The sequence below is a fragment of the Avibacterium sp. 21-586 genome (genome assembly GCF_026226775.1).
GTDB lineage: Bacteria > Pseudomonadota > Gammaproteobacteria > Enterobacterales > Pasteurellaceae > Avibacterium.
Genome location: NZ_JAKKOD010000001.1, coordinates 1,439,214 through 1,485,000 on the forward strand (window position 1 = coordinate 1,439,214; position 45,787 = coordinate 1,485,000).

Sequence of the window (45,787 nt, forward strand, 5' to 3'; positions counted from 1 at the left end):
TTTTTCCATTATGTCTTGGGCGATCATTATCCAGCGCAGCCGCGTATTAACCAAAGCCTTAAAAGACTCGGTTACCTTTGAAGATCGTTTTTGGTCAGGAGAAGAATTGTATAAATTATACGAAGGATTATCTAACCGTCGCGATGGTTTAACCGGTAGTGAACAAATTTTCTATGTCGGCTTTAAAGAATTCTCACGCTTAAAAAAAGCTAACCCAGATGCGCCAGAAGCAATTATTCAAGGCAGTACGCGCGCAATGAATTTGGCAATGAACCGTGAAATTGAAGATATGGAAACACGCGTACCATTCCTAGCTACGGTGGCATCCATCAGCCCATATATCGGTTTATTCGGTACGGTTTGGGGAATTATGCACGCCTTTATGGCATTAAGTGGTGCCAAACAAGCGACCTTACAAATGGTTGCACCGGGGATCGCAGAAGCCTTGATCGCAACAGCAATTGGTTTATTTGCCGCAATTCCTGCGGTAATGGCGTATAACCGTTTAAGTTTACGTGTGAATAAACTTGAGCAAAATTATGGTAACTTTATTGATGAGTTTACCACCATCTTGCATCGTCAAGTCTTCGGTCGCCATCAATAGTATGTCGCACAAAGTGCGGTGATTTTTAGCAAAGTTTTTAGAGGCAATAATGTCTTATCGTCGTAAACGTCGTGATATAAAATCTGAAATCAATATAGTGCCATTTTTAGATGTGTTATTAGTGCTATTGCTTATTTTTATGGCAACCGCACCGATCATTTCTCAAAGTGTGCAAGTAGAATTGCCTGATGCGGTGGAAAGTCAATCCGTATCCAATGAAGATAAAGTGCCCGTTATTTTAGAAGTATCGGGTATTGGTCAATATAGTCTTTCTATTGGTAGTGAACGCAGTGAAAATCTTACAGAAGAAATGGTTACGCAGATGGCTAAACAAGAATATGACAAGGACAGCAACACGATGTTCTTGGTTGGCGGAGCGAAAGATGTGCCTTATGAAGAGGTGATTAAAGCACTCAATTTACTGCATCTAGCAGGAATAAAATCTGTTGGATTAATGACAAACCCAATTTAAGGTAAGTAGGTTTATTGTGCGTAATGATCAACGAAATAACGGAATTGGCGCATTTGCCGTTTCAATTATTCTGCACATTATTCTATTTGGCTTGTTGATTTTTGGCTCGCTTTATTACAAAGTAGAAATGATGGGCGGTGGTGAAGGCGATGGAGAGGTTATCAGCGCCGTGATGGTCGATACAGGCGCTGCTGCACAGGAATGGGGACGTTTGCAACAGCAAAAAAAAGGGCAGGTGGATAAATCTACTCAACCACAGCAGAAAGAACCCGAACCACAAGAACAAAAACAAGCACAGTTAGAAGAGCAAAAACGTCAGCAAGAATTGGAACGCCAAAAGCAGCTTGAAAAACAGCGTGAGCAAGAGCGCCAAAAACAGCTTGAACTGAGAAAACAGCAAGAACAGCTAGCGGAGCAACAAAGGGAGCGTGAAGAACAAGCTCGCATTGCCTTAGAAAAACAGAAACAGCAAGAAGCAAAGGCGAAGCAAGAGGCGGAAGCCGCAAAGCTGAAAGCAGACGCTGAGGCAAAACGTTTAGCTGCACAAGCCAAAAAAGCGGAAGAAGAAGCCAAAGCGAAAGCAGCTGAGCAAGTGAAAAAAGCCAAAGAACAAGCTGAAAAAGAAGCGAAGTTAAAAGCCGAAAAAGCAGCAGCGGAGACAAAAGCTAAAGCGGAAGCAGAGAAAAAAGCTCAAGCGGAAAAAGCAAAAGCTGAAGCTGCTGCAAAAGCCAAAGCAGACGCAGAAGCTAAAGCGAAAGCTGAGGCCAAGGCAAAAGCGGACAAAGCTAAAGCCGAAGCGAAAGCTAAGGCCGAAGCAGAAAAACGTCGAGCTCAACAATCCGCATTAGATAATTTCATCAATGGTGGTGATATTGGTGGCGGCAGTGCAAAAGTTGGCGGTAATGCGAATAAAGCAGGTAGCCAAGGCAGTGGCGCAGGTGATGGCAAAAAAGAAGGGGATCGTTATGCGGGTATCATTAAAAAAGAAATTCAACGCCGCTTCTTAAGAGATTCTAGTTTTACTGGAAAAGTTTGCGAAATACGTATTCAACTACAGCGTGACGGCACGATCTCCAGCTACCAAAGAGTTTCTGGCCCTAATGATATTTGTTCTGCAGCAATGAGTGCGGTGGCAAGAACGAAGAAAGTACCGGCTGCGCCATCAGATGCTATTTATAGTAAATATAAATCACCAGTTATTAATTTTGAGTAATTGGTTTAACAATCTAAGGTGAACTTTATGAAAGTAATGATTCGTATCACACAGTTTTTAATGATGCTATGGATGCTATTGGCAAATGTCGCCTTGGCAGATGACGAAGTGCGTATTGTTATTGACGAAGGGGTCGATAGCGCACGCCCTATCGCCGTTGTGCCATTCAAGTGGAATGGCGCTGGCGCAATGCCAACTGACGTGGCAGAGATTATTTCTGCAGATTTACGCAATAGCGGTAAATTTAATCCAATTTCGCCGGCAAAAATGCCACAACAACCTACTTCAGCTTCAGAAGTGAATGCTGATGCTTGGGCATCCTTAGGCCTTGATGCTATCGTCGTTGGGCAAGTTACCCCAAATGGCAATGGATACAGCATTGCTTATCAACTTGTGGATACCATCGGTGCTTCTGGCACAGCAGGCGCAGTATTAGCACAGAACCAATATGCCGTTCCGGCGAGTGCAATTCGTTTAGGCGCACATACGGTAAGTGATGAAGTGTTTGAAAAACTCACGGGTATTCGTGGAGCATTTAGAACAAAAATTGCCTATGTTGTGCAGAAAAATGGCGGTTCAAAACCCTACCAAGTGCGTGTCGCTGATTATGATGGGCATAACCAATTTATTGTTACACAAAGTGCGCAACCATTGATGTCGCCGGCTTGGTCGCCAGATGGTAATAAACTTGCTTATGTTTCTTTTGAAAATCGCAAATCTCAGCTTGTGGTGCAAGATTTACGTTCTGGCTCGCGCCGCGTGGTAGCATCCTTTAAAGGACATAATGGTGCGCCAGCCTTTTCACCTGATGGTTCAAGATTAGCCTTTGCTTCATCAAAAGATGGCGTTTTAAATATTTATGTGATGAATTTAGGCAGCGGCAGTGTTTCACAATTAACGAGCGGTTCAGGTAACAACACTGAACCTGCGTGGTCGCCAGATGGTCAATCTATTATTTTTACTTCTGATAGGTCAGGGGTACCACAAGTGTATCAAATGAGTGCAAATGGTGCTGGTGTAACGTTACTAAGTTCCGGTACCCGCACTTATAGTGGGCAAATTTCAGCTGATGGCCGTACTTTAATTATGATTTCAGCAGATCATATTATGAAAAAAGATCTGGCATCAGGTACAACGGAAATGCTGAGCTCTACTTTCTTAGATGAAAGTCCAAGTATCTCTCCAAATGGAATTATGATTATTTATAGCTCTACACAAGGTTTAGGAAAGGTGCTACAATTAGTTTCTGCTGATGGACGTTTCAAAGCACGTCTGCCGGGAAGTGATGGGCAAGTGAAGTTTCCTGCTTGGTCCCCATATTTAACCAAAAACTAGGAGAAGTTAATGAAAAACTTTGCAAAATTATTAGTAGTAGCAGGCTCTGTAGCGGTATTAGCAGCTTGTAGTTCTTCAAAAGATGAAACAGCTGGTACAGCATCTATGGCAAATGCGCAAAACTTTGGTGGTTATTCAGTTCAAGATTTGCAACAACGTTACAACACGGTTTACTTTGGATTCGATAAATACAACATCGAAGGTGAATATCAACAAATCTTAGATGCGCACGCTGCATATTTAACAGCAACACCAGCATCTAAAGTTGTTGTTGAAGGTAATACTGATGAACGTGGTACTCCAGAGTATAACATTGCATTAGGTCAACGCCGTGCTGATGCAGTAGCTCACTATTTATCTGCTAAAGGTGTTCAAGCAGGTCAGCTTTCAACAGTTTCTTACGGTGAAGAAAAACCTGCTGAGTTAGGTCACACTGAAGCGGCATATTCTAAAAACCGTCGTGCAGTGTTAGCATACTAATTCACATTATTATATTAATCGGAAACCGAGCTTTGATGGCTCGGTTTTTTTATTTTTTACAGGTGCTATCATTACTATAATGAATGTAAGTTTTACCCATCTAATTAAATTAGAGGAGATATGCGAGTAACGACAGAAGACAGAAAAATTATCTATATTTTTCTTTGATTAACTTTGGATTGCGTTAATCATATTGCTTAAACATAAGACAAATTTTAGCAAAACGCATTTAAGAAATTGCCCTACTTGCAATCAAGATAACTGCTATTGCGTGCTAGCATTATAGCATCATTAAAATTTCTACGATTTTGATCGCAAAATTTACTCTTTTTTTCCTAAAAAGAACAAAATCATTCCATAATCTTTCTGTTTTTTTTTTCCACATTGAGCTTCTTCATAATGAATATAAATGAAATTATACTTCGCCTATTACAAATACCAAAACTTGGTGCTAATCGAATTCAAAGAATATTGTCAGAAACTAAGCTTGAAGAGCTTGTAGGTTATGATCGAATAGCTTTTAAACAGATGGGGTGGGATGACATTCAGATCGAGCGCTGGTTTTATCCACAAAGTAAATTTATTATTCCAGCGTTAGAATGGGCGGAAAGTTTGGGCAATGTGTTATTAAATTTTATGGATAAAGATTACCCATATTTATTGAGACAAATTTCTTCAGCTCCACCTATTTTGTTTTTACAAGGAAATATCACCGCACTTTCTCAACCCCAAATTGCCATTGTGGGCAGCCGTTATTGCTCTAACTATGGTGAGTATTGGGCGAAATTCTTCGCTCAAGAGCTAAATGAGATTGGATTTGTTATTACCAGTGGATTGGCATTGGGTATTGATGGTTTCTGCCATCAGTCTGTAGTGGAAAGGAAAGGGCAGACCATTGCCGTGCTAGGTAGTGGTTTAAATACCATTTATCCTGCTAAGCATCGTGGTTTAGCTAAACAAATTATTGACAATAATGGTACGCTAGTTTCTGAATTTTTACCAAATCAGGCTCCAATAGCAGAAAATTTTCCCCGTAGAAATCGGATCATTAGTGGGCTTTCTCTTGGCACATTGATTATTGAAGCAACAGAACGAAGTGGTTCATTGATTACCGCGCGTTATGCTATTGAACAAAATCGTGAAATATTTGCACTTCCTGGTAATATCCAAAATGGCTTCAGTAACGGCTGTCATAAATTGATTAAGCAAGGGGCAACACTTGTGGAAAATGTGCAGGATATTGTGGATAATCTACCGAATTACCGCTATACCACATCACGTTATGCACTGCCAAAACAGCAACATCTTCCGTTGTTATCAGAAATACCAGAACAACCAAAGACTGAATCGCCACTCCACCCTGAACTTTACGCCCAACTTAGCCATATTGCCATCAGCCTTGATGAGCTTGCTGCCCGCTTATCTTTACCCATTGATGTACTACTCACGCAATTATTAAGTTTGGAATTACAAGGTTTAGTGGTGAGTGAAAATGGCTTATATCGAAGGAGTTGAAACAGTATTCACCACACAATCAATGTATTGATACAAGCGATAACACACTTGTCCTGTGGTTTTTTCTTTTAATATTTGCCAATTATCTGGCACGTTTAAAGTTTTATTCTTTTCTGTTTCTACATAAATTAGTGCATCTGCTTTAAGCCAATTGAATTTAACAAGGAAATTAACCGCCTGTTGAGCAAGATCGAAATGAAAAGGCGGATCGAGAAACACCAAGTCAAACATTGGTTCTTGCTGTGGCTGTTGTAAATAATGCAAGCTATCTTGGTTGATTACACGCCCTTGCTGTGGAGTACATTTTAGCTGTTGTAGATTCTGCGTGAGTTGCTTTGCCACCTGCTTATTGAGCTCTAAAAAAGTCACCTGCTTAGCTTGGCGTGAAAGGGCTTCTAACCCCAATGAGCCGCTACCGGCAAAACAATCTAAACAAGTAGCATCCACAATATAAGGCATCAGCCAGTTAAATAGCGTCTCTTTCACCCGATCGCCTGTTGGACGCAAGCCTTCCGCATTCAGCACAGGCAATTTCCGCCCACGCCAAAGCCCTGCAATAATACGGACTTCACCTTTTGCCAGATTAGTATGTTGCTTGCGGGTCGCAGGATATTTTTTCATAGGGATTCGCCAAATTATGATAAACTATGCAAACTTTTCGCTGAACTCAATACCCATTTTCAGCCGATTTTTGCGTTCGGGAACAGAATAAAATCAGGTGTATAGTTTAGTATAAAATTCAAAAAATCAGTAATTTTTTCATAATAGTGAGTAAGTTATGACAGAAAAAAATAAAAAAGGCGGTTTTTGGTCTTGGTTTGGATTAGGAAAAAAGAAAGAAGAAACACCACACCAATCTGAGGAGCAAGGACCAGACGTTACCGCTCAAACAGAACTTCCGCAAGAACCAAGTGCGGTGGAAAATCCAGAAGTTTTAGCACAAGAAACAGAAATTGTAGAGCAAGCCGAACTTTCGCAAGAGCAACCTGCGGTAGAAAATCCCGAAGTTTTAGTGCAAGAAACAGAGATCGTAGAGCAAGCAGAGCTTCCGCAACAGCAAAGTGCGGTGGAAAATCCCGAAGTTTTAGCGCAAGAAATAGAAATTGTCGAACAAACAGAATTTCCGCAAGAACCAAGTGCGGTGGAAAATTCTGACGTTTTAGCGCAAGAAACGGAGATCACCGATCAAACAGAACTTCCGCAAGAACCAAGTGCGGTAGAAAATCCTGATGTTTTAGCGCAAGAAACAGAAGTTACAGATCAAGCAGAGCTTTCGCAAGAACCAAGTCCGGTCGAAAATTCTGAAATTTCAACGCAAGAAAAACCGAGTGAAGGGGGCTTTTTTAGCCGTTTGGTGAAAGGCTTAATTCGCACCAAACAAAATATCGGTTCGGGCTTTTTCGGGCTATTTTCGGGCAAAAAAATTGATGATGATCTGTTTGAAGAATTAGAAGAACAGTTGCTCATCGCTGATATTGGTATGCCAACAACCACTAAAATTATCAATAACTTAACGCAGCACGCTAGCCGCAAGCAGCTAAAAGATGCAGATTTACTGTATCAACAATTAAAATTAGAGCTAGCAGAAATTATCAAGCCTGTGGCACAGCCTTTAGAAATTGATACCAGTAAAAAGCCTTATGTGATTTTAATGGTGGGCGTCAATGGTGTGGGGAAAACCACCACCATTGGCAAGCTTGCGCGTCAGTTCCAACTACAAGGTAAATCAGTGATGTTGGCAGCGGGAGATACCTTCCGTGCCGCTGCGGTGGAACAACTTCAAGTGTGGGGAGAACGCAATAATATTCCTGTGGTGGCACAAAGCACCGGTGCGGATTCCGCTTCGGTGATCTATGATGCAATGCAATCTGCGGCTGCGCGCAATATTGATATTTTGATTGCCGATACCGCAGGGCGTTTGCAAAATAAAAATAATCTCATGGACGAGCTGAAAAAAATCGTTCGTGTAATGAAAAAATACGATGAAACCGCTCCACACGAAATTATGCTTACCCTTGATGCTGGCACAGGGCAAAATGCGATTAGCCAAGCCAAATTATTCAACGAAGCGGTAGGCTTAACGGGAATTAGCTTAACCAAATTAGACGGCACAGCCAAAGGCGGCGTGATTTTCGCCATCGCCGATCAATTCAAATTACCGATTCGTTATATTGGTATCGGCGAAAAAATTGAAGATTTACGCCCATTTGAGTCAGAGGAATTTATTGAGGCTCTATTTAGCCATGAAGAGTAGTGATTAAGTAAAGTGGAAAAAATGCTCCGCCTTATTAGGAGCATTTTTTAATGAATAGATGTTTTTTGCTTTTGTATGGTCTGCAATATTATGCTCACCCCACTACGCAAAATAAAGATACTTAAAATGGCACTGGCAACAATATCTATCCACTGAATTTGCCACAGCCACGCGCTTATTCCTGCAATGATAGCGATAACAGAGCCAAATAAATCAGCCAGAACGTGTAAATAGGCGGCACGGATATTTAGGTTCTCGTGATCGCTTCTTAGCATTAACCATGCCACAATCATATTGACCAGCAGTCCCACAGTCGCCACGCTTAGCATTGGTAATGCATTAATAGGTAAAGGATTTTGCCAGCGTTCAATGGCTTCCCATAAAATCCAAATCGCGACAATAATTAAAGAAACCGCATTGAGCAGGGCGAAATATTTTTGTGTCTTATGGCTAAAAAACAGAGCGACAAAGGTAAGCAATAAAGAAAGGCTGTCATTTGCCATATGTCCTGCGTCCGCCATTAGGGCTAGGCTGTTGAAATAATAACCGCCGAGAAATTCGATCACCATATAAGCGGTGATAATGGCGAAGCTGAAAGCTAAAATACGTTGATTTTGTGAGCCGTGATCGTGGTGGTGCTGGTGCATAACTGATCCTAAATAAAACTTTGCTAAAACTTTGCCATAGTATAGGTTTAACGGTGGTAAAGGTCAAGTTTTAGAGGCTGTTCTATAAAAAAGCGAGAAAAAAGCACCGCACTTTGATCTTCGATTAATTAATAATCAGTTCTTTTTGAGCCTTTAATTCACAATGTGAAAAAGCTTTTTTATTACGCTATCTTTTTGATTTTTAATAGTTTTATTATTTTTGTTCATTGTGCTTATGGCAAACTTAGCATTTAATTCCCATCTATTCTGTATAAAACCACAATTTTATCCACAGAAATGCTGAATAACTCACAGTTTAGCGGTAAAAGTGCGGTGAAAATCCTGATAAAAATACAGTGTGATTTTTTTCTAGACGGTAATTGAAGTAAAAAAATGCGATCTCGGATCTTGCTTTTAGATCTTGATGAATGGCAAGGATCTGTTTTAACTTATTTTGAAATAAAGGATTTTTTACCCTTATGCACAAATAATTTGATTTTATTCCCGCACTTTTCACAAAGTTATGCACAGCGTTGTGATTTTTATTCAATTTATTAACAGGTAGGAAGATTTTATCTAGTTAAATTCTTATAGAAAAGCACCTTAAAAGCGTGTTTGCGGGTTGTTAAAACCTTGAGTTTATGAAACAATTCACCAATTCAGAATTTAAAATTTTTAAAACTAAGGTGAACGATAGTGATCGATTTCGATGGCTACCGTCCGAATGTAGGAATTGTCATTTGCAACCGTAAAGGTCAGGTTTTGTGGGCGAAACGCTATGGGCAAAACTCGTGGCAATTTCCGCAAGGCGGCATAAACGATAATGAAACGGCTGAGCAGGCGATGTATCGTGAGCTTTTTGAAGAAGTGGGTCTAACCCGCAAAGATGTTAAATTGCTTTATGTATCAAAACAATGGCTGCGCTATAAACTTCCTAAACGCTTATTACGCTACGACAGCAAACCAATGTGCATTGGACAAAAACAACGTTGGTTCTTATTGCAATTAGTTTCGGACGAAAAAGATATTAATATGCAAACAACCAAATCGCCTGAATTTGATGGTTGGCGTTGGGTGAGTTTTTGGTATCCCGTGCGTCAGGTTGTGCCTTTCAAAAAAGAAGTGTACCGCAAGGCAATGAAAGAATTTGCGGCGGTATTATTTAATGGCAAAAATCAGCCAAATTCCTATTCTCAAGAACAGAAGTCTTCGCCAACCCATTCTGCAACAAATACGGCGAACAAACATTCTGGTAAAAAATATCCATCAGGCAAATTCCATAAACGTTCATTTCATCGAACAAGGGGGGCATAATGCTGAGCTTTTTTCTTATTTGTTTAATTGTCGGCTGTGTGGTCGGCTTTTTAGCAGGATTATTTGGCATTGGTGGTGGACTGATTATTGTTCCCGTGTTGGTTTATTTGTTGCCAATGGTTGATGTGCCTAGCGAGCTTTTGATGTCCACGGCATTGGGAACGTCTTTCGCCACCATCGTAGTAACAGGCTTTTCTTCAGCACAACGTCATCACAAGCTCGGTAATATTGTCTGGCCAGCGGTGAAAGTGCTTGCCCCTGTGATTATGGTGACCACCTTTATTTCAGGACTTTTTGTCGGTAATTTAGATAAAAGCGTATCAAGCAAATTATTTGCCTGTTTGGTGGTCTATCTTGCAGTGAAAATGTTGCTTTCGATGAAACCAAAAGAAGTGAAAAAAGCGCTCACCACCACCTCTTCGGTGATTGGTGGCATTTTGATTGGGATTGCCTCCAGCATTGCAGGCATTGGTGGCGGTGGTTTTATTGTGCCATTCTTGAATGCACGTGGTATTGAAATGAAAAAAGCCATTGGTTCATCAGCATTTTGTGGAATGTTGCTTGGGCTTTCAGGAATGCTGAGCTTTATTGTGGGCGGCTGGGGACAAGCAAATATGCCAAGTTATTCATTAGGTTATGTCTATTTACCTGCTGTGGTGGGGATTACGGCAACCTCATTTTTTACTTCAAAACTTGGGGCGAGCACCACAGATAAATTGCCAGTGAGAACCCTAAAACGTTATTTTGCTGTGTTGCTGATCTGCATTGCAATCAATATGCTTATGAAATAAAGGAATTATATGACTTCACAATTTTTAACTTTTCCCCAATTTGATCCGGTGATTTTCCAACTTGGCCCCGTTGCCTTGCGTTGGTATGGATTAATGTATTTAATCGGCTTTGTGTTTGCGCGCTGGCTTGCGGTTCGCCGCGCCAATCAGCCAAATAGTAGTTGGACAACAGAACAAGTGGACAACCTATTATTTAATGGCTTTCTTGGCGTATTTCTTGGGGGACGCATCGGTTATGTGATGTTCTACCAATTTGATTATTTTCTGCAAGATCCAATGTATTTATTCCGCGTGTGGGAAGGGGGAATGTCTTTCCACGGCGGCTTAATTGGTGTGATTTTAGCAATGTTCATTACCGCAAAATTACAACATCGTGGCTTTTGGGCAACGGCTGATTTTGTTGCACCGCTTATTCCTTTTGGCTTAGGAATGGGGCGTATTGGTAACTTTATTAATGATGAACTTTGGGGGCGTGTAACAGACGTGCCTTGGGCGGTGTTGTTCCCTTCTGGCGGTTATTTACCGCGCCATCCTTCGCAACTTTACGAAGCGGTATTAGAGGGCTTGGTGTTATTTATTATCCTTAATCTGTTTATCAAAAAGCCACGTCCAGCAGGATCGGTGGCGGGATTATTTTTAGTCGGCTATGGCACATTCCGTTTTATTATTGAATATTTCCGTGAGCCTGATGCGCAGCTTGGCTTATTCTTCCAACAACACATTTCAATGGGGCAAATTCTTTCATTGCCAATGATTTTGCTCGGTGCGCTGATTATGCTTATGGCTTACAAAAGTGCGGCAAAAAAATAGGGGAAATTTACAATGCGCCAATATTTAGATTTATGCCAAAAGATTATTGATAACGGCACTTGGGTAGAAAATGAACGTACCGGAAAGCGTTGTTTAACCCTAATTAACGCTGATCTTACCTACAATGTGGCAGACAATGAATTTCCGTTAATCACCACGCGAAAAAGCTACTGGAAAGCTGCCATTGCGGAATTTTTAGGCTACATTCGTGGCTATGATAACGCGGCAGATTTTCGCCAGCTTGGCACAAAAACGTGGGACGCCAACGCCAATGAAAATCAGGCTTGGTTGAATAATCCACATCGCAAAGGTACGGACGATATGGGGCGAGTTTACGGCGTACAAGGGCGTGCTTGGCGTAAACCTAACGGCGAAACGCTCGATCAGTTGCGTAAAGTGGTGAATGATTTAACTAAAGGGCTAGACGATCGTGGTGAAATCATCACGTTTTATAATCCAGGCGAAATTGAACTTGCCTGCTTACGCCCTTGTATGCACACACACACCTTTTCTTTGCTAGGCGACACCCTGTATTTAACCAGCTATCAACGTTCTTGTGATGTGCCACTTGGGTTGAATTTTAATCAAATTCAAGTGTTTACTTTCTTAGCATTAATGGCGCAGATTACGGGGAAAAACGCGGGAATGGCGTATCATAAAATCGTCAATGCACATATTTATGAAGATCAACTTGAGCTAATGCAAAATGTGCAACTCAAGCGTGAGCCATTGCCACTGCCGAAGTTAGAAATTAATCCCGACATCAAAACCCTTGAAGATCTGGAAACTTGGGTAACAATGGACGATTTTCAGGTGATTGGCTATGAATCTCATCCTGCGATTAAATACCCTTTCTCGGTGTAAGATAAAAATAGCAAAATGAAAAAATTGCCTCAAAAAGCACCGCACTTTCTTTACCCTATCAACCAATGTATGGCTGATTTTTCACATTCATTCAGCGTATAAGGAAAACAAAAGTGCGGTCGGATTTTGATGAAAAAATGATGCGCTACGCCCTAAGCCTTGCCGATAAAGCAGAAGCCTTGGGGGAAATTCCTGTGGGCGCTGTGTTAGTTGATGAGGAAGGAAACATTGTGGCAGAAGGCTGGAATTTATCTATTATTCAGCACGATCCTACCGCACACGCAGAAATTGTGGCGCTACGCCAAGCGGGGCAAGCGCAACAAAACTACCGCCTGCTCAACACTACGCTGTACGTTACTCTTGAACCTTGTACAATGTGTGCTGGCGCAATTTTGCATAGCCGAATCAAACGATTAGTATTCGGGGCTTATGATCTAAAAACAGGTGCAGTGGGTTCGCGTTTTCATTTTTTTGATGATTATAAGATGAATCATAGCCTTGATATTACCGGTGGCGTATTAGAAGAGCAATGCAGTCAAAAACTGAGCAATTTTTTCCAAAAGCGTCGTGAGCAGAAAAAGCAAAAAAAACTTTTCAAGCGAGAGCTTCAGCAGATAATAAATGAAGAAAATAGTCGTCAATAAATTATAAAAGATGCTCAAATTGAATGAGCATTTTTTCATTTTATCAAAAAAACATACATCCAAGATTATAAAGTGAGGTAATTTTTCTTTATTTTGTTGCAGCAGGAAAGAAAAAGAACAGTCAAGTCATTCATATTTTTAAATTAAAATATGCCTGTGTTTTCGTTAAAATTTGATTTAGATAGCATTTTTGAGAAAAAAATGTTTGCAAAGATTGTAGAAAGCAGTAAATCCAGTATCATAACAAGAACAATTTATATAACTCATTTTAGGGATAGACTATGCTTTACTTAGAATTTTTATTTTTACTTTTAATGCTTTATGTCGGTAGCCGATACGGTGGTATTGGGTTAGGCGTGGTGTCTGGTATTGGCTTGGCAATCGAAGTTCTTGTATTACGTATGCCATTAGGAAAAGCACCGATTGATGTAATGTTAATTATTTTAGCAGTAGTTACTTGTGCTTCTGTACTTGAAGCAGCTGGTGGGCTGAAATTTATGCTACAAGTGGCTGAGAAAGTTTTACGTAATAATCCGAAACGGGTGACATTGCTTGGGCCGCTGGTGACTTATTTGATGACATTTATGTTGGGGACAGGCCATTCAGTTTATTCAATTATGCCGATTATTGGAGATGTTGCACTAAAAAATAAAATTCGCCCTGAGCGGCCGATGGCTGCAGCTTCAGTGGCATCACAGCTCGCTATTACGTCTAGTCCATTGTCTGCTGCGGTTGTGTTTTATCTTGGTCGTATTACTGAGTTGCCTGGTTTCGAACATATAAGTTTACTTGATATTATTTGTGTAACTGTACCCGCGACTTTAGCAGGAACGATTGCATTATCATTGTATAGTATGCGCCGTGGTAAAGAGCTTGAACAAGATCCAGAATATCAACGCCGCTTGGAAGATCCAATTTGGCGTGAGCGTATTTTAAACACGACTAGCACGACGTTGAATGAAACCTTACCTCCTGCAGCGAAACAATCGGTGTATTTATTCTTATTAGCTCTCGTCGTGATTGTCTTAATTGCGATGTTTCCTGAAGTTCGTACAGTCGGTTTAGGGGAAAAAATTAAACCAATTTCAATGTCTTACATCATTCAAATGATGATGCTATGTTTTGGTGGGATTATTTTATTGGTGACTAAAACCAACCCGCAAATCGTGCCAAATGGCGTGGTGTTTAAATCGGGTATGGTAGCAGCGATTGCGATTTTTGGGATTGCGTGGATGAGTGATACTTACTTCAAGTTTGCAATGCCACAGTTTAAAGCAGGCATTACGGAAATGGTTAGCGCTTACCCTTGGACATTTGCATTTGCACTATTTGCCGTCTCGGTGGTGATCAATAGCCAAGCGGCGACTGCGGTAATGATGTTACCTGTAGGAATTGGATTAGGCTTGCCTGCACCATTATTAGTAGGATTAATGCCAGCCACTTACGGTTATTTCTTTATTCCAAATTATCCTTCAGACATTGCGACAGTGAACTTTGACGTAACAGGAACAACTAAAATAGGTAAATACTACTTCAACCACAGCTTTATGGTTCCTGGGTTAATTGGTGTTGTTGTCGCTTGTGCAGTTGGGTACGGTGTTGCAGAAATTGTGATTAGATAATCAATATTATCCTATTAATATAATAAAATGATAAAAAGTGCGGTGGAAATTCGCTAAAAATTTAGCAAAAAACCACCGCACTTTTTTATTAGGAATAATCAGAATTAATGCGTGCTCGTACTGGTTGTAGTACGGTTAGCACGTTTGCGGTCCATTTCAGTGAGTAATTTTTTACGAATACGCACTGAAGTTGGCGTTACTTCCACTAATTCGTCATCATCAATAAATTCAATGGCTTGCTCAAGAGAGAAACGCACTGGCGTGGTTAAAGCGATAGCATCGTCTTTTCCTGAAGCACGCATATTGGTGAGTTTTTTTCCTTGTAAACAGTTTACCGTTAAATCGTTTGAACGGCTGTGAATTCCGATGATTTGCCCCTCATACACTTCTACACCGTGATCGATCATCAGCTTACCACGTTCTTGTAAGCCCCACAGTGCATAAGCAAGGGCTTTACCTGTACCGTTAGAAATCAACACGCCGTTTTTACGTTGACCGATTTCGCCTGGTTTCACATCGTCATAATGGCTGAATGTGGAGTAAAGTAAGCCCGTTCCTGACGTCATTGTCATAAATTCATTACGGAAACCGATTAAACCACGGCTTGGGATAATATATTCTAAACGGGTGCGTCCTTTGCCGTCTGGAATCATATCTTTCACTTCACCTTTACGGATACCCAAGGCTTCCATTACCGCACCTTGATGTTGTTCTTCAATATCAATAGTCACTTGCTCGAATGGCTCTTGTTTGCGACCGTCTTCTTCTTTAAAGATAACTTTCGGGCGCGATACCGCAAGCTCATAACCTTCACGGCGCATATTTTCAATTAGCACAGAAAGGTGCAATTCACCACGACCTGAAACACGGAATTCATCAGGGTTTTGGGTTTCTTCTACACGCAATGCCACATTATGCACAAGCTCTTTGTTTAAGCGCTCTAAAATTTGGCGTGAAGTGACGAATTTTCCTTCTTTACCACAGAATGGAGAGGTGTTTACGCAGAAGAACATCGTTACGGTTGGCTCATCAACACTCAAGGCTGGCAAGGCTTCCACATTATTCACATCACAAATGGTGTCAGAAATATTGAGTTCGCCTAAACCTGTGATCGCCACAATATCACCAGCCTGCGCAAGATCTTCTTCATAACGTTGCAAGCCTAAATGGCCTAACACTTGGCCGATTTTACCGTTGCGTGTTTTGCCTTCGCTATCAATAATGGTTACCGCTTGGTTTGGTTTTACCGTACCACGTTTGATACGACCAATCCCGATTACCCCAACATAGTTACTGTAATCAAGCTGGGAAATTTGCATTTGGAATGGTGCATCAAGCTCCACTTGGGGTGGCTCAACGTGTTGCACAATGGCTTCAAATAATGGGGTCATATCTTGTGCCATATCTTCGTGTTCTAAGCCGGCTACTCCATTTAATGCAGAAGCGTAAATAATTGGAAAGTCGAGTTGTTCGTCTGTTGCACCAAGATTAACGAATAGATCGAATACTTGATCCACCACCCAATCAGGGCGTGCGCCTGGTCTGTCCACTTTGTTAATCACCACGATCGGTTTTAAGCCGTGGGCGAAGGCTTTTTGCGTGACGAAACGGGTTTGTGGCATCGGGCCGTCAAAGGCGTCTACCACTAACAATACGCTATCCACCATAGAAAGCACGCGTTCTACTTCACCACCAAAATCGGCATGTCCAGGGGTGTCTACAATATTTATACGATAATCGTTCCAGTTAATTGCGGTATTTTTTGCAAGAATGGTAATGCCACGTTCTTTCTCAAGATCATTGGAATCCATCACCCGTTCGTCAGCGTCTGCGCGGCTTGCTTCAAGCGTGCCTGACTGTTGCAATAATTTATCAACAAGCGTGGTTTTTCCGTGGTCAACGTGAGCAATAATTGCGATGTTACGCAATTTGTTAATATCAATGGTATCTGTCATTTGAAAAGTCTTTTGTTATCAATAATGATGTTTGAATAATGTGCAATGTTGTTAGCAAGATTACACTAAAAGGTTGCAGATTATACAACGTTTTGCCACATTGAGCTATGAATAATTGGAAATAAGTGCATTTCTATCTTTTGGAGAGAATTTTACAAAGTGCGGTGTAAAAATTCCTAATTTTTTTACCGCACTTGAGCGAAATTAAAATCACGCTCGCCCCTTGAATTTTGCAGGTGATGTGATATTTTAGCCAGCGTGCATTAAGCACACAACATCTCAACTCTAGCAATCATATTTATGAGGATTATCACTATGTCAAATGAAGCGGCCGTTGCCAATGTGTTTAAGTTAATCGAAGAAAATGACATTAAGTTTGTTCTTCTTCGCTTTACCGATATTAAAGGAAAAGAGCACGGCGTATCCTTACCAGTTAGCCTAATTGATGACGATTTATTTGAAGACGGTAAAATGTTTGACGGTTCATCGGTGGAAGGTTGGAAAGCCATTAATAAAGCAGATATGCTGTTAATGCCAATCGCTGAAACTGCCGTAGTAGATCCTTTCGCACAAATCCCAACCTTGTCCATTCGTTGCAGTATTTATGAACCAACCACAATGCAAAGCTATGATCGCGATCCGCGCTCTATTGCGAGCCGAGCAGAAAATTATATGCGTTCAACAGGCATTGCAGACGATGTATTTTTTGGCCCTGAGCCTGAGTTTTTCTTATTTGATGATGTGCGTTTTGGTTCCGCAATGAATGGTAATTCTTATGTTGTCGATGATATTGAAGGCGCGTGGAATACCAACAAAATTTATGAAGGTGGCAACAATGGTTATCGTCCACTCACCAAAGGCGGTTACTGTGCGGTTGCGCCAAATGATACTGCGCACGATATTCGTTCAGAAATGTGCTTATTGCTAGAAGAAATGGGCTTAGTGATTGAAGCTCACCACCACGAAGTGGCAACTGCAGGGCAAAATGAAATTGCCACCAAATTTAACTCGCTCACCTTAAAAGCGGACGAAACGCAAATTTATAAATATGTTGTGCAAAATGTGGCGGCAGAACACGGCAAAACAGCGTGCTTTATGCCAAAACCCATCACTGGCGATAACGGCTCGGGAATGCACTGTAATATGTCGTTAAGCAAAGACGGCAAAAATATTTTCCAAGGGGATAAATACGCAGGGCTTTCTGAAACCGCACTTTACTACATTGGCGGAATCATCAAACACGCCAAAGCATTGAACGCCTTTACTAACCCATCAACCAACTCATACAAACGTTTAGTACCGGGCTTTGAGGCACCTGTATTATTAGCTTATTCAGCAAGTAACCGCTCTGCGTCAATCCGTATTCCAGCGGTAACTAGCCCGAAAGCGATTCGTATTGAAGCGCGTTTCCCTGATCCAATGGCAAACCCATATTTAGCTTTCTCGGCACTATTAATGGCAGGCTTAGATGGTATTGTGAACAAAATTCACCCAGGTGATGCAATGGATAAAAACCTGTATGATTTACCGCCAGAAGAATTAAAAGAAATTCCAGCCGTAGCGGGATCATTGGAAGAAGCGTTAAATGCCTTGGAAAAAGATTATGAGTTTCTAACTCAAGGTGGTGTGTTTAGCAAAGATTTCGTTGATGCTTTCATCGCAATTAAACGTAAAGAAGTAGAACGCTTAAATATGACTCCACACCCAGTGGAATTTGAAATGTATTATGCATAAAAGCGCATAAAATATAACGGAAAAGAAAAAAGAGCGGTTGAAAAATCGCTCTTTTTTTGGAAAAATTTTGCTAATGTTCACCGCACTTAGCATTGATTAATGCCTATTGCCAAAAGGCGGTTTGGCAAACCACACCACAATAAAAAGCAGCATAAACATTATAGCAGACAACCAGAAAATTTCATTCGCGCCGATGATAAATCCTTGTGCGGTAATATTTTGTGCTAAGGACATTGATGTTTGCGTATCATTCAAACCGACTTGCGCCATTGTGTCGTAATAGGCTTGTGCATTGGGGTTATAAGGATTAATCACCTCAGTAAATTGGGTGTGATGCACTGCCTCACGGTTATACCATAAAAAGGTGGTCAGCGATGTGCCGATTGAGCCTGCAAGGGTACGCAGAAAATTAAATAAACTTGAGGCAGACGCCATTTTTTCTGGCGCTAAGCCTGATAGGGTAATAGTGGTGAGTGGCATAAAAAAGCACGCCACGGCAATCCCTTGAACCAGTTGCGGCAAGGCGACATCGGCAAAGGTCATTGCAGGTTCAAAGGTTACAGCACGCCAATGGAAGGTTAGGGCATACACCATAAAGCTGATGGTAACCAAAATACGCATATCAATTTTGTAGCCAAAACGTCCGATGATTGGCGAAAGCAAAATTGGGAATAGACCCACAGGTGCAGCGGCAAGCCCAGCCCAAGTGGCGGTATAGCCGTACACTTGTTGTAACAGTAAAGGAATCAGCACCACCGAGCCGAGATAGATTAAAAACGCAAGGCTGGTACACAGGCAACCAACACTGAAATTGCGTGATTTGAACAGTGAAATATCTACCACAGGATTTTCGTCCGTCAATTCCCAAATAATCAACGCAATTAAGGCGATGGCAGAAACGATAGTGAGTACCACGATTTCAGTGGAATTAAACCAATCCTGCTCGCGCCCTTGATCGAGCATTAATTGCAAACAACCCACGCCTACCACAAGCAGAATTAAGCCGATCATATCAATGGGTTGCTGATAGGTTTTGGTTTCTCGCTTGCCTAAGATTTTCCAACTGAGAAAAATCACACATAGCCCAATCGGCACATTAATAAAGAAAATCCAGCCCCAGTGCAGGTTATCACTAATCAAACCGCCAAGGATAGGGCCAAAAATTGGCGCAACCACCACGGTCATAGACCAAAAGGCCAGTGCCATACTGCGTTTTGCAGGGGGATAATTATTAAGCAATAAACTTTGTGAAAGGGGAATAATCGGCCCTGCTGCTAGCCCTTGGAAAATGCGGCATAAAATCAGCATTCCTAAGCTATGAGAAATACCACATAGCCAAGAAGCCAGTACAAATAATCCTGTGGCGATTAAAAACAAGCGCACTTCGCCAAAACGTTTAGCCAGCCAACCTGTAATGGGGATAGACACCGCATTTGCCACGCCGAATGAGGTAATCACCCAAGTGCCTTGACTGAACGAGGCACCCAAATCCCCTGCAATGGTTGGAATTGCCACATTGGCAATGGTGGAATCTAGCACTTGCATAAAGGTTGCCAAGGATAGGGCAATGGTCATCACCGCAAGGGCTGCACCCTGAATCGGTTTTTGCATTTTATTCACCTGCATTGGCTTGAATAATTTGTTCGGCTAATTGATGAACTGGGCTTAAATCGTAATCTAGCACCTTGGTTTCATATAGCACTTGGTTTGGGCGAGATTCGCGCAGCACCTTGCCTTGCGTGTCTGCCACATTCACTTCCACCGTGGCCGAAAGCCCAATGCGTAACGGATATTTTTCCACTTGTTCAGGATCGAGATCAATGCGCACAGGCACACGTTGCACCACTTTGATCCAGTTTCCTGTGGCATTTTGTGCAGGTAAAAGAGAGAACGCACTGCCTGTTCCCATTGAAATACCGCTGATTTTGCCATCAAATTTCACCTCATCGCCATATAAATCAAAGACTAATTTCACCGGCTGACCAATGCGCATTTTGCCGAGCTGGGTTTCTTTAAAGTTCGCGTCCACCCACATTTGTTGATTGGACACCACCGCCATTAATGGGCTGCCCACCGCAACTTTTTGCCCCACTTGCACATTACGGCGCGCCACATAACCATCAACAGGGCTGACAATTTGACTGCGTTGTAAGTTCAACCAAGCAAGGGTTAAGGCACTCACCGCATTTTTCACCGAAGGCTGCTCCCGCAACGGTAAATCTTTTAATAAGGCTTGATTGGCAGCTAATTGATTTTGCGTAGCTTGCAGATCTGCTTGCGCCATATTCACCGCTTCTCTGGCGTGCTGTAAGGTTTCTTTATCAATGGAGCCGGTTTTGGCTAATTGCTCACGGCGTTGTAAATCGCCTTTGGCTTTATTAAGTGCGGTGTTTTTTGCGCTCAAAATCGATTGAAGCTGTTTCACCGTAAAACCTAGCTGCTCAATTTGACGCACGCTACTCGCTAAATTATCTTGTGCCTGCTGGAAATGCAGTTTGAGATCCGTATCATCAAGTTGCAATAGCACATCGCCTGTGTGGACAAAATCCATATCATCCACATTAATTTTGCTCACATTACCGCTCACTTGAGCTGAAATCATCACTTGGTTGCCTGCTACATAGGCATCTTCCGTTTCTTCATAATTTCGTACAAAGAAAAACCAATACACACTCGTGATAATCGCGATCAGCAATAACATCGTAATGAAATAGCCAAGGGCTTTTTTACGTTTAGCTTTTGGTGAAGCGGGTTTTTTGTAGTCTGTTTGTTCGGTCATTTTATTTACCCATTAAAGATTTTCTAAATTGCTGAGCAGTTTGAGCAATAATTGCTTTAACTGCTGTTGTTCTTGCTTGTTTAACACGGAAAAAATGTCATCGACTTGTTTCCACTGATTTGGCAACAGTTGCTCCAAAAACTGCACACCTTGCGCCGTGAGTTTTAAGGAAAAAGCACGGCGATCGCCCACCACTTCCGTGCGTTCTAACCATTTTCGTTTCACTAATTCATCGGCAATGCGTGTGGCATTGGTTTTAGAATAACCAAAAATCTCACTTAATCTGCTCGGCTGCAAAGAATGATTTGGCTGGCAATACAGCACCACCAACGCCATAAATAGGGTGTCATTGAGCTGATATTTTTTTAATAGCTGATTACGTCTTTCCACATAATGGCTGCTGTTGTGCAACAACAAACGCGCCAACAAAATTTGTTCCACAGGCATTGCTGGATTATTTTTCGCAGACTGACGAATTAACATTTCTTGTTCTGAAAAAGAAATTGGCATAGGTATTATAATAATTAGGTAGAAAGTAAACTGTGTAATAGTAACGTAAGTTACTATTTTAGTCAAAAAATACCGCACTTCAAAGTAAAAGTGCGGTTGGAATTTTTAGAATAATTCTTGCGGTTCTGAACTTGATACACCGCCATTTAATCGGCGTTGTAATTCAGGTGGAACGTAGTAACCTTTTTCTTGTACAAAAGCTCGCTTAGGTTCTGTACCTTTGATAAAGTATTCTTTTCGCCCTCCACCGCTTGAAAGCAAACCAGAGCTTGTGTCAATGCGTTTTTCTACAATATTTTTCGGCAAGGCTAATTGACGTTCAGGCGTGTCTTTCAAACTTGCTTTCATATAAGCAATCCAAGCTGGCATTGCGGTTTGAGCACCAGCTTCACCACGTCCAAGGACGCGTTTATTGTCATCAAAGCCGACATAAACTGCGGTGGTAATGTTCGCTCCAAAGCCTGCATACCAAGCCACCTTTGAATTATTGGTTGTTCCCGTTTTTCCTCCAATATCTTTACGCTTGATTTGATTTGCCATTCGCCAACTCGTACCTTTCCAGCTTAAGCCTGGTTCACCATAAATGGCTGTATTTAAGGCACTACGGATAAGAAATGCCAATTCACCACTAATTACGCGCGGTGCATATTGCACTTGAGCATTGGCCTTTTTATCTTGTGCCATAATATCTACGGCATTTTCATCAAGTTTACTATTTTGTTGATTTAATTCAGGTAAATCATCATTAAGTGTATCATTTTCTTGTTCTTCCTCATCGTTCTCACCTTTTACTAAATTATCGGATGGTGTTAAATCAATATTTTTAAAGCCATCTAATTTTTCGGTTTCCCCATAAATCACAGGAATATCATCACAGGTTACACAAGCAATTTGTGGGTTAGCAACAAACAACTCTTTCCCTGTGTTATCTAGGATTTTTTCGATGAGATAAGGATTCACTAAGAAACCGCCATTATCAAATACCGCGTAAGCTCGAGCCATTTCAAGTGGAGTAAACGAGGCTGCACCTAAGGCAAGCGCTTCGCTTGCAAAATATTGATCTCTCTGGAAGCCAAAACGCTGTAGGAAATCGGCGGTAAAATCAACGCCTGCCATTTGTATCGCTCGGATCGCAATCATATTTTTTGATTGTCCTAAGCCCACACGCAAGCGCATTGGGCCGTCATAACGGTTTGGCGAGTTTTTTGGTGTCCATACTTTTTGCCCTGGCTTTTTGATTACGATAGGGGAATCTTGTAGCACACTTGATAAGGTTAGCCCTTTTTCGATTGCTGCAGCATAAATAAATGGCTTAATTGATGAGCCCACTTGTACTAAAGATTGGGTTGCACGGTTAAACTTGCTTTGTTCAAAGCTAAAGCCCCCCACTAATGCTTCAATCGCACCGTTATCGCTGTTTAATGATACTAATGCGGAATTCACTTCCGGTACTTGGGAAAGCTGCCATTCACCATTATCAAGTTGGCGCAACCAAATTTGCTCACCTACTTTTGGTTGTTTTTTACCCGCCCAGCGCATTGCATTTGGTGTAAGGATTAGGCTATTGCCATCATCTAATAACACTTTTGTACCGGCTTTATTCGTTTCTAGTACCGCCGCAGGTACTAAAGGTGCTGAATTAGGTAATTTTTTTAGGGCATCAATAATTTTATCTTCATCCCAAGCTGTTTCACCTTGCTTCCATAAAATAGCGGCCCCACGATAGCCATGTCGCATATCATAAGCAAGTAAATTATTTCGCACCGCTTTTTGCGCTTCAGCTTGATCGGTGGAAAGTACTGTGGTGTACACTTTAAAACCACTGGTATAGGCGTTTTCTTCCCCAAAACGTTTCACCATTTCTTGACGAACCATTTCAGTTACATAATCAGCTTTAAAATCTAATTGTGCACCGTGATAGCTCGCCACAATAGGTTGATTAATGGCCTCATCATATTCGTCTTGGCTGATATATTTCATCTCTAACATCCGTCCAAGCACTACATTACGGCGTGCAGTAGCGCGTTTAAGCGAATAGAGAGGATTCATTGTGGAAGGGGCTTTTGGCAGGCCTGCGATCACCGCCATTTCTGATAAGGTGAGCTGATCGAGTGATTTTCCAAAATAGGTCTTTGCCGCTGCAGCTACCCCATAGGCACGATAGCCCAAGTAAATCTTATTCAAATAAAGCTCTAGAATTTCATCTTTGCTTAGGGTGTTTTCAATCTCTATAGCCAAAATCGCTTCTTTGGCTTTACGCACAATGTTTTTTTCTGGTGTTAAGAAGAAATTGCGTGCGAGCTGTTGGGTGATAGTACTTGCACCTTGTGAAGCACCGCCTTTCATCACAGCAACACTGATCGCGCGTGCAATTCCAATGGGATCTAAACCGTGGTGATCGTAAAAGCGACTGTCTTCTGTGGCGAGAACCGCCTGAATTAATTTAGGTGGAATTTCATTTAGTTTCATTGGTATGCGGCGCTGTTCGCCTACTTCACCAATGAGCTTGCCATCAGCTGTATAAATTTGCATTGGTTGTTGCAATTCAACTGTTTTTAGGGAATTTACGCTGGGCAGATCAGCTTTGATCTGCGCGTATAAAATAGCTAAAACAATGCTTCCTAGAATAATAAGGGTTAGCAGGCTACTTAATATTAATTTTGCGATCCGCATCGTAAAAAACTCTCTTCATTAGTGCAATTTGAGAAAAAATCAGAAAACTATTTATTCAAAATACTTAGGTTTCTTGAATCGAAGGTTAAGTATAAAGACTAGTTGTTCAAATCGAAAGATAAAAATTCAATTATTCTGAGAAAATTAAGGAAATGAGAATGATTAACATAAAGCGAAGATCTAATCAAAAACTTCAAATTGGCATATGGAAATCAATGGAGGGGTATGATTGCGTGTGCTTTGACTTGCAACATAAAGTGCATTATTTGCATATAGATACTCACCTTGATAGTAATCAAATTTATCAATGGGTGGCTCAGTTTTTCCCCAGTAGCACACTGGAAGAGTTGAGCTTTATCGCTGCAATTGCTCCACAAAATACTTGGATTAAAACGCTCATTTTACCTTATCCTCTCAAACCGAATGAATGCGAACAGCAATGTCGTTTTTTATTATCTAAAGAATTACCTATTCCCTTGAATGAAATTTGGTTTGACTATGTATCAAGTGTATTAAAGCAAGGCTTCAAATTAGATATTTTTGCAATTAAAAAACAAATCGCCAAAGACTATGTAAGCGAATATCAAACTATTTCTATTGATGTATTAGATAGTGCCATTAATAGCATTATTCGTGCATTTGAATATTTGCATCAGAATGAATTAGAAAATGACGCATTATTACTTTATCAAGATGAACAGCAAAGTTTAGCTATTCAGCTTCATTTTCAAGGAATGTATTTTATGCAAAAAATTGATAAAAATTTAACCGCACTTTATCAAGATTTTTGCCAACGTTATAACTTTACGCCGAAAAAAGTTTATGTCTGTAGCCAGTCCCAACAGTTTGAAGATTATCCATCAGATTGGGTGAACATTAATACAGATATACCAATAATCGCCCTTGGTAATGCCCTATGGCAAACAACTTTTTTATAAAAATCAATTTGCTAGTTTATGAGTATTAATTTATTACCTTGGCGCATTGTACTTTTTCAGAAAAAGAGAAAGCAATTTCTTATTTTTTCAAGTATCGCATTTATTATTTCTTTATTGTTAAGTGTAATGCTTAATCAATGGATTGGCAGTGAAAAAGTAATAATAGTTGAACAAAAAGTACAATTACAAAAGCAAGAAAAAGAAAATGCTCAATTAGCGCAAAAATTGATTGTCTTACGAGCCAAATATCAGCCGAAGGAAATTGGGCAAGGGGTGAATTATTCGCAAGTAATTGCGCTTATGCAATGGTTGTCTAACTTACCATTTGAAGAGGGCGAATTGTCTGAATTATCTCTTTCTTCTCAACATTTACACTTAAAAGGGCGGTCGAAAAATCAGAAAGAATTTGATGATATTAAAAACTTTATTCAACAAGCAGAGATTTTTGACCAACAAGAATTAGTCAATTTACAACTTAATAATTCCGCCTTTTGGTTTGAATTTAGTTTACAGCTGAGAGAAAAAAATGAGTGAGATTATTAATCAACCTAATGAATTAATCAGAAAAATTGTATTTTTACCTAGACTCCAACAAATGGCAATTCTAGCTTTTCTGGTGTTATGTGTGCCTATCTATTTAATGGTAAATGGCTTTGCTCTTTTGCAGGAAAAAGCACATATTCAAGATAAAATCTATTTAAAAGGAAAAGAAATTATGCATCAGCAAAATATTATCCAACGGTTAGAAAATATGACTAATCAAAAATTAGGCGATGACATTATTACTAAGACGGCGAAAATTAATACCTTTATTTCTCATTCTAACAGCGAGCAATTAGCAATTTTAACCAGTGAGTGGATCTATTCAAGCTCACCTTTAATAGAGATTAAATTAACAACAGATTATGCCATTTTTTCAGCTTTCTTAAAGCGTCTTTTATCCTCGGATTTTGAATTAAATTTATTAAGTATGAAAATTGAAAAAATAGAACAGGGTGAACATTCCCATTCTATTTCTGCTGAACTATCCTTGCAATTAAAGAGAGAGAATAAATAGGAGAAGTGCGGTGTTAAAAAGGATAATATTTTTTCTTTATTGTTCAATGGTATTAGTAGGTTATGCCAATGATCCCTTTGACCATAAACAGCGTAAGCTAAAAAGTACGGAACAAATGCCTACTGTGCAAAAAACTCAAAATAATTGTTATAAAACAGAAACCATATTGGCTAGCCATATTGATTTTGAACAATTAACTTTAATTGGTGTGATAGAAAATCATCAATATAAACAAGCATTTTTTCTCGATTCAACACAAAAAATTTGGCTATTTTCTGAACGTGATATGTTTACTAAAGATGCGCTAAAACTTGAGATGATTTCCTTAAATAAAGTCAAAATTATTGATGGAACGCATAATAGCGGTGATTGCCGAAATGCAAAAATTATTGAATTAACTTTATAAATGATAGCGTTTAATTATTAGGTGGATAAATGAAATCAGTATTATCTTGGCGTTATTGGCTAAAGTGCGGTGTATTTTTAAGCTGTTTTTTAGTCGTTTCGATGTTCGCATTTAGTGCAGAGAAATTTTCTATATATCTTAAACAAGCGCCTTTGGTTAGCACTCTGCAACAAATTGCTGATCAGCAAAATATCAATTTGGTGATTGATGATGAGCTAGAGGGATCGCTTTCTTTACGCTTGAAAAATGCTGATTGGGAGCAGTTTCTCAACGCGGTAACGAAAATTAAGGGAATTCATTTGCACAAAGAAAATGACATTTATTATCTCAGTAAAGCTTCTCCATTAGCTATGCCAGAACCTCTTGATAATGCACCAACCGAGTTTGTGGATAACACATCTTACGTTAGCGCACCAACCTTACCCACATTATCAACAATGACAATAAAACTGCACTATGCCAAAGCTTCTGAAGTGATGAAAACACTCACTTCTGGCAGCGGTTCGTTGCTTTCAGCAAATGGTAGTATGAGTTTTGACGATCGTAGTAATCTATTGATTATTAAAGAGGAAAAAACAATGCTGAAACAAATTCGGCGTTTGGTTACAGAAATGGATAAGCCCATTGAACAAATCGCGATTGAAGCACGTATTGTGACTATTAGTGATGAAAGTTTGAAAGAACTTGGTGTTCGTTGGGGGATTTTTACGCCAACAGATATAAGCCACAAAGTGAGTGGCAGTCTTAATGCCAATGGCTTTGCAAATATCACTGATAATCTTAACGTAAATTTTGCCGCCACCAATACACCCGCAGGATCGGTGGCATTGCAGATCGCAAAAATTAATGGGCGATTACTTGATTTAGAATTAACCGCCTTGGAGCGAGAAAATAGCGTAGAAATTATAGCCAGCCCAAGTTTGCTTACCACCAATAAGAAAAGTGCGAGCATTAAGCAAGGGACAGAAATCCCCTATGTAGTGAATAATAATAAAAATGATAGCCAGAGCATTGCGTTTCGTGAAGCGGTACTAGGGCTAGAAGTAACGCCACATTTATCCAAAAATAATGGCATTTTATTAGATTTGGTGGTGAGCCAAAATGCTCCTGGTGGGCGTGTGGCTTATGGGGAAAACGAAGTGATCGCCATTGATAAGCAAGAAATTAACACGCAAGTTTTTGCGCAAGATGGGGAAACCATTGTGCTAGGTGGCATCTTTCACGATACCATTACCAAAGCCCTAGATAAAGTGCCTGTGCTCGGTGATATTCCAGTGATTAAACGCTTGTTTAGTAAAGAAGTAGAACGTCATCAAAAACGGGAATTGGTGATTTTCGTCACCCCGCATTTGATCAAAAAAGGGCAACAGGTAGAAAAACAAAGTGCGGTGAAAAATCCGCCAAAAAATTACCGCACTTTGCCAGCTTCTACTAAGATTTCGCATAAATCTGGTAAATAAATCTGTTTTGACGGTTGAAAAAGGTAGGCATTTATTGAGATAATCCCCATTATTTTTTGGGTGATCTTTTAGCAACCATATTTGATTTTATGGTTGTCTTTTTATTTGTCGGAAAGATCAATTATTTTAAATTTTATTAAAGAAGAACAACGAAAAATGGCAGAGAAACGTAATATTTTCTTAGTAGGTCCAATGGGAGCAGGGAAAAGTACTATTGGTCGTCAATTAGCGCAAATGTTAGGAATGGATTTTATTGATACAGATGCAGAAATTGAACAACGTGCTGGCGCTGACATTAGCTGGATTTTTGATGTTGAAGGTGAAGAAGGCTTCCGCAAACGTGAAGAACGTATTATCAATGAATTAACACAAAAACAAGGCATTGTGCTTTCCACAGGTGGCGGTGCGGTGATGTCAAAAGAAAACCGTAATTACCTCTCTGCGCGAGGGATTGTCATCTATTTAGAAACTACGGTGGAAAAACAATTCCAACGAACTCAACGTGATAAAAAACGTCCATTATTGCAAGATGTGGAAGATCCACGTCAAGTGTTAGAAGATCTTTCAAAAATTCGTAATCCGCTTTATCAAGAAGTGGCGGATATTACCTTACCTACGGATGATCAAAGTGCCAAAGTAATGGCGAATCAAATTGTTGATTTAATTGAAAATATCAACGGCTAATTAAGCGAAAGGAAAAAATGATGTTGTGCGTAAATGTTGAATTAAAAGAACGCCGTTATCCTATTTATATCGGTGCAGGCTTGCTTTCTGATCCGAGTGTTTATCCCCTAAAATCAGGCGATAAAGTGATGATTGTGAGCAATCCGACCATTGCACAACATTATCTTGCACAGGTAACGAAAACCTTGACGGAACTGGGTTGTCAGGTTGATCAGGTTTTATTACCTGATGGAGAACAATACAAAAATCTTGAATCGCTCAATCTGATTTTTACCGCCTTATTAGAAAAAAATCACGGCCGTGATACCACCTTAATTGCGCTAGGTGGCGGTGTGATTGGTGATGTAGTGGGTTATGCGGCAGCCAGTTATCAACGTGGTGTGCGTTTTATCCAAATTCCAACCACCTTACTTGCGCAAGTGGATTCTTCTGTGGGGGGAAAAACCGCTGTTAATCACCCCTTGGGTAAAAATATGATTGGTGCGTTTTATCAGCCTTGCACTGTGATTATCGATACGCTCACCTTAAATACCTTGCCAAAACGCGAAGTCAATGCAGGCTTGGCAGAAGTGATTAAATATGGCGCGATTTTAGATTATCCTTTCTTTGAATGGCTAGAACAGCACATTGATGAATTGGTTGCGCTTGAACAAGCGCCGTTACAGCAATGTATCGCTCGTTGTTGCCAAATTAAAGCGGACGTGGTGGCAAGAGATGAAACAGAAAAAGGCGATCGCGCATTGCTTAATTTAGGTCATACTTTTGGCCACGCTATTGAAACCCATTTAGGCTATGGCCAATGGCTACACGGTGAAGCGGTGGCCGCAGGCTCAATGATGGCGGCCGCGCTTTCTGAAATGTTAGGGGATTTATCTGTGCAAGATGTAGGACGTTTAGAAAAGCTCTTTGCGCGTGCTAATTTGCCAACCCTTTCACCAGATACAATGCAACCCGAAGATTATTTACCGCATATGATGCGAGATAAGAAAGTGTTAGCAGGTAAGTTACGTCTTGTGTTGCTAAAATCGCTCGGGCAAGCTTATGTGGCGAGCGATAGCGACAAAGATCTTGTTCTTGCAGCCATTGCACGTTGCACACAAACTGACTGATCTCAATGTATCCTGATGCGACAATTTTCCCACAACAAAAATACCGCCCTTTTTTAAAATGGGCGGGGGGGAAGTTTCGTCTTACCGAGCAAATCAATAAATTATTTCCTAAGAAAAAACAATGCCTTATTGAACCTTTCGTGGGGGCTGGGGCAGTCTTTTTGAATAGCCAATTTGAACGCTATATTTTGGTGGATATTAATGCGGATTTGATCAATCTATTTAACATTGTTAAACAAGATGTCAATTTGTATATTGAAGCAGTGAAAAGCGTCTTTTTTCACCCTGATGCGAATACACCAGACTATTATTACGCACGGCGCGCCCAGTTTAATCAATCCACCAATAATTTTGAGCGTTCCGTGTTGTTTTTGTATCTTAATCGTTTTGGCTTCAATGGATTGTGCCGTTATAACAGCAAAAATGAGTTTAACGTGCCATTTGGACGCTATAAAACCCATTATTTCCCAGAAATTGAGTTACGTTATTTTGCCCATAAAGCGCAAAGTGCGGTGTTTATTTGTGCAGATTTTCACGAAGCCTTTAAATTTGCTGATGAAAATGCGGTGATCTATTGCGATCCGCCTTATGCACCGCTCAAACAAGAAAGCAATTTTACCAGTTATGCAGGCAATGAATTTTCTTTAGATCATCAGCAAGCCTTGGCTGAATTGGCGCACCGCACCGCAACGGAACGACAGATTCCGGTGCTAATTTCTAATCACGATACCAAATTTACCCGTCAAATTTATCAAGGTGCCAAAATTAAACGCTTAAAAGTGCAACGTTCAATCAGCCAAGCTTCGCATAAACGGATTAAGGTGAATGAGCTGATTGCTAGCTTTCACGGGCAAAAAACTTAACGTGGCTGAGTGACTAAGGCAGGATTTACTTTGAATTGAAGTTGCTGAATCTGCGGATTTAAGTCCTGCACTTTGGCCAATAAATCTTTTTCTTTGAATAACAAACCTTGGCGCACCATCGCATTTGCCACTTCAATCACTAAGGTTGTTTCGGAAAAATTAGCAACGCGATAAAAGCCTTTAAATTGATTTGGGAATAATCGTGCTAACTGTTCATTCAGTTGTTGTAATAAAATGCCTTTTTGCATAATTTTGCCTAGGCTGGAATTTTCTAGCACATCTTGTATATTGGTAGGTTTACTGTATCGCATCGCTTGTTTTCTGCTTTTTTGCCCTAATATTACACATCAGAATAAGACATTGTAGTGATTTTCCGCTACAATAACAGCGATTTTTAATTAAAAATAAGTTACCGAATGATTTCATCTAAAAGCACACAGAATTTTTGGTCGCAATTACTACTCAGTATGATTGCGATCTTTGCCTTGCCTAATGCGCAAGGAATGGAAAATGCTGGGCTTGCTTGTGAAAATTATTCACGTGAACAACGCCAAATGCAACAGCTTGCTTGCCATCAGCTAGTTGCTCGTAAACAAATTATTCACCAGCAACAAAAACCAAGCAAAAAAAATTTTGTTGCACCAAAAATTCTAACCAAAAAAGCACCGCACTTTGTTTTTCCTGTATTCAGTGCGGCCACGCCGATCCGCGCCGGTCCTGCAGCTTAACCTTTCTTTCTAGTAAATAACTTTTAACTGATTTCAGTGATTGCTGAAGTTTAATTTAACCTATTGATATAAAAGAAATAAAATTATGTTTAGAACTATTTTTACAAAAATTTTTGGTAGCCGTAATGATCGTATTCTACGCCGTTTGAATAAACAAGTGATCAAAATTAACAAAATGGAGCCAGACTTTGAAGCCTTAAGCGATGAACAGTTGCAAGGTAAAACGGCAGAATTTCGTGAGCGCTTGAAAAATGGTGAAAGCCTGCAAAGCCTATTGCCAGAGGCCTTTGCCACTGTGCGTGAAGCAAGTAAACGTGTACTCGGTATGCGCCATTTTGATGTGCAGCTCATTGGGGGTATGGTGCTGAATAATCGTTGCATTGCTGAAATGCGCACAGGGGAAGGGAAAACCCTTACTGCAACCTTGCCTTGCTATCTTAATGCCTTAACCGGAAAAGGCGTTCACGTTGTCACGGTGAATGATTATCTTGCGCGCCGCGATGCGGAAACTAACCGCCCATTATTTGAATTCTTAGGAATGACCGTTGGGGTGAACGTGCCGGGCTTGCCTGCAGAAGAAAAACGCGCTGCCTATGCTGCCGATATTACCTATGCGACTAACAGCGAATTAGGCTTTGATTATTTGCGTGATAACTTAGCCCATTCAGCACAAGATCGTTTCCAAAAAGAACTTTATTATGCTTTGGTTGATGAAGTGGATTCTATTTTGATTGATGAGGCGCGTACCCCGTTGATTATTTCAGGGCCAGCGGAAGACAGTTCAGAACTTTATATTGCCATTGATAAATTGATTCCCAATCTGATCAAGCAAGATAAAGAAGACACTGAAGAATACCAAGGTGATGGTGACTACACTTTGGATCTGAAAAGCAAACAAGCGTATCTTACTGAGCGTGGGCAAGAGAAAATCGAGCAATGGTTAATTGATCAAGGCCTGATGCAAGAAACTGAATCTCTGTATTCCCCTGCCAAGGTTACTTTGTTACACCACGTTTATGCCGCATTGCGTGCGCATACATTGTTTGAACGAGATGTGGATTACATCGTAAAAGATGGCGAAATTATCATTGTTGATGAGCATACTGGGCGTACAATGGCAGGTCGCCGTTGGTCAGAAGGTTTACACCAAGCCATTGAAGCAAAAGAAGGTGTGACAATCCAAAATGAAAACCAAACTGTCGCTTCTATCACTTACCAAAACTATTTCCGCCTTTATGAAAAATTAGCCGGAATGACAGGGACAGCGGATACCGAAGCCTTTGAATTCCAACAAATTTATGGCTTGGAAACCATTGTGATCCCAACTAATCGTCCAATGATTCGTGATGATCGCACGGATTTAATGTTTGAAAATGAACAATACAAATTTGCAGCGATTATTGAAGAAATTAAGGATTGCATTGCGCGCAACCAACCTGTGTTGGTGGGAACGGCATCCATTGAAAAATCAGAATTGTTATCTGATGCCTTAACCAAATCAGGCATTAAGCATAGCGTATTAAACGCAAAATTCCACGCACAAGAAGCCGAAATTATTGCCAATGCAGGTTATCCAGGGGCCGTAACCATTGCCACCAATATGGCAGGACGGGGTACGGATATTGTGCTTGGCGGTAACTGGAAAGCCGAAGTGGCGAAATTGGATAACCCAACAGAAGCACAAATTGAAGAAATCAAAGCCAAATGGCAAGAGCGTCACGATATTGTAAAACAAGCGGGTGGTTTGCATATTATTGGTACGGAACGCCACGAATCACGCCGTATTGATAACCAGCTGCGCGGACGTTCAGGCCGCCAAGGTGACCCAGGTTCATCACGTTTCTACTTATCTTTAGATGATGCATTAATGCGTATTTACTTAAACGAAGGTAAGCTTAATATGATGCGCAAAGCCTTCAGCACACCAGGTGAAGCAATGGAATCGAAATTGCTCACTAAAGTGATTGCTTCTGCGCAAGCAAAAGTTGAAGCACATAACTTTGATGGACGTAAACATTTATTAGAATTTGATGATGTTGCTAATGATCAACGCCGTGCTATTTATGAACAGCGCAATGAACTATTAGATAATGAGAACATTGCCGAAACCATTAAAGTGATCCGCAAAGATGTTTTCAACAGCGTGATCGATCAATATATTCCACCAAATTCATTGGAAGAAATGTGGGATGTGCCAGCTCTTGAGCAACGTTTAAGACAGGATTTTGCTCTTGATTTACCGATTGAACATTGGTTAGAAGAAAACAATGCTTTGCATGAAGAAACTTTGCGTGAGCGTATTATTGATGCCGCAGAAAAAGAATATGAACGCAAAGAAGAGTTGGTTGGTGCGGAATCAATGCGCCATTTTGAAAAAGGCATTATGCTACAAACCCTTGATGAGCTTTGGAAAGAACATCTTGCTTCGATGGATCATTTACGCCGTGGTATTCACTTGCGTGGTTATGCGCAAAAAGATCCAAAACAAGAATATAAACGTGAGTCTTTCCAAATGTTTACGGATATGCTGGATGCGTTAAAATTAAGTGTGATTACTACCTTAAGTCGAGTCCAAATTCGTACTCAAGAAGAAATTGAGCAAGCGGAGAAATTGCAGCAAGAAATGGCAGCTCGTGCACAAGTGCAATATAATACCGTTGATGATGAGCAGCCACAAGCTGAACAAGTAGCATTGCCACCATCAGATCATAAGATTGGGCGTAATGAGCCTTGCCCTTGTGGTTCAGGTAAAAAATACAAACATTGCCACGGTAATCGTGCGGCGAAATATAGTTAATCTATAAATGGAAAGTGCGGTAAAAATTTCTGATTTTTTTACCGCATTTTTGATTAAGGAGAAAAAATGGCAAAACCCATTATCCAAGTAGCAGCAGGGATTATTCGTAATGAATTTGGGCAAATTTATCTCACTCAGCGTCTTGAAGGACAAGATTTTGCCCAAGCTTTAGAATTTCCTGGTGGAAAAGTCGATAAAGGCGAAACGCCCGAACAAGCCCTTGCCAGAGAGTTGGAAGAAGAAATTGGCATTCACATTCTTAACGCCAGTTTATTTGAGCGTTTTATGTTTGAATATCCCAGTAAGATAATTCACTTCCATTTTTACCTTGTAGAACAATGGGTTGGTGAACCTTTTGGGCGAGAAGGGCAAGAGGGAATGTGGATTGCACAATCTGAGCTCGATTCCAGCCAATTCCCACCCGCTAACAGTAAGCTAATTCAGCGACTATTGGCTGAAAATCAATAATTTGCCATCGATAGAAAAGCATTATATCTTTCATATAATGCTTTTTGTCTTACTTATTGGCAACAGATATCTTGTATCACGAATTGTAATGCATGGCGATCCCATAAGCGTGTTTTGCGTTGTTTCATTCTTTTTAAGCGTAATGCTCGACCTTGAGCCAAGCGAAAAAGTTTAGTATTACTCTTTTTTAGGAACGTTTTTCGTCTTCTTGTCATTGTTATCTCACTTCTTATTAATGGGCATTTTTTCAAAATTTACTGTATAATATTATTCTGTTGTTTTTGATTTTGCTGAACTCGGTGATAGCTTATAATACTATTCATATAGCGACGAATATTTTCAACGTATTGATAAGCCTCATAACCACGGGCATAGCCATATTTCAAATTACTATAATGACGTTTTTCTGCTAATAATGGCAAATTCTTTTTTACATCAAGCCAATTATCAGGATCCCCCCCTAATTTTTTGGTTAAACGTCTTGCATCAATCAAATGTCCTAAACCCATATTATAAGCAGCAAGCGCAAACCAAATTTTATCTTCTTGATGAATGGTATCAGGCATTTGTTCTAGCAATAAATGTAAATATTCTGAACCGCCTTTGATGCTTTGCTCAGGGTCAAGTCGATTATTGATTTTCACTCTATCAGCCGTAGCTTTGGTGAGCATCATCATTCCTCGAACGCCAGTTGGTGAGGTTGCCTCGGGATTCCAATGAGACTCTTGATAAGCTATCGCAGCTAATAAGCGCCAATCTAGGCTACCTTTATATTTATCGAATAAATGTTGATATTTAGGTAACGTGTTTTCAATCGCATTGAGATAAGATCGCATATCCACATAATCAAATTCAGCAAGATGATTGAAATATTTTTCCTCTATACGTGCAATTAATCCTGTTTCAAGAGCGTTATTCATAAAATCAAGCAGAGCAGCTTGTAATTCATTGTAATTAGTATTGTCTAGATACCAATGGATGGTTGATTCATCTGTCATATCAAACGCGACGGCTATTTCTGGCTTGATTTGCTGTGCCATTGCAAGATCAATAGAGTTAGCGATAGTGTAATCAATTTTCCCTTTGGCAATTTGTAGTAATAATTCTTCTTGGCTTTCATCGACTATTTTCCATTTTAAGTCCGGAAATTCTTTTTGAAAGCCTTGAAGTAGTTTCGATAGATCATTACCCTTGGAAATCACCAGTTTACCATTTAGTTCTTTTAATGATGTTGGTCGCACTTCTCTTTTACGATAAGCTAATTGCAAAGAGGCTGAGTTATAGGCTGGACCTATTTGATAATTCTCTAATTTTTCTCGTTGATAAAATAAATTTGCTGCAGCAATATCAATTTTTTTTGCTGAAAGTGCGGTAAATAATGCTTGATTATTTTCCATTGGAAGAATTTCGATTTTTACATTGAGATAATCAGCGAATGCTTTAGCTAATTCATATTCAAACCCTGATGGCCCTTCTGGACCAATAAAATAAGAAGTTGGCGTATTCAATGTGCCAACTACTAATTTACCGCGAGATTGAATTGTCGAATAACGATTGTCTTCCGTACCTAAGAGCTGTTGCCATGGAAGAACCATATCAATGGCCCATAGTAGTAACGCAAAGATACTGATTAGACGTAAAAATAAACCTTTCAATGATGTCCAGCCCTCTAAAAATCATAAGGCATTTTACCATTTATGAAAAAATGTGCTAGAAATAACCGCACTTTTCCCTGTTGGTTATAGTTGATGCTTTATTTTTTGGATTGATACATTTTTTCAATTTGAGCCTTATAACGCTCTAAGATAACTTTACGGCGTAGTTTTAAGGTTGGTGTAATTTCGTTCATTGTCGTAGTAAATGCTTGTGGCAATAAGGTAAATTTTTTCACTTTTTCAAAGCTTGCCAGTTCTTTTTGCAATTCATTCAAACGTTTTTCAAAGAGTTGAATAATTTCTGAATGTTTGATCAACTCCATGCGATCTTGATATTTGATATTAAGCTTTTTCGCATATTCTTCTAAAGAGGCAAAACAAGGCACAATCAAGGCTGAAACATATTTTTTGGCATCAGCAATCACGGCAATTTGTTCAATGAATTTATCTTTGCCGATTTTGCCTTCAATGTGTTGTGGCGCAATATATTTGCCATTTGAGGTTTTCATCAGCTCTTTGATGCGATCTGTGATGTAAAGATGCCCTTGTTCATCTAATTTACCTGCATCACCGGTTTTTAAGAAGCCGTCATCGGTAAAGGCGGCGGCCGTTTCTTCTGGCTTTTTGTAATAACCACGCATCACCATTCCACCACGCACTAGAATTTCATCATTTTCGCCAATTTTAACCTCTGTCCCAGGCATTAGCTTGCCGATAGAATTTGGCTCGAAATGATCATCGTCCCAACAAGAAACCGTAGCGGTGGTTTCCGTCATACCGTATCCCAGCTTAATGTTAATGCCAATACTGTGGAAGAATAGTCCAATGGTTGGTTCTAATTTTGCTCCACCGCACGGCATCATACGAATACGCCCACCAAGCAGGTTGCGTAATTTACTCAGTACCAATTTATCCGCTAAGAAAAATTGCTGTTTAAGCAAAAATGGAATCGGTTGATTTTGGCTTTTGCGATCAAAATAACGATGCCCCACCTTGATTGCCCAGTTAAATAGTGCACGACGGAGTTTTGGCGCTTGCTGCACTTTATCATGGATCGCAGTGTAAATTTTTTCGTAAAAACGTGGCACTGCACACATTAATGTTGGGCGGATTTCACTTAATGCAGAGCGCACTTGCTCAGTGTTCTCAATATAACAATTCACTGCACCACGATGTAGCACGTAGGCCACCCACGCACGCTCAAAAATATGAGAGAACGGTAGGAAAGAAAGAGAAACGTCCCGTTCTGTAATTGGCTTTAACGCGTGATCATGGGCTTTAAGTTGATGCGCAAGATTAGCATAATCTAACATCACACCTTTTGGTTCACCTGTGGTGCCAGAAGTATAAATTAGGGTAAATAAATCACTTAGTTGCTTTTCATCAAGGCGCTGTTGCAATTCTGTTGGATCTGCTTGTGAACCTGTTGCGATAAAGCTCGCCCAACTGCAAGCCAGTGGATGATCGTGCAGTTTAATGCTATCTTTCATCGCCACAATATGTTGTAACTGTGGGCAGCTTGCAACGATTTGCAACGCCTGATCGTACTGTTCTTGATCACCAACAAATAGAATTTTAATGTCAGCATCATTAATGATAAATGCCGCTTGTTGTGCGGTGTTCGTGGCGTAAATAGGCACGGTAATGGCACGAATGTGTAAGGAGGCAATATCAGCCACCGTCCAGCGTGGCATATTGTGTGCAAAGATACCAATTTTATCTTGTACATCAATATGATGGACAAGCAAAGCAAGAGCAAGCTCATTTACTTGTTGTTGAAAGGCAGCCCAAGAAATATCGTGCCATTGTTGATTTTCAAAATAACGAAGTGCGGTGTTATTTTTTAATGTTTTTGCCTGCTGTTGAAAGCGGTTAACAAAATGAAAATCAAGGGTATTTGTCATTATTCTTTTCCTATTTACCAAATTATTGCTTTTAGCGTACGGGTGTAGGCTAAATATAATGCTTAATTGAGTAAAAAGCGAGAAAAATTCGCTGAAAAACACTGATAATCAGTGTTTTTGTGAGCAATATAACAGTTTCAGCGAGCGAACAGCTGTTCATTTTTATATAGAAGAGACAACATTTTCTTCGCGAAAAATCAGCAGGGAAGTGGGCGAGAAAAATTTTGCGAAAAAAAACCGCACTTTAAAAGTGCGGCTTAATTTTAAAGGGTTTTTAATTAGCCTTTGTAGTTGTGAATATGTGCTACTAAGTCTAATACTTTGTTTGAATAACCAGTTTCATTATCGTACCAAGATACTAATTTAACGAAAGTATCAGTTAATGCGATACCAGCTTCTGCATCAAATACAGATGTAAATGCGCAGCCGTTGAAGTCTGTTGATACTACTGCATCTTCAGTGTAGCCTAAAACGCCTTTTAATTCGTTTTCAGAAGCACGTTTGATTTCTGCACAGATTTCAGCGTAAGTTGCTGGTTTTTCAAGGTTTACAGTTAAATCAACGACAGACACGTTTGGTGTAGGAACACGGAACGCCATACCCGTTAATTTACCATTTAATTCAGGAATTACTTTACCTACTGCTTTCGCTGCACCTGTTGAAGATGGAATGATGTTTTGAGCAGCACCACGACCACCACGCCAGTCTTTCGCAGAAGGACCATCAACTGTTTTTTGAGTTGCAGTTGTTGCGTGAACAGTTGTCATTAAACCGTCTTTGATACCCCATTTGTCGTTAATTACTTTCGCTAATGGTGCTAAACAGTTTGTTGTACAAGATGCGTTTGAAACGATGTCTTGACCAGCATAAGTATCAAAGTTTACGCCGTTTACGAACATTGGCGTTGCATCTTTAGAAGGACCAGTTAACACAACTTTTTTCGCGCCTGCTTCAATGTGTTTGCGAGCAGTTTCATCTGTTAAGAAGATACCTGTTGCTTCAACGGCGATATCAACACCGATTTCGTTCCATTTAAGGTTTGCAGGATCACGCTCAGACGTTACACGGATTGTTTTACCGTTTACCACTAAATGACCGTCTTTCACTTCAACAGTGCCATCGAAACGACCGTGAGTTGAATCATATTTCAACATATAAGCCATATATTCAACGTCAATTAAGTCGTTGATACCTACAACTTCGATGTCATCGCGTTGTTGTGCTGCACGGAATACGATACGACCGATACGGCCGAAACCATTGATACCAATTTTAATAGCCATAAGTTTTTCACCTATAATTTAAGTTAAACAAAAGGGTTACGGTGCATAGAAAGCATTCTATTTTCCGTTCGTGGTGGATTATAGCACGCTTTTTAGGTAGGGTGAAACTAACTCGCAAGAAAACCGCAAAACATTTGTGATCTACATCAAAACTTTGCGGAACAGCCAGTTAGCTTGTTTTTATTTTGTAAATTTTAAGTAAAAAAACACCGCACTTCTAATGATTTTTTTCTGATTTATCGGCATAATGAATGAAATTTGATGAAAATTAAGGATAAATGATGAGCCAAGGTAACCTTTATATTATTTCTGCCCCAAGCGGCGCGGGGAAATCGTCTTTAATCGCCGCCTTATTGGCGAAAGACAATGGGCGTGAAAGGATGGTTTCTGTTTCCCATACCACGCGTGCGCCGCGCCCCGGAGAAGTGAACGGTGTGCATTATCATTTTGTCAGTAAAGACGAATTTGAACGTCTAATCGAACAAGATGTGTTCTTGGAATATGCCCAAGTGTTTGGCGGCAATTATTATGGTACCTCCTTGCCGACCATTGAAAAAAGTTTGGCGCAGGGCATTGATGTTTTTTTAGATATTGATTGGCAAGGGGCGCAACAAATTCGTGCTAAATTGCCGCAGGTTAAAAGTATTTTTATTTTACCCCCTTCGGTTGAAGAATTGGAACGCCGTTTAATTGGACGCGGGCAGGATAGTGCAGAAGTCATTGCTGATCGTATGGCAAAAGCCACCAGTGAAATGTCCCATTATGATGAATATGATTATGTGATTATTAATGATAATTTCGAGCAAGCAGTGGCGGATTTGCAACATATTTTGCGTGCAGAATGTTTAACTAAACGCTATCAACAAGCGCAAAATATTGCTTTAATTCATCAATTACTGGCAAAATAATTGACATTTTAGTATCATTAGATCCCTTTTATTTATTGAATAATTTTTAACTGACTTGGAGTAAATTTATGGCTCGTGTAACAGTGCAAGATGCGGTAGAGCAAATTGGTAACCGTTTTGATTTAATTTTAACCGCAGCACGTCGTGCAAGAGAATTACAATTACATGTTCGTGAACCTTTAGTTCCAGAAGATAATGATAAGCCAACGGTAATTGCTTTGCGTGAAATTGAAAAAGGCTTGATTAACAACGAAATTATGAATGCGCACGAGCGCCAAGATGCTTTAGAGCAAGAAGCAACAGAGCATCACGCAGTATCTTTACTATCTTCATAAACGATAAAAGTGCGGTTGTTTTTTGTTCCATTTTTATCATTGGCAATAAAATTTGAATAAAAAGTTAGGTGTCCTTTGTACTTATTTGAACGTTTAGAGCATATTATCCGAGGCTATTTACCGCCTGAACAAATTGAATTAGTAAGACGTGCATACGTTATCGCAAGAGATGCACACGAAGGACAATCTCGCTCCAGTGGCGAGCCGTACATTACTCACCCTGTCGCAGTCGCAGCAATTATTGCAGAAATGCGTTTAGATCACGAAGCCGTGATGGGCGCATTATTGCATGATGTAATTGAAGACACCCCTTACACCGAAGAACAACTCAAAGAAGAATTTGGCGCGAGTGTTGCTGAAATTGTTGAAGGCGTTTCTAAACTAGATAAGCTCAAATTCCGTACCCGCCAAGAAGCACAAGTGGAAAATTTCCGCAAAATGATTTTGGCGATGACCAAAGACATTCGCGTTGTTCTGATTAAACTGGCTGACCGCACCCACAATATGCGTACTCTTGGTGCCTTACGCCCTGACAAACGGCGTAGAATTGCAAAAGAAACCTTGGAAATTTACGCCCCACTAGCCCATCGGCTAGGGATCGAACATATCAAAAATGAACTGGAAGATCTTGGCTTTGAGGCTATGCACCCACAGCGTTATGCGGTTCTACGAAAAGTTATTCAAATAGCACGCGGAAATCGTAAAGATATGATCGAACGAATTTCTGATGAAATTAGCACACGCTTAAGAAATTTGGGGATTGAAGCGCGTATATTTGGGCGGGAAAAACATCTTTATGCGATTTACCAAAAAATGCGCTTAAAAGATCAGCAATTTGATTCGATTATGGATATCTATGCTTTCAGGGCGGTAGTAGAGGATGTTGACACCTGTTACCGCGTATTGGGTCAAGTACATAGCCTATACAAGCCACGACCAGGTCGAGTCAAAGACTATATTGCTGTGCCGAAAGCAAATGGCTATCAATCCCTGCATACCTCGATGATTGGTCCACACGGTGTACCCGTGGAAGTGCAAATCCGCACGGAAGAAATGGATCAAATGGCAGAAATGGGAGTGGCAGCGCATTGGGCGTATAAGCAAGGTGGTAAGAATGATACCACCACCGCACAAATTCGTGCACAACGTTGGCTGCAAAGTTTAATTGAATTACAGCAAAGTGCGGGTAATTCTTTTGAGTTTATTGAAAGTGTCAAATCAGAATTTTTCCCGAAAGAAATTTATGTGTTCACCCCGAAAGGGCGTATTGTTGAATTGCCAGTGGGCGCAACACCGGTGGATTTTGCTTATGCCGTACATTCAGGCATCGGCAATGCCTGTATTGCAGCCAATGTGGATCGCAAACCTTATCCGCTTTCACAACCATTGCAATCAGGGCAAACCATTGAAATTATCACTGCACCGACAGCCCAACCTGATGGGGGCTGGCTAAATTTTGTGGTAACCGCAAAAGCCCGTTCTAATATTCGCCACGCACTGAAAAATCTGCGTTCAGATACGGCGATCGTTCTTGGCAAACGCCAGCTTACCAATGCATTATTACCACATAAGTTAGAGCAAATTCCTGCTCAGCGTATCGAACAGTTATTAGGCGATTTGAAACTGAATCGTTTTGAAGATTTATTGGCAGAAATTGGTTTAGGTAATCAAATGAGTGCTGTGATCGCTTATCGTTTATTAGGCGAAAGTATTGAAATTGATACAGACGGCGATCTCAGCAACAATAAAAATATTTTTGCCATTAACGGCAATGAAAGTCTGCTTACCACTTTTGCGCAATGTTGTCACCCAATCCCAGGTGATCCAATAGTGGCGTATGCAAGCCCAGGTAAAGGCTTAGTGGTGCATCACGAAGCTTGTGCAAATCTGCGTAATCGAAAAGAAAACCCTGAACATTTCACCCCAGTTACTTGGGAGAAAAGCGATAATAAAGTGGAATTTGAAACTGAATTACGCATTGAAATGATCAATCAACACGGGGTGCTACCGAATTTAACCTCTAATATTTCTGCAATGGATAGCAATATTCACAGCATTTGGACGGAAGAGCAAGACGGTCGTTTATATCAAATCGTGGTGTTATTGACGGCAAAAGATACCCATCATTTAAGTCAAATTATGCGAAAAATCAAAACAATACCGGGTTTTGTCAGCATTGAACGTAATATAAATCGCTAATGGCTACGGAAATTCTTGGTGCAGTTCCGCTTACCACGCTTTCTGGTGTCGGGGCGGCGATCTCGGCAAAATTGAGCCGAATTGGCATTAATAATCTGCAAGACCTGCTTTTTCATCTGCCTAGCCGTTATGAAGATCGCACAAGAATTACGCCTATTATCGATCTTCGCCCTGAACAATATGCCACGATTAGCGCAACGGTTCAGCTTTGCGATGTGCAGTTTGGACGCCGTCCTATTTTAACCGTGGTGGTATCGGACGGCACATCAAAATTAACCTTACGTTTTTTCAATTTTAACGCCGCAATGCGTAATAGTTTCCAAGTGGGCGCACGAGTAAAAGCCTTTGGCGAAGTGAAGCGCGGTCGTTTTATGGCGGAAATTCATCACCCTGAATATCAAATTATTCGTGATGATGCCCCTTTGGTAATGGCCGAAACTCTGACGCCAATTTATCCCACCACAGAAGGCTTAAAGCAAAATTCTTTACGCAAATTAACGGATCAAGCGCTGGCTTTGCTTGATAAAATCCAGCTGCCAGAAATTCTACCTGATGAATTCAATCCTTATCCTTACAGCTTAAAAGAGGCGATCCGATTTTTGCACCGCCCACCGCCTGATGTTTCTTTAGAAATGTTGGAAAAAGGGCTGCACCCTGCGCAAGTGCGGTTAATTTTTGAAGAATTATTAGCACATAATTTAGCGATGCAAAAAGTGCGGTCAAATATTCAACAATTTTTTGCCTTGCCATTGCAGTATCAAACCGATCTAAAACAGCAATTTTTACAGCGTTTGCCATTTAGTCCGACTAATGCGCAAAGCCGTGTTGTGCAGGATATTGAGCAGGATTTACAAAAGTCTTACCCAATGATGCGATTAGTGCAGGGCGATGTGGGATCGGGAAAAACCTTGGTCGCGGCATTAGCTGCACTGGTGGCAATTGACAATCAAAAGCAAGTGGCACTTATGGCGCCGACAGAAATTCTGGCGGAACAGCATTTTGCCAATTTTCAAAATTGGTTTGAGCCTTTAGGCATCAAAGTCGGTTGGCTAGCAGGAAAAGTCAAAGGCAAGGCTCGCCAAGCCGTGCTAGAACAGATGAAAGCAGGCGAAGTGCAGATGATTGTGGGGACGCACGCCTTATTTCAACAGGACGTAGAATTTAATGCTCTCGCCTTAGTAATTATTGATGAACAGCACCGATTTGGCGTACATCAACGCTTAATGTTACGCGAAAAAGGCGAAAAATCAGGAAATTATCCACATCAGCTGATTATGACCGCAACCCCTATTCCGCGCACCTTAGCAATGACGGTTTACGCCGATTTGGATACCTCTATTATTGATGAATTACCGCCGGGGCGAACGCCGATCACCACCATTGCCATTTCAGAAGAGCGCCGTGCAGAAATTGTCGCGCGCGTGTATCAGGCTTGCGTAAATGAAAAACGGCAGGCGTATTGGGTTTGCACGCTCATTGATGAAAGTGAAGTGCTGGAAGCGCAAGCAGCGGAAGCTATTTGGGATGATTTAACCAAAGCTCTACCAAATTTACGGATTGGCTTAGTTCACGGGCGAATGAAACCGGCTGAAAAACAAGAGATTATGGCAAGTTTCAAAGCCGCCGAGCTAGATGTGTTGGTGGCAACAACGGTAATTGAAGTGGGCGTCGATGTCCCTAATGCCAGCTTGATGATTATTGAAAATGCTGAACGCCTTGGTTTATCTCAACTTCACCAGTTGCGTGGGCGAGTAGGACGTGGAAGTACGGCTTCTTTTTGTGTGCTAATGTACAAACCGCCGTTGGGCAAGGTGTCGAAAAAACGCTTACAAGTGCTGCGTGAAAGCCAAGACGGCTTTTATATTTCAGAAAAAGATCTGGAAATTCGTGGTCCAGGTGAAGTGTTAGGAACAAAACAAACAGGCGTGGCAGAATTTAAAGTAGCAAATTTAATGCGCGATCGCAAAATGATCCCAACAGTTCAGTATTATGCCAAACAATTAATTATGCAATATCCTGATGTCGCTGAAGCGTTAATAAAACGCTGGTTAAATCAGCGTGAAATATATAGCCAAGCCTAACAAGATAACGTAGCGCAAAGAAAAGTGCGGTGAAAAATGAGATATTTTTATGAATAGACCTACCATATTATTTTTTGATTCAGGCATGGGCGGCTTGAGTGTTTATAGTGAAGTGCGCGCCTTGTTGCCATATTGTCATTATCTTTATTGCTTTGATAATGCTTTTTTTCCTTATTCAGAAAAAAGCGAAGCCATGATTATTGAGCGTACTGTCAAAATATGCCAAACCATCAATGCCAGCTATCCGATTGATTTAATTGTGATTGCCTGTAATACCGCAAGTACCGTTGTGCTGCCCGCATTGCGCCAAACCTTTAATTTGCCTATAGTCGGCACGGTGCCTGCGATTAAACCTGCCGCAGAAATTTCTCAAACCAAACGTATAGGTTTATTAGCAACAAAAGGCACAGTGAAACGTCAATATATTGCTGATTTAATCAATAATTATGCTGCGCATTGCCAAGTGGAAAAGCTGGGTTCCACCGTTTTAGTGGAACAGGCAGAACAAAAATTAAATGGTTTTTCGTTAGATTTAGTGACTTTAGCGAATGAACTTGATGTATGGAAAAATATAGCCGATTTAGATACCGTGGTATTAGGTTGCACTCACTTTCCTTTAATTAAGCAAGAAATTCAGCAATACTTACCGCAAGTTAAATATTTTATTGATTCAGGCAAAGCAATTGCTACTCGAGT

General features: G+C 40.5%; 41 protein-coding genes (2 of these 41 only partly in view). 30 read left to right on the forward strand and 11 right to left on the reverse strand.

Going from position 1 to position 45,787, the window contains the following annotated elements:
* The 6 genes from tolQ to dprA all read left to right on the forward strand — a co-directional run.
* Positions 1-604, forward strand: the 3' portion of a protein-coding gene (gene tolQ / locus L5B71_RS06645; protein ID WP_265757587.1) for a protein TolQ. It extends 80 nt beyond the left edge of the window; the window shows 604 of its 684 coding nt (coding positions 81-684); its start codon lies off the left edge, out of view; its stop codon occupies positions 602-604.
* A 49-nt stretch (positions 605-653) separates the two neighbouring features.
* The gene (gene tolR / locus L5B71_RS06650) at positions 654-1,076 is read left to right on the forward strand and encodes a colicin uptake protein TolR (protein ID WP_265757588.1); all 423 of its coding nucleotides are present in this window, start codon (positions 654-656) and stop codon (positions 1,074-1,076) included.
* Positions 1,077-1,092: 16 nt separating this feature from the next.
* Positions 1,093-2,289 carry a cell envelope integrity protein TolA gene (tolA, locus tag L5B71_RS06655; protein ID WP_265757589.1) on the forward strand — a complete coding sequence of 399 codons (1,197 nt, stop codon included), beginning with the start codon at positions 1,093-1,095 and terminating at the stop codon, positions 2,287-2,289.
* Between the two features lie 60 nt (positions 2,290-2,349).
* A complete protein-coding gene (gene tolB, locus L5B71_RS06660; RefSeq protein ID WP_442780742.1) occupies positions 2,350-3,624 on the forward strand; it encodes a Tol-Pal system beta propeller repeat protein TolB in 1,275 nt (424 codons plus the stop codon).
* Positions 3,625-3,633: 9 nt separating this feature from the next.
* Positions 3,634-4,104 (forward strand): peptidoglycan-associated lipoprotein Pal, encoded by a 471-nt coding sequence (gene pal / locus L5B71_RS06665; RefSeq protein ID WP_265757591.1) that lies wholly within the window; start codon positions 3,634-3,636, stop codon positions 4,102-4,104.
* Between the two features lie 396 nt (positions 4,105-4,500).
* The gene (gene dprA / locus L5B71_RS06670) at positions 4,501-5,619 is read left to right on the forward strand and encodes a DNA-processing protein DprA (RefSeq protein WP_442780743.1); all 1,119 of its coding nucleotides are present in this window, start codon (positions 4,501-4,503) and stop codon (positions 5,617-5,619) included.
* Here the strand turns inward: dprA and rsmD are convergent.
* A complete protein-coding gene (rsmD, locus tag L5B71_RS06675; RefSeq protein ID WP_265757593.1) occupies positions 5,602-6,240 on the reverse strand; it encodes a 16S rRNA (guanine(966)-N(2))-methyltransferase RsmD in 639 nt (212 codons plus the stop codon). The genes dprA and rsmD overlap by 18 nt on opposite strands.
* A gap of 157 nt (positions 6,241-6,397) precedes the next feature.
* On the opposite strand from rsmD, the gene ftsY reads away from it, so the two are divergent.
* Positions 6,398-7,873, forward strand: a complete 1,476-nt coding sequence (gene ftsY, locus L5B71_RS06680; RefSeq protein WP_265757594.1) for a signal recognition particle-docking protein FtsY — start codon at positions 6,398-6,400, stop codon at positions 7,871-7,873.
* 47 nt (positions 7,874-7,920) lie between these two features.
* On the opposite strand, the gene L5B71_RS06685 is transcribed toward ftsY, so the two are convergent.
* Entirely contained in the window at positions 7,921-8,520 is a 600-nt protein-coding gene (locus L5B71_RS06685; RefSeq protein ID WP_265757595.1) for a cation diffusion facilitator family transporter, read from the reverse strand.
* A 696-nt stretch (positions 8,521-9,216) separates the two neighbouring features.
* On the opposite strand from L5B71_RS06685, the gene rppH reads away from it, so the two are divergent.
* The 6 genes from rppH to L5B71_RS06715 all read left to right on the forward strand — a co-directional run bounded on the left by rppH (position 9,217) and on the right by L5B71_RS06715 (position 14,565).
* Entirely contained in the window at positions 9,217-9,834 is a 618-nt protein-coding gene (gene rppH / locus L5B71_RS06690; protein ID WP_265757596.1) for an RNA pyrophosphohydrolase, read from the forward strand.
* Positions 9,834-10,625: a sulfite exporter TauE/SafE family protein gene (locus tag L5B71_RS06695; RefSeq protein WP_265757597.1), complete on the forward strand. Its 792-nt coding sequence runs from the start codon at positions 9,834-9,836 to the stop codon at positions 10,623-10,625. Before rppH ends, L5B71_RS06695 begins: the two co-directional genes overlap by 1 nt.
* 9 nt (positions 10,626-10,634) lie before the next feature.
* Positions 10,635-11,435, forward strand: coding sequence for a prolipoprotein diacylglyceryl transferase (lgt, locus tag L5B71_RS06700; protein WP_265757598.1), 801 nt, complete (start codon positions 10,635-10,637; stop codon positions 11,433-11,435).
* Between the two features lie 12 nt (positions 11,436-11,447).
* Entirely contained in the window at positions 11,448-12,299 is an 852-nt protein-coding gene (locus L5B71_RS06705; RefSeq protein WP_265757599.1) for a thymidylate synthase, read from the forward strand.
* A gap of 137 nt (positions 12,300-12,436) precedes the next feature.
* Complete coding sequence (gene tadA / locus L5B71_RS06710) at positions 12,437-12,943, forward strand: tRNA adenosine(34) deaminase TadA (protein ID WP_268741556.1); 507 nt, start codon at positions 12,437-12,439, stop codon at positions 12,941-12,943.
* A gap of 281 nt (positions 12,944-13,224) precedes the next feature.
* Positions 13,225-14,565 carry an anaerobic C4-dicarboxylate transporter gene (locus tag L5B71_RS06715; RefSeq protein ID WP_265757600.1) on the forward strand — a complete coding sequence of 447 codons (1,341 nt, stop codon included), beginning with the start codon at positions 13,225-13,227 and terminating at the stop codon, positions 14,563-14,565.
* Between the two features lie 104 nt (positions 14,566-14,669).
* Here the strand turns inward: L5B71_RS06715 and typA are convergent, their stop codons facing one another.
* Entirely contained in the window at positions 14,670-16,520 is a 1,851-nt protein-coding gene (gene typA, locus L5B71_RS06720; RefSeq protein WP_265757601.1) for a translational GTPase TypA, read from the reverse strand.
* Positions 16,521-16,835: 315 nt separating this feature from the next.
* On the opposite strand from typA, the gene glnA reads away from it, so the two are divergent.
* Entirely contained in the window at positions 16,836-18,254 is a 1,419-nt protein-coding gene (glnA, locus tag L5B71_RS06725; RefSeq protein WP_265757602.1) for a glutamate--ammonia ligase, read from the forward strand.
* A 96-nt stretch (positions 18,255-18,350) separates the two neighbouring features.
* Here the strand turns inward: glnA and L5B71_RS06730 are convergent, their stop codons facing one another.
* From L5B71_RS06730 to L5B71_RS06745, 4 genes are all read right to left on the reverse strand, one after another.
* Positions 18,351-19,865, reverse strand: a complete 1,515-nt coding sequence (locus L5B71_RS06730; protein WP_265757603.1) for a DHA2 family efflux MFS transporter permease subunit — start codon at positions 19,863-19,865, stop codon at positions 18,351-18,353.
* Position 19,866: 1 nt separating this feature from the next.
* Positions 19,867-21,033, reverse strand: a complete 1,167-nt coding sequence (locus L5B71_RS06735; RefSeq protein ID WP_265757604.1) for an EmrA/EmrK family multidrug efflux transporter periplasmic adaptor subunit — start codon at positions 21,031-21,033, stop codon at positions 19,867-19,869.
* Positions 21,034-21,045: 12 nt separating this feature from the next.
* Positions 21,046-21,543: a transcriptional repressor MprA gene (gene mprA, locus L5B71_RS06740; RefSeq protein ID WP_265757605.1), complete on the reverse strand. Its 498-nt coding sequence runs from the start codon at positions 21,541-21,543 to the stop codon at positions 21,046-21,048.
* Positions 21,544-21,648: 105 nt separating this feature from the next.
* Positions 21,649-24,216, reverse strand: a complete 2,568-nt coding sequence (locus tag L5B71_RS06745) for a penicillin-binding protein 1A (RefSeq protein ID WP_265757606.1) — start codon at positions 24,214-24,216, stop codon at positions 21,649-21,651.
* A gap of 158 nt (positions 24,217-24,374) precedes the next feature.
* Here L5B71_RS06745 and L5B71_RS06750 point away from each other — a divergent pair, with 158 nt between their 5' ends.
* The 8 genes from L5B71_RS06750 to L5B71_RS06785 all read left to right on the forward strand — a co-directional run bounded on the left by L5B71_RS06750 (position 24,375) and on the right by L5B71_RS06785 (position 30,733).
* Positions 24,375-25,154: a competence protein ComA gene (locus L5B71_RS06750; protein WP_265757607.1), complete on the forward strand. Its 780-nt coding sequence runs from the start codon at positions 24,375-24,377 to the stop codon at positions 25,152-25,154.
* A gap of 18 nt (positions 25,155-25,172) precedes the next feature.
* Positions 25,173-25,688, forward strand: coding sequence for a hypothetical protein (locus L5B71_RS06755; protein WP_265757608.1), 516 nt, complete (start codon positions 25,173-25,175; stop codon positions 25,686-25,688).
* A complete protein-coding gene (locus L5B71_RS06760; RefSeq protein ID WP_265757609.1) occupies positions 25,681-26,211 on the forward strand; it encodes a hypothetical protein in 531 nt (176 codons plus the stop codon). Before L5B71_RS06755 ends, L5B71_RS06760 begins: the two co-directional genes overlap by 8 nt.
* 10 nt (positions 26,212-26,221) lie before the next feature.
* A complete protein-coding gene (locus L5B71_RS06765; RefSeq protein ID WP_265757610.1) occupies positions 26,222-26,617 on the forward strand; it encodes a hypothetical protein in 396 nt (131 codons plus the stop codon).
* A gap of 29 nt (positions 26,618-26,646) precedes the next feature.
* The gene (locus tag L5B71_RS06770) at positions 26,647-28,077 is read left to right on the forward strand and encodes a type IV pilus secretin PilQ (protein WP_265757611.1); all 1,431 of its coding nucleotides are present in this window, start codon (positions 26,647-26,649) and stop codon (positions 28,075-28,077) included.
* 135 nt (positions 28,078-28,212) lie between these two features.
* Positions 28,213-28,761, forward strand: a complete 549-nt coding sequence (gene aroK, locus L5B71_RS06775; protein ID WP_326938251.1) for a shikimate kinase AroK — start codon at positions 28,213-28,215, stop codon at positions 28,759-28,761.
* A 20-nt stretch (positions 28,762-28,781) separates the two neighbouring features.
* Entirely contained in the window at positions 28,782-29,870 is a 1,089-nt protein-coding gene (gene aroB / locus L5B71_RS06780; RefSeq protein ID WP_265757793.1) for a 3-dehydroquinate synthase, read from the forward strand.
* Between the two features lie 5 nt (positions 29,871-29,875).
* Entirely contained in the window at positions 29,876-30,733 is an 858-nt protein-coding gene (locus L5B71_RS06785; RefSeq protein ID WP_265757613.1) for a Dam family site-specific DNA-(adenine-N6)-methyltransferase, read from the forward strand.
* On the opposite strand, the gene L5B71_RS06790 is transcribed toward L5B71_RS06785, so the two are convergent.
* Positions 30,730-31,044 carry a DciA family protein gene (locus tag L5B71_RS06790; protein ID WP_265757614.1) on the reverse strand — a complete coding sequence of 105 codons (315 nt, stop codon included), beginning with the start codon at positions 31,042-31,044 and terminating at the stop codon, positions 30,730-30,732. The genes L5B71_RS06785 and L5B71_RS06790 overlap by 4 nt on opposite strands.
* A gap of 105 nt (positions 31,045-31,149) precedes the next feature.
* Here L5B71_RS06790 and secM point away from each other — a divergent pair, with 105 nt between their 5' ends.
* From secM to mutT, 3 genes are all read left to right on the forward strand, one after another.
* Entirely contained in the window at positions 31,150-31,461 is a 312-nt protein-coding gene (gene secM / locus L5B71_RS06795) for a secA translation cis-regulator SecM (protein WP_265757615.1), read from the forward strand.
* Positions 31,462-31,546: 85 nt separating this feature from the next.
* On the forward strand, positions 31,547-34,258 hold the full coding sequence (gene secA / locus L5B71_RS06800; protein WP_265757616.1) for a preprotein translocase subunit SecA: 2,712 nt from the start codon (positions 31,547-31,549) through the stop codon (positions 34,256-34,258).
* Between the two features lie 66 nt (positions 34,259-34,324).
* Positions 34,325-34,726 (forward strand): 8-oxo-dGTP diphosphatase MutT, encoded by a 402-nt coding sequence (mutT, locus tag L5B71_RS06805; RefSeq protein WP_265757617.1) that lies wholly within the window; start codon positions 34,325-34,327, stop codon positions 34,724-34,726.
* A gap of 254 nt (positions 34,727-34,980) precedes the next feature.
* Here the strand turns inward: mutT and mltF are convergent, their stop codons facing one another.
* The 3 genes from mltF to gapA form a co-directional block, all read right to left on the reverse strand.
* Complete coding sequence (mltF, locus tag L5B71_RS06810; RefSeq protein ID WP_326938249.1) at positions 34,981-36,381, reverse strand: membrane-bound lytic murein transglycosylase MltF; 1,401 nt, start codon at positions 36,379-36,381, stop codon at positions 34,981-34,983.
* 98 nt (positions 36,382-36,479) lie between these two features.
* Positions 36,480-38,285: an AMP-dependent synthetase/ligase gene (locus tag L5B71_RS06815; RefSeq protein ID WP_265757619.1), complete on the reverse strand. Its 1,806-nt coding sequence runs from the start codon at positions 38,283-38,285 to the stop codon at positions 36,480-36,482.
* A 278-nt stretch (positions 38,286-38,563) separates the two neighbouring features.
* Entirely contained in the window at positions 38,564-39,568 is a 1,005-nt protein-coding gene (gapA, locus tag L5B71_RS06820) for a glyceraldehyde-3-phosphate dehydrogenase (RefSeq protein WP_265757620.1), read from the reverse strand.
* 281 nt (positions 39,569-39,849) lie between these two features.
* Here gapA and gmk point away from each other — a divergent pair, with 281 nt between their 5' ends.
* The 5 genes from gmk to murI form a co-directional block, all read left to right on the forward strand.
* A complete protein-coding gene (gene gmk / locus L5B71_RS06825; protein WP_265757621.1) occupies positions 39,850-40,476 on the forward strand; it encodes a guanylate kinase in 627 nt (208 codons plus the stop codon).
* 68 nt (positions 40,477-40,544) lie between these two features.
* Positions 40,545-40,811: a DNA-directed RNA polymerase subunit omega gene (gene rpoZ / locus L5B71_RS06830; RefSeq protein WP_265757622.1), complete on the forward strand. Its 267-nt coding sequence runs from the start codon at positions 40,545-40,547 to the stop codon at positions 40,809-40,811.
* A gap of 75 nt (positions 40,812-40,886) precedes the next feature.
* Positions 40,887-43,010 (forward strand): bifunctional GTP diphosphokinase/guanosine-3',5'-bis pyrophosphate 3'-pyrophosphohydrolase, encoded by a 2,124-nt coding sequence (spoT, locus tag L5B71_RS06835; protein ID WP_265757623.1) that lies wholly within the window; start codon positions 40,887-40,889, stop codon positions 43,008-43,010.
* Positions 43,010-45,091, forward strand: coding sequence for an ATP-dependent DNA helicase RecG (recG, locus tag L5B71_RS06840; protein ID WP_265757624.1), 2,082 nt, complete (start codon positions 43,010-43,012; stop codon positions 45,089-45,091). Before spoT ends, recG begins: the two co-directional genes overlap by 1 nt.
* A 49-nt stretch (positions 45,092-45,140) precedes the next feature.
* Positions 45,141-45,787, forward strand: partial view of a glutamate racemase gene (murI, locus tag L5B71_RS06845; RefSeq protein ID WP_265757625.1) — the 5' portion only. The gene runs 142 nt beyond the window's last position; only the first 647 of its 789 coding nucleotides appear in the window; the start codon lies at positions 45,141-45,143; the stop codon falls past the right edge of the window.

Bases quoted from the DNA above. Each gene is read 5' to 3' on its own strand.
- mprA (WP_265757605.1), bottom strand. From the start codon at position 21,543: ATGCCAATTTCTTTTTCAGAACAAGAAATGTTAATTCGTCAGTCTGCG.
- typA (WP_265757601.1), bottom strand. From the start codon at position 16,520: ATGACAGATACCATTGATATTAACAAATTGCGTAACATCGCAATTATT.
- aroB (WP_265757793.1), top strand. From the start codon at position 28,782: ATGTTGTGCGTAAATGTTGAATTAAAAGAACGCCGTTATCCTATTTAT.
- L5B71_RS06770 (WP_265757611.1), top strand. From the start codon at position 26,647: ATGAAATCAGTATTATCTTGGCGTTATTGGCTAAAGTGCGGTGTATTT.
- gmk (WP_265757621.1), top strand. From the start codon at position 39,850: ATGAGCCAAGGTAACCTTTATATTATTTCTGCCCCAAGCGGCGCGGGG.
- L5B71_RS06785 (WP_265757613.1), top strand. From the start codon at position 29,876: ATGTATCCTGATGCGACAATTTTCCCACAACAAAAATACCGCCCTTTT.
- mutT (WP_265757617.1), top strand. From the start codon at position 34,325: ATGGCAAAACCCATTATCCAAGTAGCAGCAGGGATTATTCGTAATGAA.
- pal (WP_265757591.1), top strand. From the start codon at position 3,634: ATGAAAAACTTTGCAAAATTATTAGTAGTAGCAGGCTCTGTAGCGGTA.
- L5B71_RS06735 (WP_265757604.1), bottom strand. From the start codon at position 21,033: ATGACCGAACAAACAGACTACAAAAAACCCGCTTCACCAAAAGCTAAA.
- tadA (WP_268741556.1), top strand. From the start codon at position 12,437: ATGATGCGCTACGCCCTAAGCCTTGCCGATAAAGCAGAAGCCTTGGGG.
- L5B71_RS06705 (WP_265757599.1), top strand. From the start codon at position 11,448: ATGCGCCAATATTTAGATTTATGCCAAAAGATTATTGATAACGGCACT.
- L5B71_RS06715 (WP_265757600.1), top strand. From the start codon at position 13,225: ATGCTTTACTTAGAATTTTTATTTTTACTTTTAATGCTTTATGTCGGT.
- L5B71_RS06685 (WP_265757595.1), bottom strand. From the start codon at position 8,520: ATGCACCAGCACCACCACGATCACGGCTCACAAAATCAACGTATTTTA.
- recG (WP_265757624.1), top strand. From the start codon at position 43,010: ATGGCTACGGAAATTCTTGGTGCAGTTCCGCTTACCACGCTTTCTGGT.
- L5B71_RS06750 (WP_265757607.1), top strand. From the start codon at position 24,375: ATGATTAACATAAAGCGAAGATCTAATCAAAAACTTCAAATTGGCATA.
- rsmD (WP_265757593.1), bottom strand. From the start codon at position 6,240: ATGAAAAAATATCCTGCGACCCGCAAGCAACATACTAATCTGGCAAAA.
- L5B71_RS06695 (WP_265757597.1), top strand. From the start codon at position 9,834: ATGCTGAGCTTTTTTCTTATTTGTTTAATTGTCGGCTGTGTGGTCGGC.
- glnA (WP_265757602.1), top strand. From the start codon at position 16,836: ATGTCAAATGAAGCGGCCGTTGCCAATGTGTTTAAGTTAATCGAAGAA.
- tolB (WP_442780742.1), top strand. From the start codon at position 2,350: ATGATGCTATGGATGCTATTGGCAAATGTCGCCTTGGCAGATGACGAA.
- L5B71_RS06755 (WP_265757608.1), top strand. From the start codon at position 25,173: ATGAGTATTAATTTATTACCTTGGCGCATTGTACTTTTTCAGAAAAAG.
- L5B71_RS06745 (WP_265757606.1), bottom strand. From the start codon at position 24,216: ATGCGGATCGCAAAATTAATATTAAGTAGCCTGCTAACCCTTATTATT.
- ftsY (WP_265757594.1), top strand. From the start codon at position 6,398: ATGACAGAAAAAAATAAAAAAGGCGGTTTTTGGTCTTGGTTTGGATTA.
- rpoZ (WP_265757622.1), top strand. From the start codon at position 40,545: ATGGCTCGTGTAACAGTGCAAGATGCGGTAGAGCAAATTGGTAACCGT.
- gapA (WP_265757620.1), bottom strand. From the start codon at position 39,568: ATGGCTATTAAAATTGGTATCAATGGTTTCGGCCGTATCGGTCGTATC.
- L5B71_RS06790 (WP_265757614.1), bottom strand. From the start codon at position 31,044: ATGCGATACAGTAAACCTACCAATATACAAGATGTGCTAGAAAATTCC.
- L5B71_RS06760 (WP_265757609.1), top strand. From the start codon at position 25,681: ATGAGTGAGATTATTAATCAACCTAATGAATTAATCAGAAAAATTGTA.
- lgt (WP_265757598.1), top strand. From the start codon at position 10,635: ATGACTTCACAATTTTTAACTTTTCCCCAATTTGATCCGGTGATTTTC.
- L5B71_RS06730 (WP_265757603.1), bottom strand. From the start codon at position 19,865: ATGCAAAAACCGATTCAGGGTGCAGCCCTTGCGGTGATGACCATTGCC.
- L5B71_RS06815 (WP_265757619.1), bottom strand. From the start codon at position 38,285: ATGACAAATACCCTTGATTTTCATTTTGTTAACCGCTTTCAACAGCAG.
- tolR (WP_265757588.1), top strand. From the start codon at position 654: ATGTCTTATCGTCGTAAACGTCGTGATATAAAATCTGAAATCAATATA.
- secM (WP_265757615.1), top strand. From the start codon at position 31,150: ATGATTTCATCTAAAAGCACACAGAATTTTTGGTCGCAATTACTACTC.
- secA (WP_265757616.1), top strand. From the start codon at position 31,547: ATGTTTAGAACTATTTTTACAAAAATTTTTGGTAGCCGTAATGATCGT.